This is a genomic window from Agromyces sp. NPDC055658, from assembly GCF_053618155.1.
Map to the genome: position 1 here is coordinate 1 of NZ_JBSHHD010000011.1, position 50,277 is coordinate 50,277.

Here is a 50,277-nt window from a genome sequence, read left to right on the forward strand (position 1 = left end):
GCACCCGAAGGTGCGCCCCCGCTCCGCAATCCGTGCGTTACGCGCAGATCGTGGTGAGCTCCGTGATGCTCGTGGTGAGCGACTCGAGGTGGTCGCTCATCGCCGAGATGTCGGCGTTCGCCGGGTCGGCGAGCATGCCGTCGACGTACTCGACGTACTCGTTCATGGCGGTCGCGGCACCGTCGAGCGCGGGCTTGACGTCGGCGTTCGAGACCTGGTCGGCCGCGTCACCCACCTTGGCCTGGGCACCCTTGAACGCCTCGAGCGCGGTGGTCGGGTCGCTCGCGTCGACCGACGAGAGCGACTGCAGGTCGGTGAGGGTGCCCTCGACGATCTCGCACGCCTCCTCCTTGCTCTGGTCGGCGGCGGGTGCAGCTTCGGCGCTGTCGGCCTTCGAGTCGGACTTCGCGTCGTCGGCGGAGCCGGTGGCGGCACAACCCGTGAAGAGCAGCGCGAGCAGCGCGAACGAGGCGGCGGCGAGCGGACGTGATGCAGTCATCTGTGTGATTCCCCTGGATTTTCGGTACCGAGTCGTTCCCGGTCCCCCGCTCCATCCAAGCAGGAGGCACCGACAGCGCGAAATGGGGACCCGTCCCCATCGCCGGCCGACCGCCGTCGAGCGCCGCCGGGTCAGGGGTACCGCGCCGTGAGGGCGACGCCGACCTGGGCGAGTCGTCCACGGAGTCCGACGGGTGCGACGACCTCGATCTCCGCAGCCCAGCCCGCGAGTCGTCGAACGAGGACCGTCTCGCTCTGGGCGACGACGCGCACCCGCACCCGCCCGTCGCGCACGTCGCCGGGGCCGTCGACGTCGTCGTGGACCTCCTCGTCGACGAGGCCCCCGACCCAGCCGCGGAACTCGTCGGCCGCGGCCGGGTCGACGAGCACGACGGCCTCGACGCGGCGGCGAGCGCGCTGCGCGGCGGCGCGCAGGTCGGCCCAGGCGACATCGAGGTCGAAGTCCGCGGGCGGCTCGAACCGCTCGGCGAGCGCCTCGACGTCGGCCATGCGATCGACGCGGTAGCTCCGTCGATCGGCGACGTCGGGCGGCACGTCCGCCGAGTCGTGCGGCACCCGGTCGGCGATCAGGTACCACGTGCCGCGCGTGTCGATGAGACCGAGCGGGCGCACGGTGCGCGACGCCGGCTCGCCGCCCCAGCGCGTGTAGGTGAAGCGCACGACACGTCGCTCGACCACCGCCGCCTGCAGCACCTCGACCCGGTGCGACGGCCGGGTCGCCGGCGCATCCCACCCGCCGGAGTCGACGACGATCGACTCGGCGGCGGCCTCGGCCTCGGCGCGGAACGTCGCGGGCAGGGCCCGCAGCACCTTGCGCAGGGCCGAGCGCGCCTCCTCGCTCTCACCGGCGCGAGGTCCGAACAGGAGGAACAGCGCTCGCGCCTCGGCCGCCGTGAAGCCGCTGAGGTCGGTGCGGCCCTCGCCGAGGAGCTGCCAGCCGCCGCCCCGGCCCGGCTGCGGGTAGACGGGGATCCCGGCCGCCGACAGCGCCTCGAGGTCGCGGCGGGCCGTGGCGACCGAGATCTCGAGCTCCTCGGCGAGCTGCCTCGCGGTCACCCTGCCTCGCGCCTGCATGACGAGGAGGGTCGCGACGAGTCGGTCTGCACGCATGTTCCGATTCTCGTCGCAAAAGTAGTCAATAGGTGAGCACTTCTGCGTTCGATCATGGATTCATCAGGGCGACGACCGGTCGCCGAGGACGAGGAGAATCCCATGCTGCGAGGCATCGCCACCATCAACTGCTACGTCGACGACCCCGCCGCGGCCGCGGCCTGGTACACCGAGGTGCTCGGCATCGAGCCGTACTTCAGCCGTCCCGGCCCCGACGGGAGCCCGGCCTACGTCGAGTTCCGCATCGGCGACCACCAGCAGGAACTCGGGTTCATCGACCGGCGGTTCGCGCCGGCGGGGCTCGGCGCCGGCACCGGCGGCGCGCTCGTGCACTGGCACGTCGACGACCTGGAGCGGGCGGTCGCGCGGCTCGTCGAGCTCGGCGCGACGCCCCTCATGCCGATCACGGAGCACGGCCCCGGTTTCGTCACGGCCTCGGTCGTCGACCCGTTCGGCAACGTCCTCGGCGTGATGACCAACGTGCACTACCTCGACATGCTCGGCGGGCCGGCGCCCGTGCTCGCGCGCGAGGACTGAGCCGGCCGGGGAGCCGCAGGCGGGTGATCGGCCGCCCGGGTCCCCGACCCGGGCGGCCCGTCCGTCAGGCGACGGATGCCTCGTCGGCGACGATCTCGTCGATCACGCTCGTGCGCTCCGGAACCCAGCCGAGTGCGCGGGCCTTCGCGCCGAATGCACGCTGGTCGAGGAGCAGCGCATCGGCGAACGCCTCGCCGAGCCGCGAGCGCGAGCGCCCGGCGCCCTCAGCGACGACGCCCGTGGCACCTCCCCGACCGACGACCGCCTCGGCGACCTCGCGCACGGTCGTCGGCGATCCGTCGCTGCCGACGACCCGGCCGAGCCCTGACTCGTGCTCGACCGCGAGCCGGTACAGGCGCGCGAGGTCGTCGACGTGCACCCACGTCCAGTGCTGGTCCCCGTCGCCGATGAGCTCGAGGCGGCCGGCGGCGTCGCGCGGCGCCTCCACGACCAGCCCGGAGAGCCCGCGACCGCGCCCGTAGACGACGCCCGGTGCGATGACCGTCACCGCATCGGATGCCGCGAGCAGCCGCTCCTCGATCGGCACCCGCCACGCGACCAGTTCCGGCGGGTTGGGCACGGCGTCGTCGTCGAGGTCGTCGCCCGCGCCGTACGCCCAGATGCCGCCGGTGTGCACGTACCGGCGGCCGGTGCCCGCGAAGGCGTCGAGCACCGCCTCCGCGATCGCCCTGTCGAACGCGGCCGCATCGGCGGCGGGCGCCGCGGTGTGGATCGCCGCGTCGACGCCGTCGAGCCGACGCGCGAGCCACGAGGCATCCGTGAGTTCGCCGATCGCCGCGGTCGCACCGCGCACGGTGACGTCGTCGGCCGCGCGCTCGCTGCGCACGGCCGCGACGACGTCGTGTCCCGCGCCGACGAGTTCGTCGAGCACGGCCGATCCGATGTATCCGGTCGCGCCGGTCAGTAGAATCCTCATGCCTGAGACGCTACGGACGCGTCGCCGGTTACTTCAACGGAAGTTCCCTCGGGGGAACCGCACCTGCACGGGGGTCCGATGTCCGAGCCGAACGCCATCACCGCAGAGCCGTGGAGCGTGCTCGCGCCCGACTGCCCGAGCCGGGTCATCTTCGGGCGCATCGGCGAGCGCTGGACCATGTTCGTCATCCTCGCGCTCTCGCGCGCCGGCACCCTGCGATTCACCGAGCTGCGCGCCCGCGTCGGCGAGGTCACGCCGAAGGTGCTCACCGAGACGCTCCGGGCGCTCGAGGGCGACGGGCTCGTCGAGCGCCGCGCCTTCGCCGACTCGCCGCCCCGCGTCGAGTACTCGCTCACCCCGCTCGGCGAGTCGCTGCTCGAGCCGATCGGCGCGTTGCGCGACTGGGCCGAGCGGCACGTGCCCGAGGTGCTCGCGTCGCGCGAGCGCGCGCTCGGCTGACGCACGCCGCGCACACGCGAGCACCGCGTGTCGAAGCACCCACCCGTCGCGCTACGGTGGGCGGGTGACCCGCGTGCTGCTCATCATCGACATCCAGCAGGACTACTTCCCGGGCGGGCGGCACCCGCTCGTCGACCCCGATGCCGCGGCCGCCGCAGCGGCGCGCCTGCTCGCCGCGTGGCGCGAGCGCGGCGAGCCGGTCGTGCACGTGCAGCACGTCTGGGACGCGCCCGACGCCGCGTTCTTCCAGCCGGGCACGCCGGGCGTCGAGATCCATCCGGTCGTCGCACCGCGCGCGGACGAAGCCCTCGTCACGAAGTCGAATCCGAACGCGTTCCTCGAGACCGACCTCGCCGAGCGCCTCGACGAGCTGGCCCGCAGCGCCGCGACGCCGGGCGACCCGATCAGCCCGGTCGACCTCGTCGTCGCGGGCATGATGTCGAGCATGTGCGTCGACGCGACCGTGCGCGCCGCCGCCGACCGCGGTCATGCCGTCGCCGTCGCGCACGACGCGTGCGCCGCACCCGACCTCGAGTTCGACGGCGTCGTCGTCCCGGGTGCCCAGGTGCACGCGGCGTTCATGGCGGCGCTCGCCGACGGCTACGCCGCGGTCGACCTCGCCGACGAGATCATCGCGCGCATAGCGTAGTTTCGAGGTTATTCCGGCGCGCGACATCCAAATTGAGCGCGAAGCGGAGCCGAAGTCCCGAATCTCGCAGAACTTCGCAACTTCTTCCGTTTGCGGGAACGCCGCGCGCGTGTGACCATCGATGGCATGATCACCGCCGATCGCGCGCACCTCGCCCCCGTCGAACCGGCGGGCGCGCCCGCCGCCGCGCCCGAAGGGGCCGGTGAGCTCGACGCCCTCACGCTCGGCCGCCGCATCCGGGAGCGCCGGGTCGCACGAGGGATGACGCTCGGCGAACTGGCCCGCGCGATCGACCGGGCGCCCAGCCAGGTGTCGGCGATCGAGAACGGCAAGCGCGAGCCGCGACTGTCGATGCTGCGCACGATCGCCCTCGCGCTCGGCACGAGCGTCGACGAGCTGCTGCGCACCGATGCGCCGAGCGAGCGGGCCGCCCTCGAGATCGCCGTCGAACGCGCCCAGCGGGGCCCGGTCTTCTCGGCGCTCGGACTCGACCCGTTCCGCGTGGCGAAGTCGATGAGCGACCAGACCCTGCAGACGATCCTCGCGCTGCACAACGAGATCGACCGCCTGCACCGCGAGCGCGCCGCGACCCCCGAGGAGGCGCGCCGGGCGAACGCCGAGCTGCGCGCCGAGATGCGCGCCCGCGACAACTTCTACCCCGAGCTCGAGCAGAAGGCGGCCGAGCTGCTCGAGGCCGTCGGCCACACCGGGGGCCCGGTCTCGCACCAGCTCGTCGCCGACATGGCGACCCACCTCGGCTACTCGCTGCACTACGTCGGCGACCTGCCGCACTCCACCCGCTCGGTGACCGACAAGCGCAACGGCCGCATCTACCTGCCGACCCAGCAGTCGCCGTCGCGCGACTCCCGCTCCCCCATCCTGCAGGCGCTCGCGAGCCACCTGCTGGGCCACGAGGAGCCTGCGAGCTACGGCGACTTCCTGCGCCAGCGCATCGAGACCAACTACCTGACCGCAGCGATCCTGCTGCCCGAGCAGGCCGCGGTGCGCTACCTCACCGAGGCGAAGAACCTGCGGCGCATCTCGATGGAGGAGCTGCGCGACCACTTCGCGGTCTCGTACGAGACGGCGTCGCACCGGTTCACGAACCTCGCGACGGCCCGCCTCGACATCCCCGTGCACTTCATGAAGGTGCACGAGTCGGGCACGATCATCAAGGCGTACGAGAACGACCGGGTGCGGTTCCCCTCCGACGCACTCGGCGCCGTCGAGGGCACCACCGTCTGCCGCAACTGGACCGCTCGCACGGTCTTCGACGTCGACGACCGCTTCAGCCCCTGGTACCAGTACACCGACACGCCGTCGGGCACGTTCTGGTGCACGTCGCGCATCGAGAAGGCCAAGGAGGGCGAGTACTCGGTCTCGGTCGGCGTGCCGTTCGAGCACGTCAAGTGGTTCCGCGGCCGGGAGACACCGCATCGTGCGGTTTCTCGCTGCCCCGATCCGTCGTGCTGCCAGGCTCCCGCGGGCCTCGCCGAGAAGTGGGCGGATGCCTCGTGGCCGGCCGCGCGCACTCCGACATCGCTGCTCGCGGCGCTGCCGACGGGCACGTTCCCCGGCGTCGACCAGACCGAGGTGTACGAGTTCCTCGAGCAGCACGCACCGGCGCTCGGCTGACGGCCGAACGACGAAGGAGCGCACCGAGCCCCTCACGGGGTCCCGATGCGCTCCTCCGGCCGGCGCCGGCGTCGACTCAGCGCGCGGCGGCCTTCAGCTCGCGTCCGTGCACCGTCAGCGCGTAGATCACGAGGATGTCGAGCACGATCAGGATGATCGACAGCCAGGGCTGGGCGGGAATCAGGAAGAGCTGCCCGATCGCGTTGACGATCGCGAGGATGATCGCGATGACCCGTGCCCAGGTGGCGCCTCCGAAGAGCGCGAGCGACGTGATGATCAGGAAGGCGCCGATGATCAGGTGCCACCAGCCCCACCCGGCGACGTTCATCATGAACAGGTTCTCGCTCGTGAGGAAGTAGGCGCTGTCGGGGCCGATGATGGCCATGAGTCCGTAGATCGCGTCGAAGATACCCGCGATCAGCAGCACGATCGCAGCGAAGTATCCCCAGCCGACCCAGCCGGTGGTTTCGGTGTCGCTCATTTCGGTTCCTCCCTGTGGGGTTGGACGGGCGCCCGGGAGTGAACCCGCGCGTCGCCTCGGTTGCCGTCACGGTACCGAGCCGCGACCTGCACAGGCATCACTCAGGTTGCGTGATTCGCAGCCCCGGCGAGGTCTCGCGGGGTCAGAGCCGCCCGATGCCCGAGACGATGACGAACACGCCGATCACGACGAGGATCAGGCCCGTGATCGACCGGCTGTTCCGCGACATCCAGTCGCGCATGCTCGTGAGGCGGGGGGCGGTGCGCCGGGGCGCGACCTTCGCCGAGACGATGGGCACGGCGACGGTCGAGGCCCCGATGACGACGAAGCACGCGATCACCACGACCGACTCCACGGCCGTGAGCCCGGCGCCGCGGATGGAGAGCGCCGCCGCGACGACGAGCAGCAGGCTCTTCGGCCGGATGTTGAGCACCGCGCCGAGCGTGAACGCCTCGCCCGGGCCGAGCCGGCTGATGCGCCCGAGCCACTTCGGCGGCTGGTCGGCGGGCGTGCGCGGAGCGCGCAATCGTCCCACGATGGCGACGACGATGATGAGCGCGCCGACGATGATCTCGGCGATGCCGACGGCCTGCTCGGGCTCGCGCTGCGACCCCTGGCGCGGCAGCACCTGCGCGAGCGCCGTGCACCCGATGACGAGCGCGGTCATGCCGACGAGCCATCCCGCGAGGAACGGCCCGGCGACCCGGTCGCCGTTCGGCGACAGCAGGATGGAGAGCGTGACGAGGATCGGCACGGAGCTCGCCGCGACCGCGACCGCGATCGGCACGACATGCGCGAATGCCTGAAGCGTTCCGCTCATGCCGCGCCGATCGCGGACTCGTCAGTTCTCTGCGTGTTCAGTGGGACTCAAGCCTTCGCCGGCAGGTGGTACGCGACATGGACGCTGTCGATCGTACCGTCGAAGGCGAAGGGCATCTTGTCGAAGTACGCCCGCGAGACGGGTCCGCCGTACGCGCGGCCGATGTCGAGGCAGTCGTTCGCCGAGAACAGCAGCGGCGCGCTGACGGGCACCGTGCCCGAGCCGACCTCGGCGCCGTTCACCTTCAGCGAGACCGAGAGCGGTCCGCCGGGCCGGGGCTCGAGGTAGTCGGTCACGATCTCGATCGTCGCCTCGCCCGCCGCGAGCGGCTCGGCCGAGGCGATGATCGTGCGCTGCACCAGGAACAGGTTGTACTCGTAGTGCAGCACGCCGTCGACGAGGTAGGCCGTGAGCCCGCCGCCGGCGCCGCCGAGCTTGTAGAGCACGCCGTTCGCCTGCTCGGGCAGGTCGACCTGCATCGAGACCGTGTTCGGCTTGTTGCCGAGCGCCGGCGCGCAGAACTCGGGGATGCGGACGGTATCGCCCGACAGCTCCCACTCGGTGTAGGCCGGGCCGAGCCGGAACTCGGGGTGGTAGACCGGAACCCAGAGCCCGCCGCCGACCGGCAGCACCTCGTTCTTGGCCGCCTCGATCGCGAACAGCTCCTTCAACTGCGCGAGCTTCTCGGGATGCTCCGCGGCGAGGTCGCGCGCCTGGCTCCAGTCCTCGTCGAGGTGGTAGAGCTCCCACTTGTCGGCGTCGGGAGTCCAGGTCGCGATGCCGGGAGGCGCCCCGGGCACCCACGGCAGGCGCGGCCCCGTCGCAGACGCGATCCACCCGTCTGAGTAGATCGATCGGCTCGCCATGATCTCGAAGTACTGCACCCGGTGCCGTCCGTCGGCCGACGGGTCGTCGATCGCGTACGCGAAGCTCGTGCCGTCGATCGGGTCCTGCGGGATGCCGTTCACCATGTCGGGGTGCGAGATGCCGAGGATCTCGTAGATCGTCGGCACGACGTCGATGACGTGGTGGAACTGGGTGCGCGGCTCGGGGTCGTGCGCGATCCGGCCGGGCCACTGCACGAACATCGGGTTGCGGGTGCCGCCGAGGTGCGAGGCCATGAGCTTCATGCCCTGGTACGGCGTCGACCCCGCCCACGCCCACGCCGCGTGGTACTGGTTGTCGGTCGCAGGGGTGCCGAGCGCGTCGAGCCCGCCGAGCTCCTCGAGCGCGGCGATGTGCTGGTCGATCGTCGTGGGGATCATGTTCTGCGCCAGCAGCTCGCTGATCGTGCCGTTCTGGCCCTCGCCCGACGACCCGTTGTCGCCCCAGATGTAGACGATGATCGTGTTGTCGAGGTAGCCGAGGCGCTCGATCTCGTCGATGAGGCGGCCGGCCTGCACGTCGGCGTGCTCGCCGAAGCCGGCGCACACCTCCATCAGGCGCGCCTGGAACGGCTTCTGGTGATCGGGGATGTCGTCCCAGCCCTGCAGGCTCTCGGGTCGCGGGGTGAGCTCGGCCGAGTCGGGGATCCAGCCGGACTCCTTGGCCCCGGCGAACGCCGTCTCGCGGTAGGCGTCCCAGCCGTCGTCGAACTTGCCCTTGTACTTGTCGGCCCACTCCTTCATGATGTGGTGCGGCCCGTGGATGGCGCCCGTCGCCCAGTACATGTAGAAGGGCTTGTCGGGCGCGTTCGCCTTGTGGTCGCGCAGCCAGTGCATCGCGTCGTCGGCGAGGTCCTCACTCAGGTGGTAGCCCTCCTCGGGCGACTTGGGCGGCAGCACGCCGGTCGTGTTGCGCACGAGGTTCGGTTCGTACTGGGATGCCTCCCCCGCGAGGAACCCGTAGAAGTACTCGAACCCGTAGCCGGTGGGCCAGCGGTCGTACGGACCGGCCGACGTGGTCTCTTCAGCCGGCGTGTTGTGCCACTTGCCCCAAGCGCCGGTCGAGTACCCGTAGTTGCGGAGGACCTCCGCCATCGTCGCACTCGACTTCGGGATGTGGCCCGAGTAGCCGTCCCAGTCGTTCGCGAGCTCGGCGATCTGACCGCTGCCGACCCGGTGGTGGTTGCGGCCCGTGAGCAACGACGCACGGGTGGGCGAGCACATCGCCGTCGTGTGGAACCGGTTGAACCCGATGCCGCCGGAACGGATGCGGTCGAGGGTCGGCGTCTCGACGACGCCGCCGAGCGGCTTGGGCAGCGCGGGCCCCGCGTCGTCGATGAGCACGACGAGGACGTTGGGCGCCTGCTCGCCGAGATGGCGCTCGGCGGGCAGCGGCGCGTACGTCGATTCGCCGAGCGTGCGTCCGGCGATGCTGCCGGACGCCTTCGGCGCGAAGGGCAGCGTGCGAGCCGGTGGGAGCTGTGCCCCGATCACGGAACGAGATGCGGTATCGGTCATTTCAGCTTTCCTGTCTCTTCGTTCTCAGCCGAGCAGCTTGGCCTTGGCGGCCTCGAACTCGGCGTCGCTCAGCACGCCCTGCTCCTTGAGCGTCGCGAGCTGCTGCAGTTCGGCGACGACGTCGGTGCCGCCGGCCGCCGGTGCCGCGGCAGGCGCCGGGGCGGGCGGAGGCGGAGGCGGCGCCTGGTACATCGCGGCCTGCTGCTGCATCTCGTACTGCTGGGCCTCGTACTTCTCGTCGGCCTTGCGTTGCTGGTGCCGCATGACCCCGCCGCTCACGGCGGTCGCCGTTCCGGCGACGACCGCGGTGCGCGCGGCCATTCCGATCAGACCCGGTCGACCGAACCTTCTCAACAGTGGCATCGTCGTTTCTCCCCCTCTAGAGCGCGTCGCGCGCTTCCGCGACCACGGCATTGACCACCGGTGCGGGGATCCGCACCGAATCGACGACGACACCACCGGCCGCGAGCAACCTGCTCGCGAGGTGCCTCGCCCAGACCAGTTCGACGACGAGCAGGAGCGCCGATGCGCCGACCGGAAGGCGGCCGCCGAGCTCGTTCACGTCGTCTTCGCCGACGAGGCCCTCGCCGGCCAGTTCGATCTCGCCGAACTCGATGCCCGTCTCGTCGAGCTCGAGGAACTCGATGCCGTCGGCCGTGCGCGCGACGTGCACGAGGTCGAGGAGCCGCACGGTACCGGCCTCGACGAGGTCGAGCACCGCCTCCACGACGCCCGCATCCGGCGCATCGCCGTCATATGCGGCGAGCACCAGCTCGACCGGTCCGAATTCGAGATCTTCCATGGATCGCGCCCCCTCGGCAGTTCGGCTCGGAGCGCTTCGCTCCGGCGGTCGGGCACGCGGAACCGCACCCGCTCCCATCGTGCTGACGCCACCCATCACCTGCATCACGCAGATCGTGTGATGACCACCCGCCGACGCGATCGCGTGATCTGCGTGATGCGGGCGGAGCCGAATCGCGGTGGGATCGAAGGCATCGATTGGAGCACCCGCCATGGACCACATCGAAGCGCTGCGCCGACTCGCCATCGCCGACGAGCGGCTCTCGAGCGAGGTCTTCGGCGAGCCCGACACCAGCTCGCTCACGGCGAAGTCGCTCGCGCTCTCGCGCCTCGGTGCCCTGGCGGGCGTGGGGGGCACCGACGCCTCGTTCGCCGCAGTGGCCGACGCGGCCGTCCGGGCGGGGGCTTCGACGGCCGAGCTCGTGCACGTGGTCGTCGGCGTGGTCCCGATCGTCGGGGCGCCGCGAGCGGTCGCCGCCGCGCAGCACCTGGCGGTCGCGCTCGGGCTCGACCTCGAGACGTTCATCACGGGTGACGCGTGATCGTCGACCGCCGTCCCGACGCTCAACCGAGGAGGCCGAGTTCGCCGGCACGCTCGACGGCGGCGCCGCGTGTGGTGACCTGCAGCTTTCGGTAGATCGAGCCGACCTGCGAGCTCACCGTGTTGCGCGAGACGAACAGCCGCTCGCCGATCTCGGCGATCGTGAGGTGCGTCTGCAGGTAGGGCAGCAGTCGCAGCTCGGCCGGCGTGAGCGGCGAGCTGCCGAGCACCTCGCGCGAATGCTCGAGCGAGGAGCGGAGCTCGTCGACGGCGTCGACCAGGGTGCCGAGGTCGGGTCTCGCGCGCAGCAGTTCGTCGATCTCGTGCAGCAGGTGGGCGGCCGTCGGGTTCCGGCCCAGGGCGGCGAATGACCGGGCGAGCTCGAGCCGCACCTTGACGGCGAACACCGGCATGACATGCGTGCAGAGCCCGCGATCTCGCATGGCGCTCACGAGCAGGCGCTCGGCGGTCGCGAGGTCGCGCCGGCGGATCGCGATGCGGGCGCTGACCGCGAGCGCGAGCATCGTCGTCGCGTAGCCGTGCATGTTGCTGGACTCGATGACGTTCATCGCCCGGTCGGCATGGCCTCCGGCCTCATCGATCGCACCCCGATCGAACGCCATGACGGCGAGCTCGGCTTCGCTCAGCAGGATCGTGTCGGCGTTGCCGAACAGTTCGGCCTGAGCCGTCGCCTGCTCGAAGGCGCGCTTCGCCCCGCCGTCATCGCCGGCGAGCTGCTTCGTCCAGCCGAACAGGTGCAGCGCCTGGTCGCGCCACAGGCTCGACGGCGACTCGGCGCCGAGCGCGTAGGCGGCGTCCTCGGTGGCCGAGGCGAGTCCCTCGCGCCACATGATGACCCGCACCATCGCCCGCGCCGAGTGGTATTGCGGAAGCCCGAACTCGGGCGGAGCGTCGTACTCGATCGCGTCGAACATGCGCGCCCATCGATCGGCCTCGGCCGCCTGCCCCGCGAGGATGGCTCGGAGCCCTGCGTGCACGACGAGGGGAGGGAACGAGGCGATCGCCTCGTCGCCGAGCTCCTGCATCCAGCGCGTCAGGGCGGCGAGCTCGCCGGCCTGGTAGGCCGTGAGCCCGCGCTCGGCGACGAGCCGCACCGACTGCGCGCGGTCACCGGCAGCGAGCAGGTGCTCGATGGCGAGGTGCACGTGATCGTGCTCCTCGCACCAGCGCGCGGCCCGACGATGCAGCTCGGTGTCGGCGCCGGGCTCGACTCGGTCGAGTTCCGCGAGCAGGAACTCCCGGAAGAGCTGGTGATAGCGGTACTCGCCGCGGCGGCGGTCGATCGGCACGAGGAAGAGTCCGCGTCGTTCGAGATCCCGTAGTCGCGCACGCGAGTCGTGGCGTTCGAGCACCGCGTCGCAGCATCCGGCCGAGAGGTGCTCGAGCAGGGCGGTGCGCCGCAGGAAGGACTGGTCGTCTGGCTCGAGCCCGGCGTAGCAGGCGCGGTACAGGTAGTCGGCGACGAAACGGTCGTCGCCGCCGACGTCGACCGGGTCGCCGCCGTCGCGGGCGACCAGCGCGGCGAGCGTGATGCCCGTCGGCCAGCCCTCGGTGTGCTCGACGAGCCGTCGGAGCTCGGCGTCGTCGGTGCCGGCGTCGAGCAGCTCGAAGACCTGGCGGGCGTCGTCGACGTCGAGCCGCAGGTGGTCGGCGCCGATCTCGACGATGTCACCGCCGAGCCGGAGCCGCGAGAGGAACGGCGGAACGCGCCGGCTCGCCATCACGACCTGGGACCCCTCGGGCACGCGCGCGAGCGCGACCTCGAGCACGTCCTGGCAGTCCGGCGAGTCGGCCTCGTGCACGTCGTCCAGCACGAGGACGAACGGAACGCCGAGCCGCTCGATCGCCGAGGCGAGGAGCGGGGCCGCCCGGCCCAGCACTCCGGGACCGGTCATCGGCAGGGCGGCGACGCCCGCGATCCGCTCGTCGCCCGGCAGCGCATGGTCGAACGCCTCCGCCAGCACGTTGACGAGTGCCGCCGGGTCGTCGTCGAAACGGTCGAGCGAGACCCAGACGAGCAGGCGCTCGTCGAGCTCGGCCCACTCGCGCAGCATCGTCGACTTCCCGTACCCCGCCGGGGCCACGAGGCTCACGAGCGCGGCCCGCGAGGTTCGCGCGCGCTCGATCAGTCGTCGACGGCTCACGGTGGCGCCGCGCGCTCTGGGCGGCGCGAACTTCCGCTCGTGCCCGTCTGGCACGGACAGCCCGTCGATCGTCGTGATCGGGTCTGCACCCGATCCCGACGACGCGTCCCCCCGCACGGCCGTCATACCGTCCATATGGTGGAGTTTATTCACGGATGAGGGATCCTCCGGCACGACATCTCGCACCAATCCGGGCCATGCCCCACGAACGGGGGGTACGTTCCAGGAGTGCGTTGCGACAGCGGCTGCAGCCGATCGGACAAGTCGTTCGGTCGCGAGCCCAGATCGCGACACCCGCCGCTGGCGACCTCGACCCGCCGCCGTCAGGATGGATGGCAACCAATCGCATCGGAGTGATACCCCGTGGGCACCACCGTCTTCGAACGACGCACCCCCCGTCCATCCGTCATCGAGCACTCGCTCGCCACCACCCATCACGCGGTGTTCTGGCGCGACGACCTGCCCGCAACCCTCACGCCGAACCGGCCGAAGCTCGCCGGCACGAAGGTCGCCGAGCTCGTCGTCGTCGGCGGCGGGTACACCGGCCTCTGGACGGCGCTGCTCGCGAAGGAGCGCAACCCCGACGCGCGCGTCGTGCTCGTCGAGGCGAAGCGCATCGGCTGGGCGGCCTCCGGCCGCAACGGCGGCTTCTGCGAGGCGAGCCTCACGCACGGCGACGAGAACGGCAAGGCCCGCTGGCCGAAGGAGATGGACCTGCTCCACCGCCTCGGCATGGAGAACCTCGACGCCATCGAGGCGAGCGAGGCGAAGTACGGCATGGACTTCCAGTTCGAGCGCACCGGGCAGCTCGCCCCCGCGATCGAGGAGCACCAGGTCGAGTGGCTGCGCGAGTGGGCCGACGAGGCGGCGTCGAACGGCGAGGCCGACGACGTCGTGTTCCTCGACGAGGCCGCGGTCCGGGCATCCGTCGATTCGCCGACCTTTCTCGCCGGGGTCTGGGAGAAGCGCACCAACGCCATGGTGCACCCGGCGCGCCTCGCGGCCGAGCTCGCCCGTGCGGCCGAGGAACGCGGCGTCGAGATCTTCGAGGGCTCGCCCGTGCGCAGGCTCGAGACTCCCGGGTCGACGGGCGCGGTGAGCATCGTCACCGATGGCGGCCGCGTCGACGCGAAGCACGCGGTGCTCGCCACGAACGTCTTCCCGTCGCTCCTGAAGCGCAACCGGCTCATGACGGTGCCGGTGTACGACTACGTGCTCATGACCGAGCCGCTGTCGGCCGAGCAGCTCGCCTCGATCGGCTGGAACGACCGCCAGGGCATCGGCGACATGGCGAACCAATTCCACTACTACCGCCTCTCGAAGGACAACCGGATCCTGTTCGGCGGCTACGACGCGATCTACCACTACGGCCGCAAGGTGCGCGAGCAGTACGAGAACCGCCCCGAGACCTGGCAGAAGCTCGCGAGCCACTTCTTCACGACGTTCCCGCAGCTCGAGGGGCTGCGGTTCAGCCACCAGTGGGCCGGTGCGATCGACACCTCGACGCAGTTCACGGCGTTCTTCGGCACGGCGCGCGACGGCCGCGTCGCCTACGCGCAGGGCTTCACGGGCCTCGGCGTCGGATCGACGCGGTTCGCCGGCGAGGTCATGCTCGACCTGCTCGAGGGGCGCGAGAACGAGCGCACCTCGCTCGAGATGGTGCGCAAGCGCCCCCTGCCCTTCCCGCCCGAGCCCGCGGCGGCGATGGGCATCAACGCCACGCGCTGGTCGCTCGACCGAGCCGACCACAACCGCGGCAAGCGCAACGTGCTGCTGAAGACGCTCGACGCGCTCGGCCTGGGGTTCGACTCGTGAGCGCCGACGGGCAGGGCGACGTGCTGCGGCTTCTCGCCGGTGCGGTGACGGATGCCGCGGGGCTGGCGCTCGAGCACGAGCCGGTGCCGGCCGACCAGGTCGTCGCGGGCAGCCCGACGACGGCGTACCTCCCCCTCGACGAGTCGGCGGCCGGCGAGATCGGCGTCTGGGAGATGTCGGCCGGCGCGATGCGCGACGTCGAGGTCGACGAGGTGTTCGTCGTGCTCGCGGGCGCCGCGACGGTCGAGTTCGAGCACGTGCCGTCGACGGGCCGCCCCGGCGACCCGATCGTGCTGGCGCCGGGAGCCGTCGTGCGACTCGAGGCCGGCATGAAGACCATCTGGACGGTCCGCGAACCGCTCCGCAAGGTGTTCATCTCGCGCTGAGGCGCGTTCTACGTTTCAGGATTCAGGTTTCAGGAGGAGCAGACATGGCCAAGTACCGGGTGCAGAACCCCGCGACGGGGGAGATCGTCGAGACGTTCGAGTCGGCGACCGACGCCGAGATCGAGCAGACGCTCGCGGCGGCCGACGCCGCCTACCGCGAGTGGCGCGAACGCAGCGTGCAGGAGCGCGCCGCCGTGGTCAAGCGCGTCGCCGAGCTCTTCGACGAGCGTCGAGACGAGCTCGCCCGCCTCATCGCCGTCGAGATGGGCAAGTCGATCGCGGAGTCGCTCGACGAGGTCGAGTTCGCCCGCTCGATCATCGAGTACTACGCGGTGTACGGCCCGAGCCTCATCACCGACCACGAGATCCCGTCGACCATCCCCGGCAAGGCCGTCATCGAGCAGCTGCCCGTCGGCGCCCTGCTCGGCGTCATGCCGTGGAACTTCCCCTATTACCAGGTCGCCCGCTTCGCGGCGCCGAACCTCGTGCTCGGCAACACGATCATCCTGAAGCACGCCGACATCTGCGCGCGCTCGGCCCTGACCGTCCAGGAGATCATGGAGGAGGCCGGCGTTCCGGTCGGCGGCTACCAGAACGTGTTCGCCTCGCACGACCAGATCGCGACCATGATCGCCGACCCGCGCGTGCAGGGCGTCTCGCTCACGGGCTCCGAGCGCGCCGGCGCCATCATCGGCGAGCAGGCGGGCCGCCACCTCAAGAAGGCCGTGCTCGAGCTCGGCGGCATCGACCCGATGGTCGTGCTCGACGCCGACGACGTGGCCTCCGTGGCGAAGGCGGCGTGGGACTTCCGCGTCTACAACGGCGGCCAGGTCTGCAACTCGAACAAGCGCATGATCGTCATGGACGACATCTACGACGAGTTCGTCGCCGAGCTGACGAAGCTCGCGACGGGCCTCGAGCCGGGCGACCAGCTCGACCTCGGCGAGGGCCAGTACGCCCCGCTGTCGACGCGCACCGCCGCCGAGACGGTGCACGCGCAGGTGCAGAGGGCGATCGCCGAGGGTGCGAAGCTCCAGGCGGGCGGCGTCCTCGCCGACGGCCCCGGGGCGTACTACTCCCCCGCCGTGCTCACCGACGTTCCGCGCGACTCGGAGTCGTACCGCGAGGAGATCTTCGGACCGGTCGCGACGGTCTACCGGGTGCACAGCGACGAGGAGGCCCTCGAACTCGCCAACGACTGCGCGCTCGGCCTCGGCGGCTCGGTCTTCTCGACCGACGAGGCACGTGCCGCCCGCGTCGCCTCGCGTCTCGAGGTCGGCATGACGCACGTCAACACGATCGCCGCCGAGGCCGCCGAGCTGCCGTTCGGCGGGGTCAAGCGATCGGGCTTCGGCCGCGAGATGGGCCCCATCGGCATCGGCGAGTTCTCGAACAAGCGGCTCTCGTTCGTCGCGAAGTAGCCCGCCCGAGCGGGCCGGGTCCGGCGATGTCGTCTAGCCCCAGAGCGGCACGTCGCCGGGCCCGGCCCGCTCGATCTCGACCTCGATGCCGGATGCGGCTGCGAGCTGCTCGGCGAGCGCCGTCGCCGAGTCGAGGTCGGTGACCGTCACGAGGAGGCTGACCTCTCCCTCCCTGATCCGGCCCGCCTCGACCGGATACGAGGCCCGCACCTCGTCGAAGACGTCGAACTCGGCCTCGAGGGAGACGCCGGGGTCGGCGACGGCCTCGAACCGCGTCGGCATCCCGTATCGCCCCTGCATCAGGACCTGGTCATAGCCGTCGGCCGGTTCACCCTCGACGGGCACGAACGCGCCGACCTCCGCGGTTGAACGGACCTCGAGCGAGTCATGGGCCGCGAGCGCCTGGGAACGGCGTGCCGCCGGCTCGAGCCCGTCGGCGTCGACGGCCGACATCAACACCTCCGACGCGCTCAGCACGCCTTCGACGCCGCTCTCCCACATCGGACCCGCGATGGCGAGCCGCGTGTCGTTCAGGGCGCGATCGTCGGTGATCTCCACCGTGAAGCTCTCGTACTCGATCGCACCCTTCCACGACACGGCGCCGCCGCCGTCGTGCGCCATGAACGCACCGAGCTCGTGACCGAGCTCGACGGCGCGCTCGGGCGACGCTGCGTCGTCGACGCGGAGCACGACGTTCGCGGACCCCATGAACGGCAGGTTGTTCGAACCGCTGACTGCGACCTCGTCGACGTCGGCGACGCCGCTGAAGCGCTCGGACGCCCGCGAGGTCGCGGCGCCGCCCGCGTTGATCGCGCAGCCCGAGCAGGCGGCGAGCACGGCAGCGACCGCGAGCGCCGCGAGGACTCCTCTGGCTCGGCTCATGGTCGGCACGTTCAACCGCAGAACTCCTTCGGAATGCCGGCCCGGTCCTGGACCCCGATCATCACGACGACATCGTTCTCGACGAGGAAGTTGAGGTACCCGCTCGCCTCGTCGCCGGCGGCGTAACCGTACGACTCGGCACCCGTCTGGTTCGACGGCGCGAGGTCGGGGTAGGCGGCTGCGAGCTCGTCCATGGTCGACCCGAGCGCTACACCGGTCTCGGTCTTCGGCGACGCGGGCACCACTCCCTCGGCGTCGGCGCGGCCGTTGGCCCACACCCCGCCGATCGCGTCAGCGCCCTCGGGGTGGGTCAACAGCATCGAGGCCGAACCCTCCGTCGAGAGCTGCACGATCCCGGGGCAGTACTCCTCTGACTCGAAGGCCGTGAGCTCGGCGATGGCCGCCTCGGCCGAGGCTCCTCGCTGGATCGGCCCGATGCCGCTCGTCGTGATCGTCCAGGTCGACACATCAGCCGGATCGACGGCGACCGGCGCGACCGTCGGTGTGGCCGTCGGTGTCTCGACGGGTGTCGGCGCGGCCGTGACCGCGGCCGTCGGCTCGGGCTCGGTCGCGTCGCCCGACGTCGCGCACCCGACGAGCACGAGCGCTGTGCCCGCTGCGAGAACCGCTCCGGCCCACGATCCGACGAAAGATACGTTGCGAGGCATGGATCTCCTTCATGCACGTGGCCCCCGGCCGTGTCCGATCAACGTACCGGCCCGCTCCCGTCCGCAGGAAGGAGTTCTCCGTATCGCTTGGATAACGCCCGCCTCACGCGACCGCCGCGTCGGCCGCCCCCTGCGGCGGCCCCGCCGGCTCGATGCGGAACGTCTCGCTGAACCGCGCGAGCAGCTCGGCGTCACCTGCGAACGACTTCGACACGGATGCCTCGCCCGCCAGCAGTGCTCGCAGCCGGCCTGGTGCGAGCTCGAGTTCGAGCACGGCCTGCGGCACGGGCTCGAACGCCGATCGCCGGGGTTGCGGCAGGGCGCCGGGGCCGACGGGCGCGACGTCGAGCGTGCTGCCCACGACGATCGCCGACACCGAGACGACCACCGCGTCGGGAGCACTCTCGTCGGCCAGGTGCAGCACGTATTCCGTGGGCGGCATCGACGCCGCGGCATCCGGCCGGAATGCCGATCGCAGCGCGAAGGCGACGGAGTCGGCGCTCACCGTCTCGCCGTCTCCGGGGTCGCCGAGCACCGCCCAGCCCCAGCGTTCGAGCGCGGCGACGACGGGCGCGAGCTCACGCCCGAGGGGCGTGAGCTCGTAGCCGCCGCGCACCATCGGAACGCGCCGGATCACCCCCGACTCCCCGAGCTCGCGCAGCCGGTCGCTCAGGATGTTCGTCGGGATGCGCGGCAGCGACGCCTTGAGGTCGCTGTACCGCCGCGCGCCCCCGAGCAGGTCGCGGACGATGAGCAGCGCCCACCGTTCGCCGACCCGCTCGAGGGCCCGTGCCACGCCGCTGTACTGGCCGTAGCCGCGCGCGGCGCGCGTCGCCATGCGGGACGCCTCAGGCCGAGGCCGCGCCGCCGGCCGACGCCTGCTGCGCCAGGTACGCGTCGGGGCCCTGCTCGACGGCCGCCTGCTCCATGAAGAGGAACCCGAGGATGTTGCCGTCGGGGTCTTCGAGGTCGCGCGAGTACATGAACCCGTAGTCCTGCGCCTCGCGCGGCTCCGACCCGCCCGCTGCGAGGCCCTTGGCGAGCACCGCGTCGACTTCGTCGCGCGAGTCGCGGGTGAACGAGATGCTCGTCTGCGCCTGCGTCTTCGGGTCGATGATCTGCTTGTCGGTGAAGGTGCCGAGGTACTCGCGGGTGAGCACCATGAAGTAGATGTTCTCGTCGAGCACGACGCACGCGGCGTTCTCGTCGGTGAAGAGCGGGTTGATGCTGAAGCCGAGGGCCTCGTAGAACGCCTTCGAGCGGTCGAGGTCGGTCGTCGGCAGGTTCACGAAGATGCTGGTCGTGGTCATGATCTCCTCCATCGGGATCGTCGTTCGTTCGTGGGTTGCGAGACTCAGCTTGCTCTTAACAAGTTCACTTGTCAATAGCAAGTGAACACCGGTTCGCCGGTGCTCAGCGCGTCCCGCTGCGGCGCACGAGCAGGGCGAGATGCAGGGCCGTCAGCGTCTCGCCGTCGTCGAGGTCGACGTCGAGCAGGTCGCCGATGAGCGCGAGCCGCTGGTAGAAGACCGACCGCGACAGGTGCGAGGCCGACGCCGCCGCCGTGCGGTTGCCCGGGTGCGCGAGCGTCGCGCCCAGCACGTCGAGCAGGTCGCCGCCGCGGGCGAGGTCGTACTCGATGAGCGGGGCGAGCATCTGCTCGCTGTGCCGCTGCAACCGATGGTCGTCGCGCAGCGACGTCACGAGCCGCACGAGCGGACGGTTCTCGGCACGCCGCAGCACCGGCCCGCGACTCGGCCGGGCGCCCGGCGCCCGCGCCAGGTCGAGCGCCTCCTGCACCGAGCCCAGCAGGCCGTCGAGCCCGGTCGCGCGCGATCCGATGGCGATCACCATGCGTTCTGCGGATGCCTCGGAGCCGACGATCGCCCGCGCGAACCCGCGTGCCGCCTCGTCGTCGAGCACCGCCCGCTGGGGCAGGGAGACGAGCACGATCGTCGCGGGTGCAGCGCCGGTGGCCGTGCCGGCGAGCGCCCGCCCGCCGAGTTCGCGCGCCGCGGCGTCGACCGCGCGCGCCTCGATCGGGGCGCCGGTCGCGACGAGCCCGTAGAGTGCCGCCTGCTCGACGGGGAAGCCCGCCGCGACGAGCCGGCCGGCCGCGGCCGGCAATCCGGCGAACCGGCCGTCGAGCAGCGCGTCGATGAGCCGTTGGCGCCCCGCCCGCACCCACTCGTCGACCTCGATGCCGTCGGCGAGGCGACCGAGCGCGAGCGCGATCGCCCCCTGCTCGAGCACGCCCGTACGGCCGGCCGGATGCGGCGGGCCCGGCAGCGCGATGAGCCGCCCCCACCTGATGCCGCGCGCCTCGACCGGCACGATGAGCAGGGCGTCGTCGTCGTGGGCGTGCCGCGAACGGGTCTCCCAGTTCGCGAAGAGCTCGGCTTCGTCGCCGCCCGGCACCTCGGCGGCCACGACCTCGTGCGCGAGGTTCTCGAGCACGACGGGGGCGCCGAGGGTCTGCGCGAGCTGCTGCACGATGTAGTCGGCGGGCGAACCGCGAAGGCTCAGCGCCGTGAATCGCTCGCGCACCTCGTCGCGCGCGCGGAGTGCGGCGGTCTGCTCGGAGATGATGCGGCTGTGCACCGCCTCGGTGAGGGCGACGAACTTGACTTCGCGATGCAGCGCGACGAGCGCGAGGCCGTGCTCCTGCGCCGTCTCGACGACGACGGCCGGCACGTACCGGTAGTGCGCGCCCAGCTCGAGCACGAGGCCCGAGAGTCCCGCGTCGACGAGCCCGCGCACGAAGGCCGAGAGCTCGTCGGGCTCGGTGGGCCACCCGGAGCCCGTCGACAGGAGCAGCTCGCCGCCGTCGAGGAGTCGCGCCACTCCGGCGCTGTCGGAGACGTGCGCCCAGCGCACGGGGGCCTCGAGGGCCTCGCCGCCGACCAGCACCTCGGGCACCCCGTCGGCGAACGCCTGGAGCCCGACGATCTCGCGAACGGTCGGCATCGCCGCCCCGTCGCCGACCGCCGGCATCACCGGGTTCTGACCCGTCGGACGATCCGTTCGGATCGCCTCATCTTCGCGACGAACTGCCATCGCTCCGCTCACTTCGCCTCTGCAACACTTGGAAACAGAAGCTTAGCCGAGCATCGGGCATTCTGTCCGACCCGGCCCCGCACGACCAGCTGAAGGAGCTGCGATGAGCATCACGGAGACGGCCTCGTCACCCACCACGACCCCCGAATCGCGCGTGATCGGACACTGGATCGACGGCGCGCTGCGCACCTCGACCTCGGGCCGCACCGCACCGGTGTACAACCCCGCCACGGGTGCCGTGCAGGCCGAGGTCGCCCTCGCCGACCAGGCCGAGATCGACGCGGCGATCGCGTCGGCCGTCGCCGGCTTCAAGGTCTGGTCGGAGTACTCGATCGCGAAGCGCCAGGCGGTGCTGTTCTCGTTCCGCGAGCTGCTCAACTCGCGCAAGGGCGAGCTGGCCGCCATCATCACCGCCGAGCACGGCAAGGTCCTCTCCGACGCCGCGGGCGAGATCGCCCGTGGGCAGGAGGTGGTCGAGCTCGCGACCGGCTTCCCGAACCTCATCAAGGGCGCGTTCAGCGAGAACGCCTCGACCGGCATCGACGTGTACTCGATCAAGCAGCCGCTCGGCGTGGTCGGCATCATCAGCCCCTTCAACTTCCCGGCCATGGTGCCGATGTGGTTCTTCCCCATCGCGATCGCCGCGGGCAACGCCGTCGTGCTGAAGCCCTCCGAGAAGGACCCGTCGGCTGCGCTCTGGCTCGCCGAGCTGTGGAAGGAGGCCGGCCTGCCCGACGGCGTGTTCACCGTGCTGCAGGGCGACAAGGAGGCCGTCGACGGCCTGCTCACCTCCCCCGACGTGCAGTCGATCTCGTTCGTCGGGTCGACGCCGATCGCGCAGTACATCTACGAGACCGCCTCGAAGCACGGCAAGCGCGTGCAGGCGCTCGGCGGGGCGAAGAACCACATGCTCGTGCTGCCCGACGCCGACCTCGACCTCGCCGCCGACATGGCGATCAACGCGGGCTACGGCGCCGCGGGCGAGCGCTGCATGGCGATCTCGGTCGTGCTGGCCGTCGAGCCGGTCGCCGACGAGCTCATCGAGAAGATCACCGAGCGCATCGGCAAGCTGAAGATCGGCAACGGCGCGGGCGTCGACGGCGTCGAGCCCGACATGGGCCCGCTCATCACCGACGTGCACCGCGACAAGGTGTCGTCGTACGTCGACATCGCCGAGGCCGACGGTGCCGCGGTCGTCGTCGACGGCCGCGGATTCACCGTCGACGGCCACGAGGACGGCTTCTTCTTCGGCCCCACCCTGCTCGACCGCGTGCCGACCACGTCGCGCGCCTACACCGAGGAGATCTTCGGCCCGGTCCTGTCGATCGTGCGCGTCGAGACCTTCCAGGAGGGCGTCGACCTCATCAACTCGGGCCAGTTCGGCAACGGCACCGCGATCTTCACCAACGACGGCGGTGCGGCCCGTCGCTTCCAGAACGAGATCGAGGTCGGCATGATCGGCATCAACGTGCCGATCCCCGTGCCCGTCGCCTACCACTCGTTCGGCGGCTGGAAGCAGTCGCTCTTCGGCGACTCGAAGGCGTACGGCGCGCACGGCTTCGACTTCTTCACCCGCGAGAAGGCCATCACGAGCCGCTGGCTCGACCCGGCCACCCACGGCGGCATCAACCTGGGCTTCCCCCAGAACCACTGAGTCCCGGCGAACGACTGAACGAGGCATCCGAAATGACCGACACCCTCACCGACGGGCCCGCCTACACCGACCGCCAGGGGTCCGTGCACCAGCTCCCCGACCCCGCCGCCGACGCGCAGGTGCGCGCCGACGACCGGGCCCACGTGTTCCACTCGTGGAGCGCGCAGGCCCTCATCGACCCGCTGCCCGTCGCGGGCGGCGCCGGCGCCACCTTCTGGGACTACCAGGGCGACGAGTACCTCGACTTCTCGTCGCAGCTCGTGAACCTGAACCTCGGCCACCAGCACCCCGACCTCGTGACGGCGATCCAGCAGCAGGCGGCCCGCCTCGCGACGATCCAGCCGTCGATGGCGTCCGACGTACGCGGCGAACTCGCGCGCCGCATCGCCGAGGTCGCCCCCGGCGACCTCGACAAGGTGTTCTTCACGAACGGCGGCGCCGACGCGAACGAGTACGCGGTGCGTCTCGCACGCGGCGTCACCGGTCGTCGCAAGGTGCTGTCGATGTACCGCAGCTACCACGGCGGCACCGCGACCGCGATCTCGCTCACGGGCGACCCGCGCCGCTGGGCGAACGAGCCGAGCGACGGCAGCGTCGCGCACTTCTTCGGCCCGTACGAGTACCGCTCGTCGTGGGGCGCGACGACCCCTGCCGAAGAGGCGCAGCGCGCGCTCGCGCACCTCGAGCAGGTCATCGTGCTCGAGGGCGCGTCGACGATCGCCGCGATCATCATGGAGACGATCGTCGGCACCAACGGCGTGCTCGTGCCGCCGCCCGGCTACCTCGAGGGCGTGCGCGCGCTGTGCGACAAGTACGGCATCGTGTACATCGCCGACGAGGTCATGGTCGGCTTCGGCCGCGTCGGCGAGTGGTTCGCCGTGAACCACTTCGGCGTCACTCCCGACCTCATCACCTTCGCGAAGGGCGTGAACTCGGGCTACGTGCCGCTCGGCGGCGTCGTGATCTCGCAGAAGATCGCCGCGCACTTCGACACGGTCGCGTTCCAGGGCGGGCTCACGTACTCGGGCCACCCGCTCGCGTGCGCCCCGGGCGTCGCGACGTTCGAGGTGTTCGAGCGCGACGGCATCCTCGAGCGCGTGCGCGACCTCGGCGAGCGCGTCGTCGGCCCGCGCCTGCGCGAGATCGCCGCGAAGCACCCGTCGGTCGGCGAGGTGCGCGGCCTGGGCCTCTTCTGGGCCATCGAGCTCGTGAAGGATGCCTCGACCCGCGAACCGCTCGTGCCGTTCAACGCGGCCGGGGCCGACGCGGCGCCCATGGGCGCCGTCGCAGCCGCGTGCAAGCAGGCCGGACTGTGGCCGTTCATCCACTTCAACCGCATGCACGTCGCACCGCCGCTCGTGATCAGCGAGGAGGAGCTGGTGCGCGGCCTCGACATCATCGACGAGGCGCTCACCGTCGCCGACGGCCACGTCACCGCGTGACCGAACCCGGTCGGTCGAGGAGCGAAGCGCATCGAGACCACCGCCCCGGATCGCCCGCATCTGCATGGATGCGGGCGATCCGTCGTTCTGCGGAGAGTTGCAGGACCATTCGGCCGGCACCGCCCACGAGCGGGGTGGTCGTCTCCTGATCCTGTGATCCTGCAGCTTTCGGCGAGCACGTCTCCGCACGCGTCCTCCTTCGTCGGGCGCTCCTCGATGAGCCGACACCCGGATAGCCTGAGAGCATGCGTGAGCGAGGCGGCGGGGGCGGCGTGAGCCGGCGCGGGTTCCTCGCCGCGGCGCTTTCCGGCACCGCCGCCGTCGTGCTCGCGAGCTGCACCGGGCCCGAGCCGAAGCCCTCCCCCACTCCCACTCCGACGCCGACGACGCCCGCCCCGACCGCGACGCCCGGCGGCGTGCCGCTGCCGACGGCGATGCGCCGCTCGCGCTGGGCGGCCGACCCGTTCGCCCGCGGAGCATTCGGCTTCCGCGCCGTCGACACCACGCCCGGACTGCGCGAGGCGCTCGCCGAACCCGTCGGCGACCGGCTCTGGTTCGCCGGTGAGGCCTGTTCGCCCGATGCCCCCGGCACCCTGCACGGCGCACTGCGCTCGGGCGTGGATGCGGCAGCCTCCCTCATGGCCGTGTCCGAGCCCGGCGAACGCGTCGCCGTGATCGGCGCCGGCCTCGCCGGTCTCGCCGCCGCCCGCGAACTCGATCGCGGCGGTTTCGAGGTCATCGTGGTCGAGGCGCGCACGCGGATCGGCGGACGCATCGAGACCGTCGGCGACGACGCCTTCGGGCGGCCGGTCGAGCTCGGCCCGCTCTTCGTCGGCGACGACGCCGCCCTCGCGCGGCTCCTCGACGAGGCATCCGTCACGACCGTGCCGTTCACCGCACGCACCGAGACCCGCTCGCTCGACGGGCGCACCGTCGCGGTGCCCGCGACCGGCCCCGACGCGGTGGCCGCCGCGCACGCGTGGGCGGCTGAGCAGCCCGACGACGTCTCGCTCGCCGCCGCGCTCATGGGCGCCGGCGAACTCCCGCCGAAGGACGGCGACACCGACGGCGTCGACGCCGGCGAGTGGCTCAGCCACACGGTGCGCACCGGCGTCGAACCCTTCACCGGGGCCGGCTCGACGGTGGTCTCCGCGAACACCGATTTCGCCGCGCTCGCCGCGACCCCGCGCAGGCTCATCACCGGGCGGCTCTCCGACGTCGCCGACCTGCTCGCCGAGGGCCTCGACATCGCCGTCGGCAGCGCGGTCACCCGCCTCGCCGCGACCGATCGCCGCGTCTCGCTGCGGCTCGACTCGGGCGAGTCGGTGTCGGCCGACCGGGCCGTCGTCGCCGTGCCGCTCGGCGTGCTGCAGTCCGACGCGTTCGAGTTCGACCCGCCGCTGCCCGCGGGGCACCGCCGCGCGCTCGACGAGCTCCGCACGGGCGCGGTCGACCTCGTCTGGCTGCGCTTCGACGAGGCGTTCTGGCGACCCGAGCAGCCCGGATCGGGCGAGACGACGGGCGACGCCTCCGCCTCGGCGCCCGACCTCTACACCGTCGTCGGCGTCGGCACCCAGGTCTCCGCCTGGATCGACCTCGGTGCCGCGAACGGCTATCCGAAGCCCGACCCTGCCGAGGTCGACGGCGGCGAGGCGACCGGCCCCTTCGGCGGCGGCCCGCCCGTGCTCGTCGGCATCATCGCTGCCGCGCAGGCTCGCCTGCTCGACGACCTCGACGACCAGGCGTTCCAGTCCGCGGTGCTCGACGACCTCGCTCCCTTCGCGACCGCCCCGCCCGCTGCAGCCACCGGTTGACCGCGACGAGCCCCGCCGTGAGGGTCACGAAGATCACGAGCACGAGGGCGCAGTAGAGCGCGACCCCGACCGGTCCGCCGACCTGCGCCTCGTCGAGGAAGAAGTACGGGTACCAGCCGACGTCGGCGCCGCGGGCGAGCGTGTAGACGAGCCACGCCGACGGATACACCAGCACCCACCCCACCGTCGACCACGGCACGGGCGGGTTGACCGCGATGATGCTGTCGGCCGTCCACGCGATCACGGCGAGGGCGGGCACGACGAAGTGCAGCAGCGTGTCGGACCAGGGCACGTCGACCCGGTAGTCGTGCGTCGACGCCTGCGTCACGATGAGCGCGAACACGATGCCCGAGACGAGCACGTACACCGTCACCATCGTGCGGACGATGCCGAGCCACGGCGGGTCGCGCGGCGCGAGCAGGGCGAACGCCCCGGCCACGCCGAGGGTCGCGACCGCCGCGAACGCCGACTGCACGGTGAAGTAGCTGAAGAAGTTCGCCGTCGCGAAGAAGCGGAAGCCCAGCACGTACTGGAAGTTGCCGATGAGCGCGATCACCTCGAGCGCCGCGATGAGCAGCCGGAAGACGCCGAGCGCGCGACGCGCGCGCACCACCCCCGGTCCGTTCGGGGCGGGCGAGCCGGGCATGCCTCCACGCTAGCCCGCCGTCGCCCGACCGGCCGACGCCGGCTCAGTCGAGCGGCCGCAGGATGCGCTCGAGGAACCGCTTGGTGCGCGGCTCGCGCGGGTTCGAGAACAGCTCCTTCGGGGCGCCGCGCTCGACGACGACGCCGCCGTCCATGAACATGACCTCGTCGGCGGCATGCCGGGCGAAGCCGAGCTCGTGCGTGACGACGACCATCGTCCAGCCCTCGTCGGCGAGCTCCTTGATGACCTGCAGCACCTCGCCCACGAGTTCGGGGTCGAGCGCGCTCGTCGGCTCGTCGAAGAGCAGCAGCTGCGGCTTCAGCGCGAGCGCGCGCACGATGCCGACCCGCTGCTGCTGCCCGCCCGACAGCTCGAACGGGTAGGCGTCGCGCTTCTCGGCGAGGCCGACGCGTTCGAGCAGTGCGGATGCCTCGGCCACCGCCTGCTCGCGCGGCACCTTCTGCACGCGCAGGGGCCCCTCGATGACGTTCTGCAGCACCGTCATGTGCGGGAACAGGTTGTGCTGCTGGAACACCATGGCCGAGCGGTCGCGCAGCGCGTACCGCTCGGACTTCGAGATCGGCTTCGAGAAGTCGAGCGAGGGTCCGCCGGCGATCGACACGGTACCGCCGTCGGGCGTCTCGAGGCCGTTGAGCGAGCGCAGCACGGTCGTCTTGCCCGAGCCGCTCGGGCCGATGAGCACCACGACCTCGCCGCGGCGCACCTCGAGGTCGATCGAGCGCAGCACCTCGTTGTCGCCGAACGACTTGCGGATGCCTCGGGCCTCGAGCAGCACGCTGTCGTCGGGCGTCTCGACGGGGGCGAGCGGGTCAGTGGGCGACATAGCGGTCCAGCCTCTTCTCGACGAGGTTCTGCGCGCCCGAGAGCACGAAGCAGAAGATCCAGTAGATGAGCGCCGCCTCCATGTAGATGAGGAGGAACTTCTGGCTGAACGCCGCGATCTCCTGGGCGACCCGGAACATCTCGGTCACGAGGATGGTCGAGGCGAGCGACGTGTCCTTCACGAGCGAGATGAAGGTGTTCGAGAGCGGCGGCACCGAGACGCGCGCCGCCTGCGGCAGGATGAGCCGCCGGAGCGTCGTGCCGGGCGACATGCCGATCGTGTACCCGGCCTCCCACTGCCCCTTCGGCACCGAGAGGATCGCCGCCCGGATCACCTCGGCAGCGTACCCGCCGACGTTGAGCGAGAACGCGATGATCGCGCTCGGCCACGGGTCGATCGTGATGCCGACCGACGGCATGCCGTAGAAGATCACGAAGAGCTGCACGAGCAGCGGAGTGCCGCGGATCGCCGAGATGTAGAACCGTGCGATGCCGTTCAGCACCCGGTTCTTCGAGATGCGCATGAGCGCCATGCCGAGCGCGATCACGAGACCGAGCGCGAACGACGCCAGCGCGAGTGGGATGGTGCCGGTCAGCCCTCCGAGCAGGAGTGGCCAGAACGAGTCGAGTACGAGCTGCCAGTCGGGCATCGCTTCACCGCCTTCGAAGTACGGCGGATGCCGCGTCACCCCATGATTCCACTCGGGAACCGGGGGCGGAACGCGACATCCGCCGGATCGTGCAGAGCGTCGTTACTGCGAGACGTCCTCGCCGAAGTACTTCTCGCCGAGCTCGGCGAGCACGCCCTCCTCGCGGAGCTCCGCGAGGGCGCCGTCGACGGCCTTCACGAGGGCGGTCTTGTCCTTGGTGAACGCCAGCGCGCTCTCGCTCGGGTCGGTCTCGGCCGCGACGGCGAGCTTCGCGTCGGGGGTCTGCTTGACGTAGTCGAGGTAGGTGAGCTTGTCGTTCACGGTCGCGTCGACGCGGCCCTGCTGGAGGAGGGCGACGGCCTGCGCCCAGCCCTCGACGGCCTCGACGTTCGCGCCCGCGTCGACCGCGAGCTGGTAGAAGTTGCTCGTGAGCGACTGGGCGGTCGTCTTGCCCTTCAGGTCGTCGAAGCTCGTGATCGACGTGTCGCCCTCGTTCACGACGACGACGCTCGGCGAGACGGTGTACGGCGTCGAGAAGAGGTAGCTCTCCTCGCGCTCGGGGTTGATCGAGACCTGGTTCGCGATCACGTCGAAGCGGCCCGCGTCGAGGCCCGCGAAGATCGCGTCCCACTGGGTCTCCTGGAACTCGACCTTCAGGCCGAGCTTGTCGGCGACGGCCTCGGCCACCTCGACGTCGTAGCCGACGAGGTCGCCGGCACCGCCCTCGTGGTAGGTGAACGGCTTGTACGTGCCCTCGGTCGCGACCGTGAGCGTGCCCGGGGTCACGAGCCCGTACTCGTCGCCCTTGCCCGAGGCGTCGTCGCTCGACGCCGGGGCACCGCTCGAGCATGCTGCGAGCGCGACGACGGCGAGGGATGCGGCCGCGAGGCCGAGCAGGGTGCGGGCGCGAGGGGCGCGTGACATGTGGTGCTCCGTTCGTGGGGAGGGGTGCGACCGCGAGTCTGCGGCGTCGATGCGGTCGAGTCCATCACGACACCGACCGCAAGGTGAAACGGCGTTACCCCACGTTGCATTCCCACCCGGCGTCGGGCGAGCAGCGTGCGACGAAGGCGGGCGCCGCTCGGGACCACGCGCCCGGTGGTCTCGATGCGATCCTTCGTCGCTGGGTTCGATCGGGCGCTGCGCGCCTACTCGACCCGGCGCTCGACCGACGAGCTCGGAACGACGAGCGCACCGTCCTCGCGGCGGGGCACGCCGAGCGGGTTGCCGTCGGCGAGCTCGGGCGGCAGCACTGCGGCGGGGGCGTCCTGCCAGGTCGCCGGGGTCAGCCAGCGGCGGATCGCCGTCGCCCCGACCGACGTGTGCACCGACGCGGTCGTCGCGGGCCAGCCGCCGCCGTGGTGCTGACCCCACGCGATCGCGACGCCAGTCGGCCAGCCGTTGAAGACGAGGCGGCCTGCGACGCGCACGAGGCGGTCGGCGAGCGCGGCGACGTCTTCGCCGGGCGCGTGCTGGATCGATGCCGTGAGCGAGCCCTCGAGCACGTCGAGCGCGGCGGCGAGCTGCTCGTCGGAGCCGTACCGCACGAGCACGGTGAGCGGCCCGAAGCACTCCTCGAGGAACGTCTCGTGCGCGGCGACGAACGCACCCGCCGTGGTCGCGACGACGACCGGCGCCGCGACATCGGCGGCACGCTCCCCCGCGAACACGACCTCGGCGTCGTCGCGCTCCGCGAGCGCGCCCGAGCCCCGGTCGAACGCGGCGGCGATGCCGTCGGTGAGCAGGCGCTGCGGAGCGGCCGCGCCGAGCGCGTCGACGAGCGCCGCCTCGAACCCGGCGCCCTCGGGCACGAACACGAGGCCGGGCTTGGTGCAGTACTGCCCGCCGTCTCGCGTGAACGAACCCGCGAGGCCCGCCGCGACGCCCGCGACCTCGGCAGGCGTCGCAACCGCGGCGCGCGTCACGACGACGGGGTTGATCGAGCCGAGCTCGCCGTAGAACGGGATGGGCGCGGGCCGGCCGTTCGCGAGATCGAACAGCGCCCGACCGCCGCGCGTCGAGCCGGTGAAGCCGACCGCGGTCACCCGCGGGTGGGCGACGAGCTCGGTGCCCTGCTCCATGCCCTCGACGAGCTGCAGCGCGCCGACGGGCCCGCCCGCCGACGAGAGCGCCGAACGCGCGATCTCGGTGATCCGGCGCGAGAGCCGCGGGTGCCCGGGGTGCGCCTTCACGACGACGGGGCAGCCGGCCGCGAGCGCCGAGGCGGTGTCGCCGCCGAGCACCGAGAACGCGAACGGGAAGTTCGACGCCGCGAACACGGCGACGACGCCGAGCGGCCGCAGCATGCGCCGGAGCTCGGGCCGCGGCGGCACGAGCGACGGGTCGGGCGAATCGATCGTCGCCTCGAGGTACGACCCCTCGTCGACGACGTCGGCGAAGAAGCGCAGCTGCGTCGCCGTGCGGGTGACCTCGCCGTTCAGGCGCGCCGCCGAGAGGTGGGTCTCCTCCGCGGCGAGCGCGACGAGCTCGTCGCGGTGCGCCTCGACGCCGTCGGCGATCGCGCGCAGCCAGCGGCCTCGATCGGCGCGGGTCGCGACATCCAGCCCGGATGACGCGGCGAGCGTCACCGCCAGCTCGACCTCGTTCGCCGCCGTCAGTCCGACCCGGTCGTCGCCGAGCGCCCGCTCGCCGCGCGGCGCGATGCCCGAGGCATCCGTGTTCGTCATCGCCGGCCCCTAGAACGCGTTGAGGCCCGTGAGGGCGCGACCGAGGATCAGCTGGTGGATCTCGTCGGTGCCCTCGTACGTGCGCACGGACTCGAGGTTGGCCGCGTGCCGCATGACCGGGAACGCGTTCGTGATGCCGTCGCCGCCGAGGATCGTGCGCGCCTGATGGGCGATCTCGAGCGCCTCGCGCACGCTGTTGAGCTTGCCGACCGAGATCTGCGCCGGCGTCAGCGTGCCGGCCTCCTTGAGGCGGCCGAGGTGCAGGGCGAGCAGGGTGCCCTTCTCGACCTCGAGGAACATGTCGGCGAGCTTCGCCTGCGTGAGCTGGTTGGCGCCGATCGGCTTGCCGAACACCTCGCGCGTGATCGACCGGTCGAGGGCGACCTCGAGACACGAGCGCGCGGCGCCCATCGCACCCCAGACGATGCCGTAGCGGGCCTCGTTGAGGCAGCCGAACGGGCCCGACAGCCCGGCCGCGCCCGGCAGGATCGCGTCGGCCGGCAGGCGTACGCCGTCGAGATCGATGTCGCACTGCACGCTCGCACGCATCGACAGCTTGCCGTCGATCGCAGTGGCGGTGAAGCCGGCGGTCGAGGTCGGCACGATGAAGCCGCGAACCGCGCGCGCGCCCTCGCCGTACTCGCCCGACGGGTCCTCGACGCGCGCCCACACGACGGCGACGTCGGCGAGCGCGGCGAGGCCGATCCAGCGCTTGGCGCCGTCGATGACCCACTCGTCGCCCTCGCGGCGGGCGACCGTCGACATCGCGGCGGGGTCGCTGCCGCCCTGCGGCTCGGTGAGCGCGAAGCATCCCACGAGCTCGCCGGCGGCCATGCCGGGCAGCCACTGCTGCTTCTGCTCCTCCGAGCCGTACTTGTAGATGGCGCTCATCGCGAGCGAGCCCTGCACCGACACGAAGGTGCGCCAGCCCGAGTCGGCGGCCTCGAGCTCGAGGCAGACCAGGCCGTACGCGACGGCGCCGGCCCCGGCGCATCCGTAGCCCTTCAGGTGCATGCCGAGGAAGCCGGCCGCGCCGAGCTCGGGGATGAGCTCCTTGCGGAAGTGCTTGTTCTCGAAGTCCTCCTCGATGATCGGCAGGATGCGCTCCTGCGCGAACCCGCGGGCCTTCTGCTGCCAGCCGCGCTCCTCTTCCGTGAGCAGCGCGTCGAAGTCGAAGACCTGGTCGATGCGGGGTGCGGTCGTCATGGGGGTTCCTCTCGGTGGGTCGCGGTGGTCGGGCAGCGCTCACGCGCTGGGGCTATTCGGCGGGCCCGCGCCAGTCGGCACCGGAGTGCTCGTCGAGCGCGGGCGGCGGGGTCAGGTAGCGGGGGGATGACTCGGCGAGCCCGATCGGGTTCGCCACGGTGCGGCTGTGCCCGAGCTCGACGACGGGGTCGAGGCCGAGCGCGTCGGCGAAGGCGATCGCCTCGGCGACGTCGTTGACGAGCCCGGCGGGCACTCCGGCGGCGCTGAACGCCTCGACCCAGTGCGCGGCCGGCGCGGTCGCGAGGGCCGCCTCGAGCTCGGCGCGCAGGTGGTCGCGGTGGGCGACGCGCGCCTCGTTGGTCGCGTACCGCACGTCGGCGGCGAGCGAAGCCGCCTGCGGGGATGCCTCGGCGAGCAGCCGTACGAGCGCGCCGAACTGCTTGTCGTTGCCGACGGCGATGACGAGGTCGCGATCGGCCGCCGGGAAGACGGCGTACGGCGCGATCGACGGATGCGCGTTGCCGAGCCGGCGCGGTGCCCGCCCGGTCGCGAGCGTCGAGCCCGCCTGGTTCGTGAGCGCGGACAGCAGGCTCTGCAGCAGGTTCACCTCGACGAGCTGGCCTCGGCCGGTGCGGTCGCGCTCGCGCAGCGCGAGCAGGATGCCGGCGAGCGCGTTCTGCGCGCACAGCACGTCGACGAGCGCGACACCGGCCTTCGCGGGCTCGCCGTCGGGCTCCCCCGTGATCGACATGAGGCCGCCGACTGCCTGCACGAGCAGGTCGTAGCCGGCGAGCGCCGCCCCCTCGCCCGCGCCGAAGCCGGTGATCGAGCAATAGACGACGCGGGGGTTCAGGGCGCGCACCTCGTCGTAGGAGAGCCCGAACCGCGCCATCACGCCGGGCCGGAAGTTCTCGATCACCACGTCGGCCGATGCCGCGAGCCGGCGCGCCTCCGAGGCATCCGCCTCATTCGTGAGGTCGAGCGCGACCGAGCGCTTGTTGCGATTGACGCTGCCGAAGTACGTGGCCATGCCGCTCGCGTCGACGGGCGGCCTCCAGTGCCGGGTGTCGTCGCCGGCCGGCGGTTCGATCTTCACGACGTCGGCGCCGAAGTCGGCGAGCATCATGGTCGCGTACGGGCCGGCGAGCACGCGGGAGAAGTCCGCGACGCGCAGCCCGTCGAGCACGCCTCGGGTCGTCGCCTCGGGTCGCTCGCTCATGATCCATCCGCCTTCGCATGTGCCCGGCCGGTCGGCCGCACGTTCATTCATCCTATAGTGAATCTTTTTTGCGCGCGCCGCCACTCGGCCGCCGCACCCTCGACTATCGTGAACCCCATGGAATCGAGGGTGGGCCCGGGCGCACGCGAAGCCGTGTTCGCCCAGCTCGCCGATGCGGGTCGTGCCGAGCAGGTCGCGCAGCGCCTCACCGACGGCATCGTGCTCGGAGTGCTCGACCCCGGTGAGCGCCTGCCGAGCGAGCCCGAGCTCGCCCGCCGCTTCGGCGTCGCCCTCATCACCGTGCGCGAGGGCCTCGGCATCCTCCGCGAGGCCGGGCTCGTCGAGACCCGCCGCGGCCGCGACGGCGGCAGCTTCGTCGTGCACGACGACGCCGAGCACCGCACGATCATCACCGCACGCCTGCGCGCGCTCGCGCAGGTCGAGCTCAGCGACATGACCGTGTACTTCGGCGCGATCCTCGCGGGCGTCGCCGAGCGGGCGGCCGAACGCGCCTCCGACGCCGACGCCGAGCGCCTCGCCGGCTGGCTCGACGCGGCCGACTTCGGGGCGGCCGCGTCGGCCCGCACCAATCAGGGCGGGTTCTTCCTCGAGCTCGCCGTGCTCAGCCAGTCGGCGCGGCTCGTGCGCGAGCAGATCCGCCTGCAGGCAGAGTTCGGCCCCCTGCTGCTGCTCGGTCTCGACGACGACCGGGAGCGCGTGGACGCCTCGGCGGCGAACCGCCGCATCGTCCGCGCGGTCGCCGCCCACCGGCCCGCGAAGGCGCGCGAGGCGGCCGGCGCCCTGGTCGGCTCGCTCGCGACCCACCTGCTGCAGGCGAAGGCCCGCGTCGAACGAGGAGGTGCCCTCGATGAGCGCTGACCACGACCGCTCGCCGAGCCCGTCGAGGCGCGGCGCCCGCGAGGCCGCCGACGCCGTCGCCCGGCTCTTCGACGGCGCCTTCACCCTGCTCGCCGAGTGGCGCTCGCCCATCGAGCAGGCGATCGCGCCCGGCATCCGCGCCGTCGCCGACCGCACCGCGCTGGAAGCCGAGCGCGCCGGCCGGCCGGGCGAGCGGCCCGCCGCCGACGCCGCCGTCGGCGAGGTGCGCCCCGCCGAGCTCGACCAGGTCGTGGCCGGACTCGTGCTGCCGCGCCTGACCGAGCCCGAGGCCCTCCTCGTCGGCGCCGGGTTCATCGCCGACGGCGAGATCGTGCGCGGGCGCGACGTGCACTTCGCGTGGTGGCTCGGGCCGCTCGACGACAACCCAGTGCTCGGCTCGACCGACGCCCCCACCCGCCTCGACCTGTCGACGCGCGGGTACACCGAGTACCTCCGCGACTTCCGCGCGCTCGAGTGGTACCGCATCCCGGCGACGACGCGGCACGCGCACGTGACCGGCCCCTACGTCGACCACCTGTGCACGTGCGACTACATCCTCACGCTCACGATGCCCGTGCACGCCCCCGACGGCGAGCGCATGGTCGGCGTCGTCGGCGCCGACATCTCGGTCCGCCGCCTCGAGCAGGAGCTGCTCCCCCGCTTCCTCGCGGTCGACGCCCCGCTCGCCCTCGTGAACGCCGACGGTCGCGTCGTGCTGTCGACCGACCCCGCACTGCAGGTCGGTCAGCTCGCGGATGCCTCCGCCGCGGCATCCCTCGAATGCCCGGGCACCCCGTTCCGGGTGCTCGTCGGCGACTAGCCCCGTCAGGCGCCCGATCGCGAGCCGTCGCCGACGGCGCCGTCGGGCGCGGCCGGCAGGCGCACGACGACCCGCAGGCCTCCGCCGGGTCGCGCCTCGATCGCGAGCGCTCCGTCGTGCGCCTGCACGATGCTCTTGACGATCGCGAGCCCCAGCCCGACGCCGGCGTGGTCGTCGCGGATGCGCTCGGTGCCGCGCTGGAACGGCTCGGTGAGGGTCGCCACCGACTGCGGGCTCAGGTGCGGGCCGGTGTTCTCGACCGTGAGCGCGACCGAGTCGGTCGCGGCGGCCGTGTCGATCCGCACGGTGCCGCCCTCGGGGACGTTGTGGACGATCCCGTTGTGCACGAGGTTCGTCGTCAGCTGCAAGAGGAGCGCCGGCGACCCGAGCGTCGGTGCGACGTCGCCCGCGGCCTCGATGCCGACGCCGCGCGCCTCGGCGATCGGGAGGAGCGTCTCGACGGCCTCCTCGGCGAGCAGCGACAGGTCGACCCGCTCGCGGCTGAACGAGCGGCGGTCGGCGCGGGTGAGCAGCAGCAGCGCCTCGGTGAGGTCGATCGCGCGGGCGTTCACGATGCGGAGGCGTTCGAGCAGCACGTCTCGGTCGGCCGCCGGATCGTCGGCGACGTCGAGCAGGGTCTGCGTGATCGCGAGCGGCGTGCGCAGCTCGTGCGAGGCGTTCGCGGCGAAGCGCTGCTGCTCGGCGACGTGCGCCTCGAGCCGGGCGAGCATGTCGTCGAAGCTGTCGGCGAGCTCGCGGAACTCGTCGCGGCGGCCCTCCATCTCGATGCGGTGGCCGAGCGCCCCGGTCGCGGTCTTGCGGGTCGCCCTCGTGATGCGCGTCAGCGGCGCGAGCATGCGGCCGGCGAGCACCCAGCCGCCGAGCAGCCCGAACACGAGCAGGAAGAGCAGTGCCCAGCTGACCGCGGGTGCGAACGCGCGCACGAGGTCGTCGCGACCCGGCATGAACCCCTCGCGCGTCGCGACCGCGTCGGCGGGCACGTACCGCAGCAGGTAGGCCCACACCACCGCGAGCAGCAGGGCACCGGCGACCATGAGGAAGCCCGCGTAGCTGAGGGCGAGCTTGAGCCGGACGCTCATGCCCGGTGCGCGCGTCACGATCGCCGCTCCCCCGCCCCGGTCCCGCCGGTATCGTCCGCACCGCCGCCGACGTCGATGCGGTAGCCGACGCCCGGCACCGTCGCGATGACCCACGGTTCGCCGAGCCGCTTGCGCAGCGCCGAGACGGTGATGCGCACGGCGTTCGTGAAGGGGTCGGCGTTCTCGTCCCACGCCCGCTCGAGCAGCGCCTCGGCACTGACGACGCCGCCCTCCGCGGCGACGAGCACCTCGAGCACCGCGAACTGCTTCCTCGTGAGTGCCACGTACCGTCCGTCGCGGTAGACCTCCCGGCGGAAGGGGTCGACGCGCAGGCCGGCGATCTCGCGCACCGGCGGCCTGGCGTGCGCGCGCCGCCGGTCGAGCGCCCGCAGCCTGAGCACGAGCTCCTTCAGCTCGAAGGGCTTCGTGAGGTAGTCGTCGGCGCCGAGCTCGAAGCCGGTGGCCTTGTCGTCGATGCGGTCGGCCGCGGTGAGCATCAGGATCGGCATGCCGCTGCCCGAGGCGACGATGCTCCGGGCGATCTCATCGCCCGAGGGCCCCGGAACGTCGCGGTCGAGCACGGCGATGTCGTAGGCGTTGACGCTCAGCAGCTCGAGCGCGGTGTCGCCGTCGCCCGCGAGGTCGGCGGCGATCGCCTCGCGGCGGAGCCCGTCGCGGATGGCCTCGGCCATGAAGGGCTCATCTTCGACGACCAGTACCCGCATGCCCCCATGCTAGGAGCGAGCGCATATCGCCGGCGTATCGGATTCCGCAGACGCTCTCGCAACACCGCGCCGCCTTGACTGGCCGCATGCACTCCCAGCGATCAGCTTCAGCGCGTCGGCGCCGCGTCCGGCGGGCCCGACGTGCCTTCGCGGCGCTCGTCGTCGCCCTCGCAGTCGTCGCCGCCGCAATGGCCGGCAGCCTCGTCATGCAGTCGATCTCCTCATCGGCCCAGCCCGTCGGCGGCGGGCACGACGCGGCATCCACGGGCGACGGCGGCGACGCGACGGGCGAAGCCGCCGGCGACCTCCCCGACGGCGCCACGCCCTTCGACGAGTACCCGGCGATCACCCGCCTCGACCCGGCGCTCCTCGACGCCCTGCGCCGGGCCGCGACGGATGCCGCGGCCGAGGGCATCGAGTTCCGCGTCAACAGCGGCTGGCGCTCACCGGCGCATCAGGACCGCCTGCTCGACGAGGCCGTCGCCGAGTACGGCTCGGAGACCGAGGCGGCGCGCTGGGTCGCGCCGCCCGAGAAGTCCGCCCACGTGTCGGGCGACGCCGTCGACCTCGGCGACTACGACGCCGTCGACTGGCTCGCCGAGCGCGGGGAGGCCTACGGACTGTGCCAGGTGTACGACAACGAGGCCTGGCATTTCGAGCTGTTCGCCGATGCGCCGGACGTCGGCTGCCCCGCCAAGTACTTCGACCCGACCGAGGATCCGCGCATGCAGTGAGCGCGAGGCTGGGCATCCCCTGCGACCGGGTCGAGAAGAATCATCCGTTGTTATATCTTTGACGACGAGCGTCTGCACCGCGGCATGCGCCCAGCCTTCGACAGGCCAGGACCCTCCGACAAGCTCAGGGAACATCCCGCGGTGCACCCGAGAAGGAGAAACCCCATGCCCTATGCCGTGACCAATCCCGCCACCGGCGAGGTCGTCAAGAGCTTCGACACCATCACCGACGACGGTCTGCAGGCCGCGATCGCCTCGGCCGCCGAGGCGCACCGCACCTGGTCGAAGAACTCGACGGTCGCCGAGCGCGCCGCCCTCATCCGCCGCGTCGCCGAACTGCACAACGAGCGCGCGCAGGAGCTCGCCGAGATCATCGTCCGCGAGATGGGCAAGCCCATCGAGCAGGCCGTCGGCGAGGTCGAGTTCGCCGCCGCGATCTACGAGTACTACGCCGACAACGCCGAGTCGCTGCTCGCCGACGAGAAGATCGACCTGCTCGCGGGCGAGGGCTCGGCCCTCATCCGCCGCTCGTCGCTCGGCGTGCTGCTCGGCATCATGCCGTGGAACTTCCCGTACTACCAGGTCGCCCGGTTCGCCGGCCCGAACCTCATCATCGGCAACACGATCCTGCTGAAGCACGCCGAGCAGTGCCCCGAGTCGGCCGCCGCGATGGAGCAGATCTTCCTCGACGCCGGCTTCCCCGAGGGCGCCTACGTCAACATCTACGCGTCGCACGCGCAGATCGAGACCGTCATCGCCGACCCGCGCGTGCAGGGCGTCTCGCTCACCGGCTCCGAGCGCGCCGGTGCGATCGTCGCCGAGATCGCCGGTCGCCACCTCAAGAAGGTCGTGCTCGAGCTCGGTGGTTCCGACCCCTTCATCCTGCTCTCGACCGACGACCTCGACGCGACCGTCGACGCCGCCGTGCTCGCCCGCGTCGACAACAACGGCCAGGCCTGCAACGCGGCCAAGCGCTTCATCGTCGTGGAGGACCTCTACGAGCCGTTCCTCGAGAAGTTCACCGCCAAGATGAACGAGGTCGAGGAGGGCGACCCCTCGAAGGAGGGCACCGCCCTCGGCCCGCTCTCGTCGGCCAAGGCCGCCGAGGGGCTCGCCGAGCAGGTCTCGCGCGCCGTCGCTCAGGGTGCGACCCTGCACTCGGGCGGCACCAAGAACGGCAACTACTACTCGGCGACGATCCTCACCGACGTCAAGCCGGGCTCCGACGCCTTCCACGAGGAGTTCTTCGGCCCGGTCGCGCAGGTCTTCAAGGTCGCCGACGAGAACGCCGCCGTCGAGCTCGCGAACAACACCCCGTTCGGCCTCGGCTCGTACGTGTTCACGACCGACCAGGACCAGGCGCTCCGCGTCGCCGACAAGATCGAAGCCGGCATGGTCTTCGTCAACCTCGTCGCGGCCGACGGCGCCGAGCTCCCCTTCGGCGGCGTGAAGCGCTCGGGTTCGGGCCGCGAGCTCGGCCGCTTCGGCGCCGACGAGTTCGTCAACAAGAAGATGATCCGCATCGGCTGATCACCCGATTCGCATGAAATCCGGATGCCTCGGGGCCACGTGCCCCGAGGCATCCGTCGTCTCCCGCCCGGGTGTCGCTAGGATGCCGAACGGCGGTCGCCTTTCGCGTCGCCGCAACGCTGCACGAACTGGGGGAACTGTGAGCATCGACGGCCTGGTCAACTTCCGCGACACGGGCGGCATGCCGCTGCAGGGCGGCGGCACGACGCGAAGCGGCGTGCTCTTCCGCTCCGCCGCACTCTCCGCGCTGAGCGCGCAGGGGCTCGACGAGCTCGCGGCGACGCAGGTCGGCGTGATCGTCGACTTCCGCACGCCCGCCGAGCGCGAGTCCGCACCCGACCTCGTGCCCGACTCGCGCCCGTTCTCGGTCGTCGACCTCTCGATCCTCGAGGGCGCCGTCGCCGATTCGATGCAGCAGCTCATGAAGGGCGGGGCCCCGTCGGCCGCCGAGACGACGGCCGCCATTCCGTCGCTCGGCGACCTGTACATCGGCATGCTGCAGCACGGCGGCGCGGCGTTCGCGCGCGTCGCCCGGCTCATCGCGGCGTCGAACGACGCCGCACCCACGGGCGTGCTCGTGCACTGCACCGCCGGCAAGGACCGCACCGGCGTCGCGACGGCGCTCATGCTCGACGCCGTCGGGGTGGAGCGCGACGCGGTCGTCGCCGACTACGCGGCATCGCAGGCCAACCTGTCGGGCGCGTGGGCCGACGGCATGCTGCACATGGTGGCCTCGTTCGGCATTCCGCTGACCCCCGAGCTCGAGACGCTCGTCACCGGCACCCCGCCCGAGGCCATCGAGGCCACCCTCGGCTGGATCGACCGCGAGCACGGCGGCGCAGCCGGATATCTCGGCGCCGCGGGCCTCGCCGACGACGAACTCGGCGCGCTGCGCGCCCGCCTCACCGCGGAGGTCGCCGAGGCCGCGTAGACGAGGTCGACCGACCCCGCGGAGACGGGGTCGACCGACGGATGCCCGGGCGAGCGCCCGGGCATCCGTCGTCTCAGCGCCGCTTCTTGTCGAGCTGCGCGTCGATCTGCGCGATGCGCTCGCCCAGGATCCGGCGCAGCAGGTCGTCGGGCACGGGATGCTGCGCCGTGAACTGGAGCGCACCCGGCGACCAGTTCAGTCCGGCGGTGTCGAGTTCGGTCGCGAGGCCCGGCAGGATCTGCCCGCTGAACGGGTAGAGGCCCAGGTGCTTCTTGGCCTCGAGCGCCGCGACGAGCGCCTTGCCGCGGTGCAGCAGGGCCGGCATGCCGTAGCTCTCACCCTCGGTCGCGTCGGGCGAGAGCCCACGCGCGACGGCGATCACGTGCTCGAGCGCGACGCGGTTCTCACCGTCGATCGCGGCCAGGTAGTCGGTGACGGTTCCCATGTCGGCATCCTGCCACGGCGCCCCGCCGGCGGCATCCCGATTAATCATCTAGTGCTATAGCTTTACTGCCGCAGGTATGGCTAAGCTGTCCCGGTACCGTGCGCCCGAGGGGGGCGGGCGCGAGATCAGCGTCGATCGAAAGGGCGACATGTCGCAAGAAACCACCCCGCCGAACCACCTCGGCGACGACGAGCACCTCGGGGTCCTCGGCTACGAGGGCTCCTTCAACCGCTCGATGAGCCTCTGGGCGAACTTCGCGCTCGGCTTCACCTATCTCTCTCCCCTCGTGGGCGTGTACTCGCTGTTCGCGCTCGCCCTCTCGGTCGGCGGTCCGCCCTCGATCTGGTGGATCGTCATCGTCGGCGCCGGGCAGCTGCTCGTGTCGCTCGTGTTCGGCGAGGTCGTCTCGCAGTACCCGATCCACGGCGGCATCTACCCGTGGGCCCGGCGGCTCTGGGGTCGTCGCTACGCCTGGATGGCCGCATGGGTCTACATCTGGGCCATGATCGTCACGATCACCGCGGTGTCGGAGTACGGCTCGGGCTTCCTCGCGAGCCTGCTCGGCATCGAGATCACGCCGATGTCGACGCTGCTGCTCACGCTCGGCCTGCTCGTGCTCGCCCTGGTCTTCAACTTCTCGGGCACGAAGACCCTCGCCCGGGTCGCGCAGATCGGCCTCGCCGCCGAGCTCGTCGGCGTCATCGGCGTGGGCCTGTACCTCCTGATCTTCCAGCGCAAGCAGGAGTTCGGCGTGTTCTTCGACACGATGGGCGTCGAGGGCGACGGCAGCTACGCGGCGGCGTTCCTCGGCGCCGCGCTCGCGGGCCTCTTCCTCTTCTACGGATTCGAGGCCTGCGGCGATGTCGCCGAAGAGGTCGCGAACCCGGCCCGCCGCATCCCCAAGGCGATGATCATGACGATCCTCGTCGGCGGCGTCTCGGCGCTCTTCTCCTTCGGCGGTTACGTGCTCGCCGCGCCCGACCTCGCGTCGATCGTCGCGGGCGACGACATGGACCCGATCCCGGGCATCCTCGAGGCGACCCTCGGCCCCGTCGGTGCGAAGGTCTTCCTCGTGGTCGCGGTCACCGCGTTCATCAGCTGCGTGCTGAGCCTGCAGGCCGCCGCGAGCCGTCTGCTCTACTCGTTCGCCCGTGACGGCATGATCCCGGGCCACCGCTGGCTCTCGAAGGTCTCGCCCCGCAGCAAGGTGCCGACGAACGCCCTCATCGTCGCGTGCACGATCCCGGTCATCCTCGCGGTGCTCATCTACTTCGAGGCGACACTGCTCACCGCCGTGACCTCGTTCGCGGTGCTCGGCATCTACGTCGCGTTCCAGATGGTCGTGCTCGCGGCCCTGCGCCAGCGACTCAAGGGGTGGAAGCCGGCCGGCCCGTTCTCGCTCGGCGGACTCGGCCTGATCGTGAACATCGTCGCCCTCGCCTACGGTGTCTTCGCGATGATCCTGCTCGCGACGCCGGGAACGAGCGGCACGTTCTTCACCGACTGGATCGTGCTCATCGGCCTCGGCGTCGTCGTCGTGAGCGGCCTGCTGTATCTCTTCATCGCCCGCCCCGACCGCAAGTCCGACGCCCCGGCGGGCGATGCGATCGCGGTCGCCGACGAGATCCGCGCCCGCACCGGCGCCGTCGCCGCGGTGAACGCCCCGACGGCGGGCTGACCTCCGCCCGCTCCTCCACTCCGGGGGTGCATCTCCGCCGTGCCCAGGACGTTCGAGGGCTCGAATCAGCGGGAAGCACCCCCGGAGTGCGTTCGCTCACCGCGCGTGTATGGTGAGCGGGTGATCCGTCGGCACGTCATCGTGAGCGGCGCCGTGCAGGGCGTCGGCTACCGCTACCTCGCGCGCAAGCACGCCGAGCGCCTCGCGATCACCGGCTGGGTCCGCAACCTGCCCGACGGCACCGTCGAGGCCGAGGTGCAGGGGCCGTCGCGCGCGGTCCGCGAGATGATCCGGCGGCTCGAGCAGGGCCCGCCCGGCTCGCAGGTGACCGGCGTCGCGGTCGACGAACTCGAGCCCCGCGACGACGACGATGGCTTCCTCATCGTGCGGTGACCCACGATCGAGCGGGCCGAGCCCGCTCGTCGAGGGCCCGACGCCGAGCCGGGGTGTCCTGCTCGCGGCCGGCGCCGCGCACGAGGCATCCCGGGGCGTCTCGACGCCGCTCGAGACATATTGACCGGACGATCGGTCGGGAATACCGTTGAATCGACCCCCTGATCGGGAGCCACCACCTTGAGGAGGCTGGTTTCTATGAAGAAGTGGACTCGCTGGGAGGACTGGGTCGCGATCGCCGCGGGTGCAGCCGCGATGATCTCGACGCTGTTCGTTCCCCCGATGGGCGCCTCGGTCGCCCTGATGCTCGTGCTGGGCGCCCTGCTGGTCGTCTCCGGAGTCGTGAACCTCGCCGCACCCGGCCTCGTCGCGATGGAGTACATCCAGGCGGCACTCGGCGCGCTGCTCCTCATCTCGCCGTGGATGGGCGGCTACGCCGACCCCATGACGTTCGGGGCCGCCTGGATGTCGTGGATCTGCGGTGCGGTCGCGCTCGTCGCCGCCGTGCTCGCCATCCGGCCCAGCATGCAGGCGCACCACGACGCGCTCCCGCACTGACCCGACCGCTCCCGAGAGGGAACGACGAAGGCCCCGCCGGCGAACCGGCGGGGCCTTCGTGGATCTCGAGACGCGCCGTGCGCTCCTCGATCACCGAGTGGGTCAGATGGCGTTGACGTCCAGCGGGATGCCGGGGCCGAACGTGGTCGACACGGCGCCCTTCTGGATGTAGCGGCCCTTCGAGCTCGACGGCTTGAGACGCATGACCTCTTCGAGGGCGGCCTTGAGGTTGTCGTCGAGCTGCTCGGCCGAGAACGACGACTTGCCGACGACGAAGTGCACGTTGGCGTGCTTGTCGACGCGGAACTCGATCTTGCCGCCCTTGATGTCGGAGACGGCCTGGCCGACGTTCGGGGTGACCGTGCCGGTCTTCGGGTTCGGCATCAGGCCGCGCGGGCCGAGCACCTTGCCGAGACGGCCGACCTGGCCCATGAGCTCGGGGGTCGAGACGGCCGAGTCGAACGCGGTGTAGCCCGCGGCGACCTTCTCGATGAGCTCGGCGCCGCCGACCTCGTCGGCGCCGGCCGCGATGGCGGCCTCGGCCGCGGGGCCCGTCGCGAAGACGATGACGCGGGCGGTCTTACCGGTGCCGTGCGGGAGGATGACGGTGCCGCGCACCATCTGGTCGGCCTTGCGGGGGTCGACGCCGAGCTTCAGCGCGACCTCGACGGTCGAGTCGAACTTCGCCGAGCCGGTCTGCTTCGCGAGCGCAACCGCGTCGGTCGGGGTGTAGTACTTGCCGGCCTCGATCTTCTCGGCCGCGGCCCGGTAGGCCTTGGACTTCTGTGCCATGTTGGTTCTCCTTGCGAGAGTGTGGTCATCGCGCCTGGCGGGCGCTGCCACGAATGAGAGTTCTGAAGACGGATGCCTCGGCCGAGGCATCCTGCCCCGGTGGTCGAGTCGCGCGAAGCGCGGAACGAGACCCCGGGACGACCGGCCTTATTCGACCGTGATGCCCATCGAGCGAGCGGTGCCCGCGATGATCTTCGACGCGGCGTCGAGGTCGTTCGCGTTGAGGTCGACCATCTTCTGCTCGGCGATCGCGCGGACCTGGTCCTGCGTGAGCTTGCCGACCTTGGTCGTGTGCGGGACGCCCGAGCCCTTGGCGACGCCGGCGGCCTTCTTGATGAGCTCGGCGGCGGGCGGGGTCTTCAGGACGAAGGTGAAGGAGCGGTCCTCGTAGACCGTGATCTCGACGGGGATCACGTTGCCGCGCTGCGACTCGGTCGCCGCGTTGTAGGCCTTGCAGAACTCCATGATGTTCACGCCGTGCTGACCCAGCGCCGGACCGATGGGCGGTGCGGGGTTGGCGGCGCCGGCGTTGATCTGAAGCTTGATCAGACCAGTGACCTTCTTCTTCGGTGCCATGATTTCTCTCTTTCTGTTCGAACGCCCTGGCGGGCACTCTCCCGTCGCTCCGGCGGTTCCGGAGGGCGGTGGTTCGTGCGGGTTCGGCGGGGCCGAACGCAGCACAACCCTCCGAGTATACCGGAGGGTCGGCTGTGGAGCTTCTGGGGATCTTAGAGCTTGGTGACCTGGTCGAAGCTGAGCTCGACGGGGGTCTCGCGCTCGAAGAGCGAGACGAGCACGGTGAGCTTGCCGCTCTCGGGCTTGATCTCGCTGATCGTGCCGGGCAGGCCCGCGAACGAGCCGTCCTTGATGGTGATCGTCTCGCCGATCTCGAAGTCGACCTCGGCGGGGATCTGACGGGCTGCGCCGGACGCGGCACCGGCCTTCGCACCCTTGGCGGGCGCGACGTCCTTGGGCTCGACGAGGCTCTTCAGCATGCCGAAGGCCTCTTCGAAGCGCAGCGGGGTCGGGTTGTGCGCGTTGCCCACGAAGCCGGTGACGCCCGGAGTGTGGCGGATGACCGACCAGCTCTCCTCGTTCAGCTCCATGCGGACGAGCACGTAGCTCGGGATGCGCACGCGGGTGACCATCTTGCGCTGGCCGTTCTTGATCTCGACCACGTCTTCCATCGGCACTTCGACCTGGTAGATGTAGTCGGCCATCGCCATCGACTCGCGGCGCTGCTCGATGTTCGCCTTCACGCGGCGCTCGAAGCCCGCGTACGAGTGGATGACGTACCACTTGCCCGGGAGGAAGCGCAGCTCGTTGCGGAACTCCTCGTACGGGTCGAACTCGCTGTCGGCCTCTTCTTCGACCGCCTCGAGTGCGGCCTCGGCCTCTTCGGGCGAGTCGATGTCGAGGGCGTCGTCGACGACGGCGTCGGCCTCGGGGTCGCCCGCCTCGGCGATCGCGTCGAGGACCGCCTCGAGGTCGATGTCGTTGCCCTCGTCGTCGACGAGGTGCACGGCACGGTGCTCGGCCGGCTCCGAGGACTGCTCCTCGTGCTCGTTGACGCTGCCCGTCTGCGCCTCGTCGTCTTCAGCCGACTGCTCGGCAGCCGTAGCCCAGTCGACGTCGTCGCGCTCAGTCCTTGACACTTCTCGATCCTTCTCTTCGTGCGCCCCCGGCGCCCAGCGGGTCGTGCGGCCGAAGGCCCGATCAGACCCCGGTCGTTCCGAAGACGTACAGCACCAGCCATCCGAACAGCTGGTCGAGGCCCCAGACGAGCGCCATCATGATGATGACGAACACGAGCACCACGACCGTGAAGCTGACAAGCTCCCTCCGCGTGGGGGTGACGACCTTCTTCAGCTCAGCGATGACCTGCCGGATGAACAGGGCGATGCGCGAAAAGGGGTTCCGACGCGCTGCGCGATCGCGCTTCGCGTTGGCGACGACGTCCTCACTGGGTTCGTCGATAACTTTTCGTGCCACCTCGTACACCTTTCGTGGGCCGGCAATCACTGCCGGCTCGCAGGGCGGACAGGACTCGAACCTGCAACCTGCGGTTTTGGAGACCGCTGCTCTACCAATTGAGCCACCGCCCTAGGGCCCCGCTTGCACGGGACGCCTCGGAATCGCCAGCCCGGCTCCGCTTCACACGACCGCAACGAAACTCGATTCGATCGAGTCGCGATTTCGGGCGCAGTGAATCTTTGCCGAGGCGAGCAACCTCCATCAGTGTAGGCGACGCGAGCGCCTCGCGCGAACCGACGCCTACATTGGGACCATGAGCCCCGACCGCGCCGCCCGCCGCACCCCCGAGCCGAGCTCGAGCGTCGAGGTCGTCGGCGAGCACTCGCAGTTCCGTCTCGACCTCGAGCGCATCCGGTTCTCCCCCTACTTCTCGCGGCTGTCGGCGGTCACGCAGGTCATCGCGCAACCGGGCGCCGGCCCCCTCATCCACAACCGGCTCACCCACTCCATCAAGGTCACCGCGGTCGCACGCGCGATCGCGGTCGGCTTCGCGGACGCCTCGTCGCCGGCGCACGCGCTCGCGACGGAGCACGGCTGCGACGCCGTCGTCGTCCAGGCGGCGGCGAGCGCGCACGACCTCGGGCACCCGCCGTTCGGGCACCTCGGCGAGCGCGTGCTCGACCGCCTCGCCCGCGAGACGCTCGACCTCCCCGACGGATTCGAGGGCAACGCGCAGAGCTACCGCATCATCGCCACCCTCGACGTGTGCGCGGCCGCGCCGCACGGACTCAACCTCACCTCGGCGGTGCGGGCGGCCGTCGCGAAGTACCCGTGGACCCGGTTCGCCTCGCCGGCGCCGTTCGCCGACGGCGGGCTGCCGCGCGGTTGGCGCCGGAGCGGGGAGAGCGTCGAGGCGGCGAAGTTCTCGGCGTACGACCTCGACGCGGCCGACCTCGCCGAGGCGCGCAGGGGCCTCGCGCCGATGGTGCAGTCGCTCGAGTGCTCGATCATGGACACCGCCGACGACATCGCCTACTCGATCCACGACGTCGACGACTTCTACCGCGCCGGCCTGCTCAGCCAGGGCGCGGTCGCCCGCGAGTTCCGCGGGTGGATGGAGGACTCGAGAGCCCTGCGCGAGCTCGACGACGAGGCCCTCCTGCAGCGCAGCGCGCCGGCGGGCGCCGCCCTCGAGGCGCTGCGGCGCAAGCTGCGTCGCTCCGACGCGTGGATCGCCGACGACGACGCGTTCGCGGCCGCGGTCGACGTCGTCGCCGACGACCTCGTCGACGGCCTGCTCGCGACGCCCTTCGACGGCTCGATCGCCTCGGAACGGGCGCTGTCGTCGTTCACGAACCGCTGGATCGGTCACCTCCAGACCTCGGTCGTGCCCGCACCCGACGGCGTCGCCCGCACGGGCCTCGTGACGCTCGACCGGGGCGCCTGGCACGAGGTCGAGATCCTGAAGTTCGTGCACCGGCACTTCATCCTCGACCGCGCCGACATCGCCATGTACCAGCGGGGCCTCAGCCGCGTGCTCACGCGTGCCGTGAAGGGGCTGACCGCCTGGGCGACCGACGAGTACGACCGGCACCGGGTGCCCCAGCGGCTGCGCGAGCTCATCGAGATCGCGACCGACGGCTACGCGCAACTGCGCCGCACGCGCCCCGAGGGAGTGCCGGTGCCCGAGTCGGCCGACCTGCTGCGGCTCGGCGTCGGCCGCGGTGTCGTCGACTACGTCGCGTCGCTCTCCGACGACCAGGCGCTCGCCGTCTCCGAGGCGATCGACGGGCGACCCGACCGGCTCTGGGACATCGGCCAGAACCTCTAGCCCGAGATCTCCGCCACCGCCAGAGCCACGGACGCGAGGCCGCGGCACGGGGCATCCATTCAGACGAGGCATCCGTTCACCGGGTCGTCGCCGAACGGTCGCCTGGCCGACACGGGGTCGCAGACCGGGGCCGATTGGCTCGCGGCATGAGCCGAAACCTCACGCGACGCGCCCTGCCGCGCGCCATCGCCGTCACCGCCGCGACCGCCACGGCGGCCGCCCTGCTGCTCGCCGCCCCGGCCGCCCAGGCCGTCGGCAACGGGCAGACCACCCCGACCTCGCCCATGCAGTCGTTCGAGCCCACGCTCGTCGCCCGGGCCACCCTGTCGGCCGACTTCCTCGCCGAAGGTCCTGCCTCGGGCGCGCTCGCCTCCGCCGCGAACGGCCGTCAGGGCCCGTGGGACGGCCAGGTCATCCCCGGATTCTCCGCCGTGATCGAGAACGGCGACGGCACGTTCTGGGCCCAGCCCGACAACGGGTTCGGCTCGAAGGGCAACTCCGCCGACTTCCTGCTGCGCAACTACCTCGTGCGACCGGCCTGGCAGACCGCCGAGGGCGGCGACGGCGCGCTCGAGGTGGAGCGCTTCATCTCGTACAACGACCGCAACGGCGTGCTCGACTTCCCGATCGTCAACGGCGACACCGACGAGCGGCTGCTCACGGGGGCCGACTTCGACATCGAGTCGGTCGTGCGCGCGAAGGACGGCAGCTTCTGGGTCGGCGAGGAGTTCGGGCCCTTCCTGCTGCACTTCGACGCCGAGGGCACCCTCCTCGAGAAGCCCTTCTCGCTCGACGGCGCGAAGTCGCCGCAGAACCCGTACCTCGCCGCAGGAGAGACGCCGCGGGTGCGCGCGAGCCGCGGCTTCGAGGCGCTCGCGGGCTCGGTGAACGGGCGCTACCTCTACCCGATCGTCGAGGGCTCGTACACCGACGACGCCGACCTGCGCCGGCGCGAGGTGCACGAGTTCGACACCAAGCGCGGCGCCTACACCGGGCGCACGTGGAACTACCAGACCGACCAGGAGGCGAACGTCGTCGGCGACGCGTTCACGGTCAGGAACGGCGTGCTGCTCGTCGTCGAGCGCGACGACTTCGAGGGCGAGCAGTCGGTCACGAAGCGCGTCTACCAGGTCGACCTGAAGCGCGCCGACGCCGAGGGCCACCTCGAGAAGACGCTCGTGCTCGACGCCCTCCGCATCGCGAACCCCGACGGCATCGGCGCCGGCGACGGCTACGGCACGGGCGAGGTGTTCTCGCTGCCCGTGCAGTCGTTCGAGACGATCGTGCAGCTGAAGGACGGACGCCTGCTCATCGGCAACGACAACAACTACCCCGGCAACGACGCCCGCGTGCCGGGCACGCCCGACGACACCGAGTTCGCCGTGATCGACCTCGGCCGCACGAAGATCGAGCCCGAGCAGGTGACCGTCATCGGCCACCGGGGCGCGAGCGGCCACCGCCCCGAGCACACGCTCGCCTCGTACGAGCAGGCGATCGTGCAGTGCGCCGACTACATCGAGCCCGACGTGGTCTCGACGAAGGACGGCGTGCTCGTCGCCCGCCACGAGAACGAGATCAGCGGCACCACGAACGTCGCCGCCCGCCCGGAGTTCGCGGGCCGGAAGGCCACGAAGACCATCGACGGCGCGAAGGTCACCGGCTGGTTCACCGAGGACTTCACGCTCGCGGAGCTCCGCAGCCTGCGGGCGAAGGAGCGGCTGCCGCAGACCCGCCCCGCCAACACTGCGTTCGACGGGCTCTACCAGGTGCCGACCCTCGACGAGGTCATCGACCTCGCCCGCCACTCGATCAGCTGCGACGGCCGGCAGGTCGGCGTCTACCCCGAGACGAAGCACCCGACCTACTTCGACTCGATCGACCTCTCGCTCGAGGAGCCCCTCGTCGCCGCCCTGCAGGCGAACGGCGTCGACGACGCCGACGCACCCGTGATCGTGCAGAGCTTCGAGGTCTCGAACCTGCAGGAGCTCGACGGCATGACCGAGGTCGCCCTCGCCCAGCTCGTGAGCGCCTCGGGCCGCCCGTACGACTTCACGGCCGCGGGCGACCCGCGCACGTACGCCGACCTCGTCACGCCCGCCGGGCTCGCCGAGATCGCCGGCTACGCCGACGGCGTCGGCCTCGAGAAGTCGGTCATGATCCCGCGCACGGCGGCGGGCACGCTCGGTGCGCCGAAGCCGGTCATCGCCGATGCCCACGCGGCCGGGCTCGCGGTGCACGGCTGGACCTTCCGCCTCGAGAACCAGTTCCTCCCGGCGGAGTTCCGCTCGTCGGCCGACCCGATCGCGCCGGGCGACCTCGCGGGCGAGATCGCGGTGTTCGTCGGTGCCGGCATGGACGGCATCTTCAGCGACCAGCCCGACATCGCCGCCACCGTCGGCTGACGTCGAGGAGCACGGGCGGATGCCTCGGCACGGCGCCGA

49 protein-coding genes and 1 tRNA gene are annotated in these 50,277 nt (G+C 71.5%); 21 read left to right on the forward strand and 29 right to left on the reverse strand.

The genetic code is table 11. The features are described from left to right. Positions 1-37: 37 nt before the first annotated feature. Positions 38-499 carry a hypothetical protein gene (locus ACWGPE_RS07030; protein ID WP_452048411.1) on the reverse strand — a complete coding sequence of 154 codons (462 nt, stop codon included), beginning with the start codon at positions 497-499 and terminating at the stop codon, positions 38-40. A gap of 131 nt (positions 500-630) precedes the next feature. Beyond that, a complete protein-coding gene (locus ACWGPE_RS07035; RefSeq protein ID WP_452048412.1) occupies positions 631-1,629 on the reverse strand; it encodes a helix-turn-helix transcriptional regulator in 999 nt (332 codons plus the stop codon). A 102-nt stretch (positions 1,630-1,731) separates the two neighbouring features. Here ACWGPE_RS07035 and ACWGPE_RS07040 point away from each other — a divergent pair, with 102 nt between their 5' ends. Next, positions 1,732-2,166 carry a VOC family protein gene (locus ACWGPE_RS07040; protein WP_452048413.1) on the forward strand — a complete coding sequence of 145 codons (435 nt, stop codon included), beginning with the start codon at positions 1,732-1,734 and terminating at the stop codon, positions 2,164-2,166. 64 nt (positions 2,167-2,230) lie between these two features. Here the strand turns inward: ACWGPE_RS07040 and ACWGPE_RS07045 are convergent, their stop codons facing one another. After that, positions 2,231-3,103 (reverse strand): NAD-dependent epimerase/dehydratase family protein, encoded by an 873-nt coding sequence (locus tag ACWGPE_RS07045; protein ID WP_231432111.1) that lies wholly within the window; start codon positions 3,101-3,103, stop codon positions 2,231-2,233. Positions 3,104-3,181: 78 nt separating this feature from the next. Between ACWGPE_RS07045 and ACWGPE_RS07050 the strand changes: the two genes are divergently transcribed. From ACWGPE_RS07050 to ACWGPE_RS07060, 3 genes are all read left to right on the forward strand, one after another. Next, positions 3,182-3,562, forward strand: coding sequence for a winged helix-turn-helix transcriptional regulator (locus ACWGPE_RS07050; RefSeq protein WP_231432112.1), 381 nt, complete (start codon positions 3,182-3,184; stop codon positions 3,560-3,562). A gap of 64 nt (positions 3,563-3,626) precedes the next feature. Then, the gene (locus tag ACWGPE_RS07055; RefSeq protein ID WP_231432113.1) at positions 3,627-4,211 is read left to right on the forward strand and encodes a cysteine hydrolase family protein; all 585 of its coding nucleotides are present in this window, start codon (positions 3,627-3,629) and stop codon (positions 4,209-4,211) included. A 126-nt stretch (positions 4,212-4,337) separates the two neighbouring features. Further along, positions 4,338-5,846 (forward strand): XRE family transcriptional regulator, encoded by a 1,509-nt coding sequence (locus tag ACWGPE_RS07060; RefSeq protein WP_231432114.1) that lies wholly within the window; start codon positions 4,338-4,340, stop codon positions 5,844-5,846. A 76-nt stretch (positions 5,847-5,922) separates the two neighbouring features. Here the strand turns inward: ACWGPE_RS07060 and ACWGPE_RS07065 are convergent, their stop codons facing one another. From ACWGPE_RS07065 to ACWGPE_RS07085, 5 genes are all read right to left on the reverse strand, one after another. Beyond that, on the reverse strand, positions 5,923-6,327 hold the full coding sequence (locus ACWGPE_RS07065; protein ID WP_231432115.1) for a DUF7144 family membrane protein: 405 nt from the start codon (positions 6,325-6,327) through the stop codon (positions 5,923-5,925). Between the two features lie 142 nt (positions 6,328-6,469). Continuing rightward, on the reverse strand, positions 6,470-7,147 hold the full coding sequence (locus tag ACWGPE_RS07070; RefSeq protein WP_231432116.1) for a GAP family protein: 678 nt from the start codon (positions 7,145-7,147) through the stop codon (positions 6,470-6,472). A gap of 47 nt (positions 7,148-7,194) precedes the next feature. Beyond that, entirely contained in the window at positions 7,195-9,549 is a 2,355-nt protein-coding gene (locus ACWGPE_RS07075; RefSeq protein WP_231432117.1) for an arylsulfatase, read from the reverse strand. Positions 9,550-9,573: 24 nt separating this feature from the next. After that, positions 9,574-9,870 (reverse strand): SHOCT domain-containing protein, encoded by a 297-nt coding sequence (locus ACWGPE_RS07080; protein ID WP_231432118.1) that lies wholly within the window; start codon positions 9,868-9,870, stop codon positions 9,574-9,576. A 58-nt stretch (positions 9,871-9,928) separates the two neighbouring features. Continuing rightward, positions 9,929-10,351: a DUF6325 family protein gene (locus ACWGPE_RS07085; RefSeq protein WP_231432119.1), complete on the reverse strand. Its 423-nt coding sequence runs from the start codon at positions 10,349-10,351 to the stop codon at positions 9,929-9,931. 211 nt (positions 10,352-10,562) lie between these two features. Between ACWGPE_RS07085 and ACWGPE_RS07090 the strand changes: the two genes are divergently transcribed. Next, on the forward strand, positions 10,563-10,892 hold the full coding sequence (locus ACWGPE_RS07090; protein WP_231432120.1) for a hypothetical protein: 330 nt from the start codon (positions 10,563-10,565) through the stop codon (positions 10,890-10,892). A gap of 22 nt (positions 10,893-10,914) precedes the next feature. Here ACWGPE_RS07090 and ACWGPE_RS07095 read toward each other — a convergent pair whose 3' ends face one another. Continuing rightward, positions 10,915-13,191, reverse strand: a complete 2,277-nt coding sequence (locus ACWGPE_RS07095) for an AAA family ATPase (RefSeq protein WP_452048414.1) — start codon at positions 13,189-13,191, stop codon at positions 10,915-10,917. Positions 13,192-13,419: 228 nt separating this feature from the next. Here ACWGPE_RS07095 and ACWGPE_RS07100 point away from each other — a divergent pair, with 228 nt between their 5' ends. From ACWGPE_RS07100 to ACWGPE_RS07110, 3 genes are read left to right on the forward strand one after another with little or no spacing between them, the layout of a single operon-like run. After that, a complete protein-coding gene (locus ACWGPE_RS07100; RefSeq protein ID WP_452048415.1) occupies positions 13,420-14,871 on the forward strand; it encodes an NAD(P)/FAD-dependent oxidoreductase in 1,452 nt (483 codons plus the stop codon). Next, complete coding sequence (locus ACWGPE_RS07105) at positions 14,868-15,257, forward strand: cupin domain-containing protein (RefSeq protein WP_452048416.1); 390 nt, start codon at positions 14,868-14,870, stop codon at positions 15,255-15,257. The genes ACWGPE_RS07100 and ACWGPE_RS07105 overlap by 4 nt, the downstream gene beginning before the upstream one ends. Before the next feature lie 44 nt (positions 15,258-15,301). Next, positions 15,302-16,678 (forward strand): NAD-dependent succinate-semialdehyde dehydrogenase, encoded by a 1,377-nt coding sequence (locus ACWGPE_RS07110; RefSeq protein ID WP_231432124.1) that lies wholly within the window; start codon positions 15,302-15,304, stop codon positions 16,676-16,678. A 33-nt stretch (positions 16,679-16,711) separates the two neighbouring features. Here the strand turns inward: ACWGPE_RS07110 and ACWGPE_RS07115 are convergent, their stop codons facing one another. The 5 genes from ACWGPE_RS07115 to ACWGPE_RS07135 form a co-directional block, all read right to left on the reverse strand. Beyond that, on the reverse strand, positions 16,712-17,560 hold the full coding sequence (locus tag ACWGPE_RS07115) for a hypothetical protein (RefSeq protein WP_231432125.1): 849 nt from the start codon (positions 17,558-17,560) through the stop codon (positions 16,712-16,714). Between the two features lie 11 nt (positions 17,561-17,571). Next, on the reverse strand, positions 17,572-18,228 hold the full coding sequence (locus tag ACWGPE_RS07120) for a hypothetical protein (RefSeq protein ID WP_231432126.1): 657 nt from the start codon (positions 18,226-18,228) through the stop codon (positions 17,572-17,574). 103 nt (positions 18,229-18,331) lie between these two features. Further along, positions 18,332-19,066: a winged helix-turn-helix transcriptional regulator gene (locus ACWGPE_RS07125; RefSeq protein WP_231432127.1), complete on the reverse strand. Its 735-nt coding sequence runs from the start codon at positions 19,064-19,066 to the stop codon at positions 18,332-18,334. A 10-nt stretch (positions 19,067-19,076) separates the two neighbouring features. Further along, positions 19,077-19,538 carry a VOC family protein gene (locus ACWGPE_RS07130; RefSeq protein WP_231432128.1) on the reverse strand — a complete coding sequence of 154 codons (462 nt, stop codon included), beginning with the start codon at positions 19,536-19,538 and terminating at the stop codon, positions 19,077-19,079. A 103-nt stretch (positions 19,539-19,641) separates the two neighbouring features. Further along, the gene (locus tag ACWGPE_RS07135; RefSeq protein WP_452048417.1) at positions 19,642-21,222 is read right to left on the reverse strand and encodes a PucR family transcriptional regulator; all 1,581 of its coding nucleotides are present in this window, start codon (positions 21,220-21,222) and stop codon (positions 19,642-19,644) included. Positions 21,223-21,388: 166 nt separating this feature from the next. Between ACWGPE_RS07135 and ACWGPE_RS07140 the strand changes: the two genes are divergently transcribed. From ACWGPE_RS07140 to ACWGPE_RS07150, 3 genes are all read left to right on the forward strand, one after another. Continuing rightward, a complete protein-coding gene (locus ACWGPE_RS07140; RefSeq protein ID WP_231432130.1) occupies positions 21,389-22,939 on the forward strand; it encodes a CoA-acylating methylmalonate-semialdehyde dehydrogenase in 1,551 nt (516 codons plus the stop codon). 32 nt (positions 22,940-22,971) lie between these two features. Continuing rightward, positions 22,972-24,381 (forward strand): aspartate aminotransferase family protein, encoded by a 1,410-nt coding sequence (locus ACWGPE_RS07145; protein WP_231432131.1) that lies wholly within the window; start codon positions 22,972-22,974, stop codon positions 24,379-24,381. 245 nt (positions 24,382-24,626) lie between these two features. Continuing rightward, a complete protein-coding gene (locus ACWGPE_RS07150) occupies positions 24,627-26,195 on the forward strand; it encodes an FAD-dependent oxidoreductase (protein WP_452048418.1) in 1,569 nt (522 codons plus the stop codon). Here ACWGPE_RS07150 and ACWGPE_RS07155 read toward each other — a convergent pair. The 7 genes from ACWGPE_RS07155 to ACWGPE_RS07185 form a co-directional block, all read right to left on the reverse strand. After that, positions 26,077-26,841: a Pr6Pr family membrane protein gene (locus ACWGPE_RS07155; protein ID WP_231432132.1), complete on the reverse strand. Its 765-nt coding sequence runs from the start codon at positions 26,839-26,841 to the stop codon at positions 26,077-26,079. The genes ACWGPE_RS07150 and ACWGPE_RS07155 overlap by 119 nt on opposite strands. 43 nt (positions 26,842-26,884) lie before the next feature. After that, positions 26,885-27,685: an amino acid ABC transporter ATP-binding protein gene (locus ACWGPE_RS07160; RefSeq protein WP_275506252.1), complete on the reverse strand. Its 801-nt coding sequence runs from the start codon at positions 27,683-27,685 to the stop codon at positions 26,885-26,887. Further along, positions 27,672-28,334, reverse strand: coding sequence for an amino acid ABC transporter permease (locus ACWGPE_RS07165; RefSeq protein ID WP_231432133.1), 663 nt, complete (start codon positions 28,332-28,334; stop codon positions 27,672-27,674). Before ACWGPE_RS07165 ends, ACWGPE_RS07160 begins: the two co-directional genes overlap by 14 nt. Before the next feature lie 102 nt (positions 28,335-28,436). Continuing rightward, positions 28,437-29,258, reverse strand: coding sequence for an amino acid ABC transporter substrate-binding protein (locus ACWGPE_RS07170; RefSeq protein ID WP_376930907.1), 822 nt, complete (start codon positions 29,256-29,258; stop codon positions 28,437-28,439). 224 nt (positions 29,259-29,482) lie between these two features. Beyond that, positions 29,483-31,021: an aldehyde dehydrogenase (NADP(+)) gene (locus ACWGPE_RS07175; RefSeq protein WP_452048419.1), complete on the reverse strand. Its 1,539-nt coding sequence runs from the start codon at positions 31,019-31,021 to the stop codon at positions 29,483-29,485. 9 nt (positions 31,022-31,030) lie between these two features. Next, positions 31,031-32,227: an acyl-CoA dehydrogenase family protein gene (locus ACWGPE_RS07180; protein ID WP_231432136.1), complete on the reverse strand. Its 1,197-nt coding sequence runs from the start codon at positions 32,225-32,227 to the stop codon at positions 31,031-31,033. A gap of 52 nt (positions 32,228-32,279) precedes the next feature. Further along, positions 32,280-33,446, reverse strand: coding sequence for a CaiB/BaiF CoA transferase family protein (locus ACWGPE_RS07185; RefSeq protein ID WP_376930905.1), 1,167 nt, complete (start codon positions 33,444-33,446; stop codon positions 32,280-32,282). Positions 33,447-33,563: 117 nt separating this feature from the next. On the opposite strand from ACWGPE_RS07185, the gene ACWGPE_RS07190 reads away from it, so the two are divergent. Together ACWGPE_RS07190 and ACWGPE_RS07195 are read left to right on the forward strand one after the other, a co-directional pair. Then, positions 33,564-34,325, forward strand: coding sequence for a FadR/GntR family transcriptional regulator (locus tag ACWGPE_RS07190; protein ID WP_231432138.1), 762 nt, complete (start codon positions 33,564-33,566; stop codon positions 34,323-34,325). Next, entirely contained in the window at positions 34,315-35,145 is an 831-nt protein-coding gene (locus tag ACWGPE_RS07195) for a cache domain-containing protein (RefSeq protein ID WP_376930904.1), read from the forward strand. The genes ACWGPE_RS07190 and ACWGPE_RS07195 overlap by 11 nt, the downstream gene beginning before the upstream one ends. Before the next feature lie 5 nt (positions 35,146-35,150). Here ACWGPE_RS07195 and ACWGPE_RS07200 read toward each other — a convergent pair whose 3' ends face one another. Both ACWGPE_RS07200 and ACWGPE_RS07205 read right to left on the reverse strand, forming a co-directional pair. Beyond that, positions 35,151-36,245, reverse strand: a complete 1,095-nt coding sequence (locus ACWGPE_RS07200; protein ID WP_452048445.1) for a sensor histidine kinase — start codon at positions 36,243-36,245, stop codon at positions 35,151-35,153. A 14-nt stretch (positions 36,246-36,259) separates the two neighbouring features. After that, complete coding sequence (locus ACWGPE_RS07205; RefSeq protein WP_231432141.1) at positions 36,260-36,970, reverse strand: response regulator transcription factor; 711 nt, start codon at positions 36,968-36,970, stop codon at positions 36,260-36,262. A gap of 86 nt (positions 36,971-37,056) precedes the next feature. Between ACWGPE_RS07205 and ACWGPE_RS07210 the strand changes: the two genes are divergently transcribed. The 3 genes from ACWGPE_RS07210 to ACWGPE_RS07220 all read left to right on the forward strand — a co-directional run bounded on the left by ACWGPE_RS07210 (position 37,057) and on the right by ACWGPE_RS07220 (position 40,165). Beyond that, positions 37,057-37,704, forward strand: coding sequence for a M15 family metallopeptidase (locus ACWGPE_RS07210; RefSeq protein ID WP_376930902.1), 648 nt, complete (start codon positions 37,057-37,059; stop codon positions 37,702-37,704). Between the two features lie 165 nt (positions 37,705-37,869). Then, positions 37,870-39,234, forward strand: a complete 1,365-nt coding sequence (locus ACWGPE_RS07215; RefSeq protein ID WP_231432143.1) for an NAD-dependent succinate-semialdehyde dehydrogenase — start codon at positions 37,870-37,872, stop codon at positions 39,232-39,234. A 139-nt stretch (positions 39,235-39,373) separates the two neighbouring features. Further along, positions 39,374-40,165 carry a tyrosine-protein phosphatase gene (locus ACWGPE_RS07220; RefSeq protein ID WP_376930901.1) on the forward strand — a complete coding sequence of 264 codons (792 nt, stop codon included), beginning with the start codon at positions 39,374-39,376 and terminating at the stop codon, positions 40,163-40,165. A gap of 73 nt (positions 40,166-40,238) precedes the next feature. Here ACWGPE_RS07220 and ACWGPE_RS07225 read toward each other — a convergent pair whose 3' ends face one another. Next, positions 40,239-40,610, reverse strand: a complete 372-nt coding sequence (locus ACWGPE_RS07225) for an iron chaperone (RefSeq protein WP_452048420.1) — start codon at positions 40,608-40,610, stop codon at positions 40,239-40,241. Between the two features lie 148 nt (positions 40,611-40,758). Here ACWGPE_RS07225 and ACWGPE_RS07230 point away from each other — a divergent pair, with 148 nt between their 5' ends. From ACWGPE_RS07230 to ACWGPE_RS07240, 3 genes are all read left to right on the forward strand, one after another. Then, positions 40,759-42,288: an APC family permease gene (locus tag ACWGPE_RS07230; RefSeq protein WP_275506247.1), complete on the forward strand. Its 1,530-nt coding sequence runs from the start codon at positions 40,759-40,761 to the stop codon at positions 42,286-42,288. 120 nt (positions 42,289-42,408) lie between these two features. After that, complete coding sequence (locus ACWGPE_RS07235) at positions 42,409-42,681, forward strand: acylphosphatase (protein ID WP_231432147.1); 273 nt, start codon at positions 42,409-42,411, stop codon at positions 42,679-42,681. A gap of 198 nt (positions 42,682-42,879) precedes the next feature. Beyond that, positions 42,880-43,239 carry an SPW repeat domain-containing protein gene (locus ACWGPE_RS07240; protein ID WP_231432149.1) on the forward strand — a complete coding sequence of 120 codons (360 nt, stop codon included), beginning with the start codon at positions 42,880-42,882 and terminating at the stop codon, positions 43,237-43,239. 102 nt (positions 43,240-43,341) lie between these two features. Here ACWGPE_RS07240 and rplA read toward each other — a convergent pair whose 3' ends face one another. From rplA to ACWGPE_RS07265, 5 genes are all read right to left on the reverse strand, one after another. Next, a complete protein-coding gene (gene rplA / locus ACWGPE_RS07245; RefSeq protein WP_231432150.1) occupies positions 43,342-44,031 on the reverse strand; it encodes a 50S ribosomal protein L1 in 690 nt (229 codons plus the stop codon). Positions 44,032-44,178: 147 nt separating this feature from the next. Then, the gene (gene rplK / locus ACWGPE_RS07250) at positions 44,179-44,607 is read right to left on the reverse strand and encodes a 50S ribosomal protein L11 (protein WP_149160049.1); all 429 of its coding nucleotides are present in this window, start codon (positions 44,605-44,607) and stop codon (positions 44,179-44,181) included. 152 nt (positions 44,608-44,759) lie between these two features. After that, positions 44,760-45,686 carry a transcription termination/antitermination protein NusG gene (gene nusG / locus ACWGPE_RS07255; protein ID WP_231432152.1) on the reverse strand — a complete coding sequence of 309 codons (927 nt, stop codon included), beginning with the start codon at positions 45,684-45,686 and terminating at the stop codon, positions 44,760-44,762. 61 nt (positions 45,687-45,747) lie between these two features. Beyond that, entirely contained in the window at positions 45,748-46,023 is a 276-nt protein-coding gene (secE, locus tag ACWGPE_RS07260) for a preprotein translocase subunit SecE (RefSeq protein WP_231432154.1), read from the reverse strand. Positions 46,024-46,063: 40 nt separating this feature from the next. After that, positions 46,064-46,136, reverse strand: a tRNA-Trp gene (locus ACWGPE_RS07265). A 182-nt stretch (positions 46,137-46,318) separates the two neighbouring features. Here ACWGPE_RS07265 and dgt point away from each other — a divergent pair. Further along, complete coding sequence (gene dgt, locus ACWGPE_RS07270) at positions 46,319-47,836, forward strand: dGTP triphosphohydrolase (protein WP_452048421.1); 1,518 nt, start codon at positions 46,319-46,321, stop codon at positions 47,834-47,836. A gap of 146 nt (positions 47,837-47,982) precedes the next feature. Beyond that, positions 47,983-50,238: an esterase-like activity of phytase family protein gene (locus ACWGPE_RS07275; protein ID WP_452048422.1), complete on the forward strand. Its 2,256-nt coding sequence runs from the start codon at positions 47,983-47,985 to the stop codon at positions 50,236-50,238. Positions 50,239-50,277: the final 39 nt, after the last annotated feature.

Excerpts from the sequence above, each read along its gene's own strand:
- ACWGPE_RS07035 (WP_452048412.1), bottom strand. The coding sequence starts at position 1,629 with ATGCGTGCAGACCGACTCGTCGCGACCCTCCTCGTCATGCAGGCGCGA.
- ACWGPE_RS07195 (WP_376930904.1), top strand. The coding sequence starts at position 34,315 with ATGAGCGCTGACCACGACCGCTCGCCGAGCCCGTCGAGGCGCGGCGCC.
- ACWGPE_RS07275 (WP_452048422.1), top strand. The coding sequence starts at position 47,983 with ATGAGCCGAAACCTCACGCGACGCGCCCTGCCGCGCGCCATCGCCGTC.
- ACWGPE_RS07095 (WP_452048414.1), bottom strand. The coding sequence starts at position 13,191 with ATGGACGGTATGACGGCCGTGCGGGGGGACGCGTCGTCGGGATCGGGT.
- ACWGPE_RS07115 (WP_231432125.1), bottom strand. The coding sequence starts at position 17,560 with ATGAGCCGAGCCAGAGGAGTCCTCGCGGCGCTCGCGGTCGCTGCCGTG.
- ACWGPE_RS07070 (WP_231432116.1), bottom strand. The coding sequence starts at position 7,147 with ATGAGCGGAACGCTTCAGGCATTCGCGCATGTCGTGCCGATCGCGGTC.
- ACWGPE_RS07110 (WP_231432124.1), top strand. The coding sequence starts at position 15,302 with ATGGCCAAGTACCGGGTGCAGAACCCCGCGACGGGGGAGATCGTCGAG.
- ACWGPE_RS07230 (WP_275506247.1), top strand. The coding sequence starts at position 40,759 with ATGTCGCAAGAAACCACCCCGCCGAACCACCTCGGCGACGACGAGCAC.
- ACWGPE_RS07065 (WP_231432115.1), bottom strand. The coding sequence starts at position 6,327 with ATGAGCGACACCGAAACCACCGGCTGGGTCGGCTGGGGATACTTCGCT.
- ACWGPE_RS07175 (WP_452048419.1), bottom strand. The coding sequence starts at position 31,021 with ATGACGAACACGGATGCCTCGGGCATCGCGCCGCGCGGCGAGCGGGCG.
- ACWGPE_RS07225 (WP_452048420.1), bottom strand. The coding sequence starts at position 40,610 with ATGGGAACCGTCACCGACTACCTGGCCGCGATCGACGGTGAGAACCGC.
- dgt (WP_452048421.1), top strand. The coding sequence starts at position 46,319 with ATGAGCCCCGACCGCGCCGCCCGCCGCACCCCCGAGCCGAGCTCGAGC.
- ACWGPE_RS07125 (WP_231432127.1), bottom strand. The coding sequence starts at position 19,066 with ATGGCGACGCGCGCCGCGCGCGGCTACGGCCAGTACAGCGGCGTGGCA.
- ACWGPE_RS07085 (WP_231432119.1), bottom strand. The coding sequence starts at position 10,351 with ATGGAAGATCTCGAATTCGGACCGGTCGAGCTGGTGCTCGCCGCATAT.
- ACWGPE_RS07045 (WP_231432111.1), bottom strand. The coding sequence starts at position 3,103 with ATGAGGATTCTACTGACCGGCGCGACCGGATACATCGGATCGGCCGTG.
- ACWGPE_RS07170 (WP_376930907.1), bottom strand. The coding sequence starts at position 29,258 with ATGTCACGCGCCCCTCGCGCCCGCACCCTGCTCGGCCTCGCGGCCGCA.
- ACWGPE_RS07185 (WP_376930905.1), bottom strand. The coding sequence starts at position 33,446 with ATGAGCGAGCGACCCGAGGCGACGACCCGAGGCGTGCTCGACGGGCTG.
- ACWGPE_RS07155 (WP_231432132.1), bottom strand. The coding sequence starts at position 26,841 with ATGCCCGGCTCGCCCGCCCCGAACGGACCGGGGGTGGTGCGCGCGCGT.
- ACWGPE_RS07160 (WP_275506252.1), bottom strand. The coding sequence starts at position 27,685 with ATGTCGCCCACTGACCCGCTCGCCCCCGTCGAGACGCCCGACGACAGC.
- ACWGPE_RS07135 (WP_452048417.1), bottom strand. The coding sequence starts at position 21,222 with ATGCCGGCGGTCGGCGACGGGGCGGCGATGCCGACCGTTCGCGAGATC.
- ACWGPE_RS07205 (WP_231432141.1), bottom strand. The coding sequence starts at position 36,970 with ATGCGGGTACTGGTCGTCGAAGATGAGCCCTTCATGGCCGAGGCCATC.
- ACWGPE_RS07145 (WP_231432131.1), top strand. The coding sequence starts at position 22,972 with ATGACCGACACCCTCACCGACGGGCCCGCCTACACCGACCGCCAGGGG.
- ACWGPE_RS07210 (WP_376930902.1), top strand. The coding sequence starts at position 37,057 with ATGCACTCCCAGCGATCAGCTTCAGCGCGTCGGCGCCGCGTCCGGCGG.
- ACWGPE_RS07200 (WP_452048445.1), bottom strand. The coding sequence starts at position 36,245 with ATGAGCGTCCGGCTCAAGCTCGCCCTCAGCTACGCGGGCTTCCTCATG.
- ACWGPE_RS07050 (WP_231432112.1), top strand. The coding sequence starts at position 3,182 with ATGTCCGAGCCGAACGCCATCACCGCAGAGCCGTGGAGCGTGCTCGCG.
- ACWGPE_RS07075 (WP_231432117.1), bottom strand. The coding sequence starts at position 9,549 with ATGACCGATACCGCATCTCGTTCCGTGATCGGGGCACAGCTCCCACCG.
- ACWGPE_RS07180 (WP_231432136.1), bottom strand. The coding sequence starts at position 32,227 with ATGACGACCGCACCCCGCATCGACCAGGTCTTCGACTTCGACGCGCTG.
- ACWGPE_RS07190 (WP_231432138.1), top strand. The coding sequence starts at position 33,564 with ATGGAATCGAGGGTGGGCCCGGGCGCACGCGAAGCCGTGTTCGCCCAG.
- ACWGPE_RS07130 (WP_231432128.1), bottom strand. The coding sequence starts at position 19,538 with ATGACCACGACCAGCATCTTCGTGAACCTGCCGACGACCGACCTCGAC.
- ACWGPE_RS07040 (WP_452048413.1), top strand. The coding sequence starts at position 1,732 with ATGCTGCGAGGCATCGCCACCATCAACTGCTACGTCGACGACCCCGCC.
- rplA (WP_231432150.1), bottom strand. The coding sequence starts at position 44,031 with ATGGCACAGAAGTCCAAGGCCTACCGGGCCGCGGCCGAGAAGATCGAG.
- rplK (WP_149160049.1), bottom strand. The coding sequence starts at position 44,607 with ATGGCACCGAAGAAGAAGGTCACTGGTCTGATCAAGCTTCAGATCAAC.
- ACWGPE_RS07030 (WP_452048411.1), bottom strand. The coding sequence starts at position 499 with ATGACTGCATCACGTCCGCTCGCCGCCGCCTCGTTCGCGCTGCTCGCG.
- ACWGPE_RS07150 (WP_452048418.1), top strand. The coding sequence starts at position 24,627 with ATGCGTGAGCGAGGCGGCGGGGGCGGCGTGAGCCGGCGCGGGTTCCTC.
- ACWGPE_RS07140 (WP_231432130.1), top strand. The coding sequence starts at position 21,389 with ATGAGCATCACGGAGACGGCCTCGTCACCCACCACGACCCCCGAATCG.
- ACWGPE_RS07215 (WP_231432143.1), top strand. The coding sequence starts at position 37,870 with ATGCCCTATGCCGTGACCAATCCCGCCACCGGCGAGGTCGTCAAGAGC.
- ACWGPE_RS07240 (WP_231432149.1), top strand. The coding sequence starts at position 42,880 with ATGAAGAAGTGGACTCGCTGGGAGGACTGGGTCGCGATCGCCGCGGGT.
- ACWGPE_RS07080 (WP_231432118.1), bottom strand. The coding sequence starts at position 9,870 with ATGGCCGCGCGCACCGCGGTCGTCGCCGGAACGGCGACCGCCGTGAGC.
- ACWGPE_RS07090 (WP_231432120.1), top strand. The coding sequence starts at position 10,563 with ATGGACCACATCGAAGCGCTGCGCCGACTCGCCATCGCCGACGAGCGG.
- ACWGPE_RS07060 (WP_231432114.1), top strand. The coding sequence starts at position 4,338 with ATGATCACCGCCGATCGCGCGCACCTCGCCCCCGTCGAACCGGCGGGC.
- ACWGPE_RS07165 (WP_231432133.1), bottom strand. The coding sequence starts at position 28,334 with ATGCCCGACTGGCAGCTCGTACTCGACTCGTTCTGGCCACTCCTGCTC.
- ACWGPE_RS07120 (WP_231432126.1), bottom strand. The coding sequence starts at position 18,228 with ATGCCTCGCAACGTATCTTTCGTCGGATCGTGGGCCGGAGCGGTTCTC.